This window comes from Pseudomonas fluorescens group sp. PF-69 (assembly GCF_054481235.1).
This window is the reverse complement of the sequence record NZ_JBTMNC010000001.1, coordinates 2,577,037-2,634,707: the sequence shown is the minus strand read 5'-3', so window position 1 is coordinate 2,634,707 and position 57,671 is coordinate 2,577,037. Positions and strand designations below refer to the sequence as shown.

General features: G+C 58.4%; 47 protein-coding genes, 2 tRNA genes, 3 rRNA genes and 2 pseudogenes (2 of these 54 only partly in view). 27 read left to right on the top strand and 27 right to left on the bottom strand.

Annotation, left to right across the window (positions count from 1 at the left end):
* The 3 genes from ggt to ACX3YF_RS12175 all read left to right on the top strand — a co-directional run.
* Positions 1-1,282, top strand: the 3' portion of a protein-coding gene (ggt, locus tag ACX3YF_RS12185) for a gamma-glutamyltransferase (protein WP_130208348.1). The gene continues 551 nt to the left of window position 1, outside the view; only the last 1,282 of its 1,833 coding nucleotides appear in the window; its start codon lies off the left edge, out of view; its stop codon occupies positions 1,280-1,282.
* Positions 1,283-1,561: 279 nt separating this feature from the next.
* Positions 1,562-1,864, top strand: coding sequence for a type II toxin-antitoxin system HigB family toxin (locus tag ACX3YF_RS12180; RefSeq protein WP_130208349.1), 303 nt, complete (start codon positions 1,562-1,564; stop codon positions 1,862-1,864).
* 3 nt (positions 1,865-1,867) lie between these two features.
* Positions 1,868-2,239, top strand: a complete 372-nt coding sequence (locus ACX3YF_RS12175; protein WP_130208351.1) for a helix-turn-helix domain-containing protein — start codon at positions 1,868-1,870, stop codon at positions 2,237-2,239.
* A 69-nt stretch (positions 2,240-2,308) separates the two neighbouring features.
* On the opposite strand, the gene ddlA is transcribed toward ACX3YF_RS12175, so the two are convergent.
* The 5 genes and pseudogenes from ddlA to ACX3YF_RS12150 all read right to left on the bottom strand — a co-directional run bounded on the left by ddlA (position 2,309) and on the right by ACX3YF_RS12150 (position 6,958).
* On the bottom strand, positions 2,309-3,403 hold the full coding sequence (ddlA, locus tag ACX3YF_RS12170; protein ID WP_130208353.1) for a D-alanine--D-alanine ligase: 1,095 nt from the start codon (positions 3,401-3,403) through the stop codon (positions 2,309-2,311).
* Between the two features lie 47 nt (positions 3,404-3,450).
* Positions 3,451-4,050 (bottom strand): flavin reductase family protein, encoded by a 600-nt coding sequence (locus tag ACX3YF_RS12165; protein ID WP_130208355.1) that lies wholly within the window; start codon positions 4,048-4,050, stop codon positions 3,451-3,453.
* Between the two features lie 147 nt (positions 4,051-4,197).
* Positions 4,198-4,635, bottom strand: a pseudogene (locus tag ACX3YF_RS12160) (methyl-accepting chemotaxis protein); the annotation flags it as partial.
* A 150-nt stretch (positions 4,636-4,785) separates the two neighbouring features.
* Positions 4,786-5,424 (bottom strand): annotated as a pseudogene (locus ACX3YF_RS12155) (PAS domain-containing protein); the annotation flags it as partial.
* A 220-nt stretch (positions 5,425-5,644) separates the two neighbouring features.
* Positions 5,645-6,958: an MFS transporter gene (locus tag ACX3YF_RS12150; RefSeq protein ID WP_130208359.1), complete on the bottom strand. Its 1,314-nt coding sequence runs from the start codon at positions 6,956-6,958 to the stop codon at positions 5,645-5,647.
* A gap of 200 nt (positions 6,959-7,158) precedes the next feature.
* Here ACX3YF_RS12150 and ACX3YF_RS12145 point away from each other — a divergent pair, with 200 nt between their 5' ends.
* The 3 genes from ACX3YF_RS12145 (at position 7,159) to ACX3YF_RS12135 (ending at position 10,530) form a co-directional block, all read left to right on the top strand.
* A complete protein-coding gene (locus ACX3YF_RS12145; RefSeq protein ID WP_103405099.1) occupies positions 7,159-8,577 on the top strand; it encodes a short-chain fatty acid transporter in 1,419 nt (472 codons plus the stop codon).
* A gap of 106 nt (positions 8,578-8,683) precedes the next feature.
* Positions 8,684-9,856, top strand: a complete 1,173-nt coding sequence (locus tag ACX3YF_RS12140) for a hypothetical protein (RefSeq protein ID WP_130208361.1) — start codon at positions 8,684-8,686, stop codon at positions 9,854-9,856.
* A 149-nt stretch (positions 9,857-10,005) separates the two neighbouring features.
* Entirely contained in the window at positions 10,006-10,530 is a 525-nt protein-coding gene (locus tag ACX3YF_RS12135; RefSeq protein ID WP_130208363.1) for an SET domain-containing protein-lysine N-methyltransferase, read from the top strand.
* Between the two features lie 6 nt (positions 10,531-10,536).
* On the opposite strand, the gene can is transcribed toward ACX3YF_RS12135, so the two are convergent.
* Positions 10,537-11,181, bottom strand: a complete 645-nt coding sequence (gene can, locus ACX3YF_RS12130) for a carbonate dehydratase (RefSeq protein ID WP_130208365.1) — start codon at positions 11,179-11,181, stop codon at positions 10,537-10,539.
* A gap of 167 nt (positions 11,182-11,348) precedes the next feature.
* Between can and ACX3YF_RS12125 the strand changes: the two genes are divergently transcribed.
* Complete coding sequence (locus tag ACX3YF_RS12125) at positions 11,349-11,753, top strand: serine kinase/phosphatase (protein ID WP_130208367.1); 405 nt, start codon at positions 11,349-11,351, stop codon at positions 11,751-11,753.
* Between the two features lie 68 nt (positions 11,754-11,821).
* Here ACX3YF_RS12125 and rimI read toward each other — a convergent pair whose 3' ends face one another.
* Both rimI and ACX3YF_RS12115 read right to left on the bottom strand, forming a co-directional pair.
* Complete coding sequence (gene rimI, locus ACX3YF_RS12120; protein ID WP_057398073.1) at positions 11,822-12,274, bottom strand: ribosomal protein S18-alanine N-acetyltransferase; 453 nt, start codon at positions 12,272-12,274, stop codon at positions 11,822-11,824.
* Positions 12,267-13,013, bottom strand: coding sequence for an energy transducer TonB (locus ACX3YF_RS12115; RefSeq protein ID WP_130208383.1), 747 nt, complete (start codon positions 13,011-13,013; stop codon positions 12,267-12,269). The genes rimI and ACX3YF_RS12115 overlap by 8 nt, the downstream gene beginning before the upstream one ends.
* A gap of 206 nt (positions 13,014-13,219) precedes the next feature.
* Between ACX3YF_RS12115 and mksB the strand changes: the two genes are divergently transcribed.
* From mksB to mksF, 3 genes are read left to right on the top strand one after another with little or no spacing between them, the layout of a single operon-like run.
* Positions 13,220-14,515, top strand: a complete 1,296-nt coding sequence (gene mksB, locus ACX3YF_RS12110) for an Mks condensin complex protein MksB (RefSeq protein WP_130208369.1) — start codon at positions 13,220-13,222, stop codon at positions 14,513-14,515.
* A complete protein-coding gene (mksE, locus tag ACX3YF_RS12105; protein WP_130208371.1) occupies positions 14,505-15,206 on the top strand; it encodes an Mks condensin complex protein MksE in 702 nt (233 codons plus the stop codon). The genes mksB and mksE overlap by 11 nt, the downstream gene beginning before the upstream one ends.
* Positions 15,203-18,043: an Mks condensin complex protein MksF gene (gene mksF / locus ACX3YF_RS12100; protein WP_047533255.1), complete on the top strand. Its 2,841-nt coding sequence runs from the start codon at positions 15,203-15,205 to the stop codon at positions 18,041-18,043. Before mksE ends, mksF begins: the two co-directional genes overlap by 4 nt.
* Positions 18,044-18,126: 83 nt before the next feature.
* Here the strand turns inward: mksF and ACX3YF_RS12095 are convergent, their stop codons facing one another.
* The 17 genes from ACX3YF_RS12095 to mrcB form a co-directional block, all read right to left on the bottom strand.
* Complete coding sequence (locus ACX3YF_RS12095) at positions 18,127-20,430, bottom strand: PqiB family protein (RefSeq protein WP_130208373.1); 2,304 nt, start codon at positions 20,428-20,430, stop codon at positions 18,127-18,129.
* Positions 20,423-21,046 carry a paraquat-inducible protein A gene (locus tag ACX3YF_RS12090; protein WP_130208375.1) on the bottom strand — a complete coding sequence of 208 codons (624 nt, stop codon included), beginning with the start codon at positions 21,044-21,046 and terminating at the stop codon, positions 20,423-20,425. The genes ACX3YF_RS12095 and ACX3YF_RS12090 overlap by 8 nt, the downstream gene beginning before the upstream one ends.
* Positions 21,033-21,692 (bottom strand): paraquat-inducible protein A, encoded by a 660-nt coding sequence (locus tag ACX3YF_RS12085; RefSeq protein WP_130208377.1) that lies wholly within the window; start codon positions 21,690-21,692, stop codon positions 21,033-21,035. The genes ACX3YF_RS12090 and ACX3YF_RS12085 overlap by 14 nt, the downstream gene beginning before the upstream one ends.
* A gap of 148 nt (positions 21,693-21,840) precedes the next feature.
* Positions 21,841-21,956 (bottom strand): 5S ribosomal RNA (rrf, locus tag ACX3YF_RS12080).
* A gap of 151 nt (positions 21,957-22,107) precedes the next feature.
* Positions 22,108-24,999 (bottom strand): 23S ribosomal RNA (locus tag ACX3YF_RS12075).
* Positions 25,000-25,241: 242 nt separating this feature from the next.
* Positions 25,242-25,317, bottom strand: a tRNA-Ala gene (locus ACX3YF_RS12070).
* 9 nt (positions 25,318-25,326) lie between these two features.
* Positions 25,327-25,403: transfer RNA gene (locus ACX3YF_RS12065), tRNA-Ile, on the bottom strand.
* A 121-nt stretch (positions 25,404-25,524) separates the two neighbouring features.
* Positions 25,525-27,061: ribosomal RNA gene (locus tag ACX3YF_RS12060) — 16S ribosomal RNA — on the bottom strand.
* The 16S, 23S and 5S rRNA genes sit together here with 2 tRNA genes alongside, the layout of an rRNA operon.
* 486 nt (positions 27,062-27,547) lie before the next feature.
* On the bottom strand, positions 27,548-28,168 hold the full coding sequence (gene msrQ / locus ACX3YF_RS12055) for a protein-methionine-sulfoxide reductase heme-binding subunit MsrQ (protein ID WP_130204880.1): 621 nt from the start codon (positions 28,166-28,168) through the stop codon (positions 27,548-27,550).
* Positions 28,168-29,181 (bottom strand): protein-methionine-sulfoxide reductase catalytic subunit MsrP, encoded by a 1,014-nt coding sequence (gene msrP, locus ACX3YF_RS12050; RefSeq protein ID WP_130204878.1) that lies wholly within the window; start codon positions 29,179-29,181, stop codon positions 28,168-28,170. Before msrP ends, msrQ begins: the two co-directional genes overlap by 1 nt.
* A gap of 63 nt (positions 29,182-29,244) precedes the next feature.
* On the bottom strand, positions 29,245-30,102 hold the full coding sequence (pssA, locus tag ACX3YF_RS12045; RefSeq protein ID WP_130204876.1) for a CDP-diacylglycerol--serine O-phosphatidyltransferase: 858 nt from the start codon (positions 30,100-30,102) through the stop codon (positions 29,245-29,247).
* A 145-nt stretch (positions 30,103-30,247) separates the two neighbouring features.
* Positions 30,248-31,264 carry a ketol-acid reductoisomerase gene (ilvC, locus tag ACX3YF_RS12040; RefSeq protein ID WP_003228216.1) on the bottom strand — a complete coding sequence of 339 codons (1,017 nt, stop codon included), beginning with the start codon at positions 31,262-31,264 and terminating at the stop codon, positions 30,248-30,250.
* Positions 31,265-31,312: 48 nt separating this feature from the next.
* On the bottom strand, positions 31,313-31,804 hold the full coding sequence (gene ilvN, locus ACX3YF_RS12035; RefSeq protein ID WP_003205610.1) for an acetolactate synthase small subunit: 492 nt from the start codon (positions 31,802-31,804) through the stop codon (positions 31,313-31,315).
* A gap of 2 nt (positions 31,805-31,806) precedes the next feature.
* Positions 31,807-33,531: an acetolactate synthase 3 large subunit gene (locus ACX3YF_RS12030; protein ID WP_047539072.1), complete on the bottom strand. Its 1,725-nt coding sequence runs from the start codon at positions 33,529-33,531 to the stop codon at positions 31,807-31,809.
* 574 nt (positions 33,532-34,105) lie between these two features.
* On the bottom strand, positions 34,106-34,441 hold the full coding sequence (locus ACX3YF_RS12025; protein ID WP_130204874.1) for a YqcC family protein: 336 nt from the start codon (positions 34,439-34,441) through the stop codon (positions 34,106-34,108).
* Positions 34,441-35,175, bottom strand: coding sequence for a tetratricopeptide repeat protein (locus ACX3YF_RS12020; RefSeq protein WP_130204872.1), 735 nt, complete (start codon positions 35,173-35,175; stop codon positions 34,441-34,443). The genes ACX3YF_RS12025 and ACX3YF_RS12020 overlap by 1 nt, the downstream gene beginning before the upstream one ends.
* A gap of 16 nt (positions 35,176-35,191) precedes the next feature.
* The gene (mrcB, locus tag ACX3YF_RS12015; protein ID WP_130204870.1) at positions 35,192-37,516 is read right to left on the bottom strand and encodes a penicillin-binding protein 1B; all 2,325 of its coding nucleotides are present in this window, start codon (positions 37,514-37,516) and stop codon (positions 35,192-35,194) included.
* Positions 37,517-37,631: 115 nt separating this feature from the next.
* Between mrcB and ACX3YF_RS12010 the strand changes: the two genes are divergently transcribed.
* The 5 genes from ACX3YF_RS12010 to ACX3YF_RS11990 all read left to right on the top strand — a co-directional run bounded on the left by ACX3YF_RS12010 (position 37,632) and on the right by ACX3YF_RS11990 (position 41,633).
* A complete protein-coding gene (locus ACX3YF_RS12010) occupies positions 37,632-39,188 on the top strand; it encodes a bifunctional aminoglycoside phosphotransferase/ATP-binding protein (protein WP_130204868.1) in 1,557 nt (518 codons plus the stop codon).
* Between the two features lie 91 nt (positions 39,189-39,279).
* Positions 39,280-39,624 (top strand): pentapeptide repeat-containing protein, encoded by a 345-nt coding sequence (locus ACX3YF_RS12005; RefSeq protein ID WP_130204866.1) that lies wholly within the window; start codon positions 39,280-39,282, stop codon positions 39,622-39,624.
* A gap of 242 nt (positions 39,625-39,866) precedes the next feature.
* Positions 39,867-40,139, top strand: coding sequence for a TfoX/Sxy family protein (locus ACX3YF_RS12000; RefSeq protein ID WP_007971093.1), 273 nt, complete (start codon positions 39,867-39,869; stop codon positions 40,137-40,139).
* Positions 40,140-40,154: 15 nt separating this feature from the next.
* The gene (locus ACX3YF_RS11995; RefSeq protein WP_130204864.1) at positions 40,155-40,955 is read left to right on the top strand and encodes a Crp/Fnr family transcriptional regulator; all 801 of its coding nucleotides are present in this window, start codon (positions 40,155-40,157) and stop codon (positions 40,953-40,955) included.
* Positions 40,956-41,315: 360 nt separating this feature from the next.
* Positions 41,316-41,633, top strand: coding sequence for a Rieske (2Fe-2S) protein (locus ACX3YF_RS11990; RefSeq protein WP_130204862.1), 318 nt, complete (start codon positions 41,316-41,318; stop codon positions 41,631-41,633).
* Here the strand turns inward: ACX3YF_RS11990 and sfsA are convergent.
* Together sfsA and ACX3YF_RS11980 are read right to left on the bottom strand one after the other, a co-directional pair.
* Complete coding sequence (gene sfsA / locus ACX3YF_RS11985; protein WP_130204860.1) at positions 41,630-42,343, bottom strand: DNA/RNA nuclease SfsA; 714 nt, start codon at positions 42,341-42,343, stop codon at positions 41,630-41,632. The two genes, ACX3YF_RS11990 and sfsA, sit on opposite strands and share 4 nt — an antisense overlap.
* A complete protein-coding gene (locus ACX3YF_RS11980) occupies positions 42,343-43,515 on the bottom strand; it encodes a pyridoxal phosphate-dependent aminotransferase (protein ID WP_047533308.1) in 1,173 nt (390 codons plus the stop codon). Before ACX3YF_RS11980 ends, sfsA begins: the two co-directional genes overlap by 1 nt.
* A 334-nt stretch (positions 43,516-43,849) precedes the next feature.
* Between ACX3YF_RS11980 and dksA the strand changes: the two genes are divergently transcribed.
* The 12 genes from dksA to acs form a co-directional block, all read left to right on the top strand.
* Complete coding sequence (dksA, locus tag ACX3YF_RS11975) at positions 43,850-44,293, top strand: RNA polymerase-binding protein DksA (RefSeq protein WP_008058386.1); 444 nt, start codon at positions 43,850-43,852, stop codon at positions 44,291-44,293.
* A gap of 200 nt (positions 44,294-44,493) precedes the next feature.
* A complete protein-coding gene (gene gluQRS, locus ACX3YF_RS11970) occupies positions 44,494-45,390 on the top strand; it encodes a tRNA glutamyl-Q(34) synthetase GluQRS (protein WP_130204858.1) in 897 nt (298 codons plus the stop codon).
* 77 nt (positions 45,391-45,467) lie between these two features.
* Positions 45,468-45,644: a hypothetical protein gene (locus tag ACX3YF_RS11965; RefSeq protein WP_003176118.1), complete on the top strand. Its 177-nt coding sequence runs from the start codon at positions 45,468-45,470 to the stop codon at positions 45,642-45,644.
* Positions 45,628-48,582: a sensor histidine kinase gene (locus ACX3YF_RS11960; protein WP_189340270.1), complete on the top strand. Its 2,955-nt coding sequence runs from the start codon at positions 45,628-45,630 to the stop codon at positions 48,580-48,582. The genes ACX3YF_RS11965 and ACX3YF_RS11960 overlap by 17 nt, the downstream gene beginning before the upstream one ends.
* A 22-nt stretch (positions 48,583-48,604) precedes the next feature.
* Positions 48,605-50,041: a sigma-54-dependent transcriptional regulator gene (locus ACX3YF_RS11955; protein ID WP_130204856.1), complete on the top strand. Its 1,437-nt coding sequence runs from the start codon at positions 48,605-48,607 to the stop codon at positions 50,039-50,041.
* Positions 50,042-50,849: 808 nt separating this feature from the next.
* A complete protein-coding gene (locus ACX3YF_RS11950) occupies positions 50,850-52,250 on the top strand; it encodes a polynucleotide adenylyltransferase PcnB (RefSeq protein ID WP_047533333.1) in 1,401 nt (466 codons plus the stop codon).
* 3 nt (positions 52,251-52,253) lie between these two features.
* Positions 52,254-52,739: a 2-amino-4-hydroxy-6-hydroxymethyldihydropteridine diphosphokinase gene (gene folK / locus ACX3YF_RS11945; protein ID WP_130204850.1), complete on the top strand. Its 486-nt coding sequence runs from the start codon at positions 52,254-52,256 to the stop codon at positions 52,737-52,739.
* A gap of 298 nt (positions 52,740-53,037) precedes the next feature.
* On the top strand, positions 53,038-53,838 hold the full coding sequence (gene panB, locus ACX3YF_RS11940; RefSeq protein ID WP_130204848.1) for a 3-methyl-2-oxobutanoate hydroxymethyltransferase: 801 nt from the start codon (positions 53,038-53,040) through the stop codon (positions 53,836-53,838).
* A complete protein-coding gene (gene panC, locus ACX3YF_RS11935) occupies positions 53,835-54,689 on the top strand; it encodes a pantoate--beta-alanine ligase (protein WP_130204846.1) in 855 nt (284 codons plus the stop codon). Before panB ends, panC begins: the two co-directional genes overlap by 4 nt.
* 210 nt (positions 54,690-54,899) lie before the next feature.
* Positions 54,900-55,280 (top strand): aspartate 1-decarboxylase, encoded by a 381-nt coding sequence (gene panD, locus ACX3YF_RS11930; RefSeq protein ID WP_003228271.1) that lies wholly within the window; start codon positions 54,900-54,902, stop codon positions 55,278-55,280.
* 247 nt (positions 55,281-55,527) lie between these two features.
* On the top strand, positions 55,528-57,192 hold the full coding sequence (gene pgi, locus ACX3YF_RS11925) for a glucose-6-phosphate isomerase (protein WP_047533342.1): 1,665 nt from the start codon (positions 55,528-55,530) through the stop codon (positions 57,190-57,192).
* A 110-nt stretch (positions 57,193-57,302) separates the two neighbouring features.
* Positions 57,303-57,671: the start of an acetate--CoA ligase gene (gene acs, locus ACX3YF_RS11920; protein ID WP_130204844.1), read on the top strand. 1,569 nt of this gene lie beyond the right edge of the window; 369 of the gene's 1,938 nt are visible here — the first part of the coding sequence; it begins with the start codon at positions 57,303-57,305; its stop codon lies off the right edge, out of view.

The window sequence follows — 57,671 nt, the reverse complement described above, 5'->3', positions numbered from 1 at the left end:
GGCGGAGCAAGGTTTCGCCATTTCGCCACGCCTGCATCAGTTGATCGCGTCGGATTCGTCGCTGCGCAGTTCGCCCGACATGGTGGCCTACTTCCTGGATGCCGATGGCCGCCCGAAAGCCATTGGCACCCGCCTGAAAAACCCGGCATTGGCCGCCGTGCTGCAACGCATCGCCAACGAAGGGCCAGATGCGCTGTACCAGGGTGCCGTCGCGCAGGAGATCGTGAAAAAGGTTCAGGGCCACACCAACCCCGGCAGCCTGTCCCTGAACGACCTCAAGGGCTATACCGCCAAGGAGCGTGCGCCACTGTGCACCGACTACAAGCGCTGGCAGGTCTGCGGCATGCCGCCACCGTCGTCGGGCGGCATCGCCGTGGCGCAGATCCTCGGTACGCTGCAAGCCTTGGAGGCGCGCGACAAACTCTACGCCCTGGCGCCGTTGAAACCGGTAAAAACCAACGCGCCGGCAGGGATTGAACCCGACCCGCAAGCCGTGCACCTGATTTCCGAAGCCGAGCGCCTGGCCTATGCCGATCGCGCGCAGTACGTGGCGGATACGGATTTCGTGCCGGTTCCGGTCAAAGGCCTGGTCGACCCGAGTTACCTTGCCAGCCGCGCCGCCCTGATCGGTGAGCACAGCATGGGCACAGCTGAACCAGGCACGCCTCCAGGCATTCAGGTTGCCTATGCGCCGGACCGGTCGCCGTTGCGCATCTCCACCTCACAGGTGGTCGCCGTCGACGACGAGGGCGGCGCGGTGTCCATGACCACCACCATCGAGTCTGCCTTTGGTTCGCACCTGATGGTTCAGGGATTCCTGCTCAACAATGAGATGACGGACTTCTCGTTCATCCCCGAAGAGCACGGGCAAAAAGTCGCCAACCGTGTCGAACCCGGCAAGCGCCCACGCTCGTCCATGGCCCCTACCTTGATCTTCGACCGCCAGAGCGGTGAGTTCCTCGCCACCATTGGTTCACCCGGCGGCTCGCAGATCATCGAATACGTCGCCAAGTCCACCCTCGGCCTGCTCGACTGGAACCTCGACGCACAGCAAGCCATTAACCTGCCCAACTTCGGCAGTCGCAATGGCCCGACCGAACTGGAACGCGGGCAGTTCAGCCCGGCACTGATCCAGGCGTTGAAAGCCAAAGGGCACGAGGTGAATGAAATCGACATGACCAGCGGCACCCAGGCGATTGTTCGAACAAAGGATGCGCAAGGCAAAACATCGCTGACCGGTGGCGCCGACCCTCGGCGTGAGGGAGAAGCGCTGGGGGATTGAGTCTTACGGCCATGTGAGAAAGGGCTTACCGAGGGGTAGGCCCTTTTTTGTAAATATCAGCTCCTGATCGCTTTTCAAACCCAGCCAGTTCCTACCCGCAAGCGATTGCTACTTCAGTAGAGTTAACTGAGAGCACTTTCATCTGCCCATCATCGACTCGCTCGTTGCGCCAGTTTTGAGAATGACTCGAGCATCGAAGTCAAATCAGCCCTGCTCGCCATACATCGGTTGCACTTTCTGAGACTTGCACGAGTCCCACCACGGGACTAGGATCATGCCATGAGAATCATCGCCATCAGTCAGCTAAAAAGATTCTGGAAGAAATACCCCGAATCGGAACAATCCTTCCTGGCCTGGATTGATGAGGCAAGAAACTCCGACTGGAGAACACCTTCAGACATAAAGATGCACTTCGCGACCGCCAGCATTCTCAAAAGCCGCCGAGTGGTATTCAACATCAAGGGCAACGACTTTCGGCTGATCGTCGCAGTGGTCTATCGCTTTGGGGCCGTGTACATAAAATTTGTCGGCACTCACAAACAATACGACGCAATCGACGCTGACACCGTCGAGATGGAGTAACCCATGAACATTCGCCCCATTCGCACTGACGAGGATTACCGTGAAGCGCTCAACAATGTGTCAGCGCTGTTCGATAACGAACCAGATCCTGGCACCCCTGAAGGTGACTACTTTGAGATCATGATCACGCTTATCGAAGCCTACGAATCGAAGCAGTTTCCAGTCGATCTCCCCAACCCGATCGATGCGATCAAATTTCGCATGGAGCAATCCGGCTTGTCCGCTGCAGACCTCGCACCTGCGATTGGCAGAACAAACCGGGTCTATGAAGTACTGAATGGAAAACGAGCGCTGACACTTCCCATGATCTGGAAACTGCATGATCTATTTGGAATACCAGCGCAGAGCCTGATCAAGCCAGTCAAACAGGCCTGATCGAGCATCGGACGAACCTTAGAATCAGGCCAGCAGGCGACACCCCTTGATCATCGCCGTCACGCCCGCTTATCGACTGATTTTCAGCGTCTGCCGAATCCGGTGTTTCTCCAGCGCCAGGTCGATCAACCGCGTGACCAGTTCACTGTAGGTCATGCCAGCGGCCTGCCACAGTTTCGGGTACATGCTGATGCGGGTGAATCCGGGTAGCGAATTGATTTCGTTGATCAGCACTTCACCGCTGTCGGTCAGAAACACATCGACCCGCGCCAGCCCGGAACAGCCCAGGACGTGGAACGCCTCGACGGCCATGGCACGAATACGTTCGCTGGCCTCGTGACTGATGCTGGCCGGCACCACCACTTCAGCGGCCTTGTCATCGATGTACTTGCTGTCGTAAGAATAAAACCCGCTGTGCACCACGATTTCGCCACAACCGCTGGCGATCGCGTCTTCGTTACCGAGCACCGCGCATTCAATCTCGCGGCCGTTGACGGCAGACTCGACCAGTACTTTTTCATCGAAGCCCAATGCCAGCTCGAGTGCCGCGGTGTATTCGGCTTCGTCGTTGACTTTGCTCACCCCCACGGAAGAGCCCTGGTTTGCCGGTTTGACGAACAACGGCAAGCCGAGCTTGCCCGTCACCTCGGCGAAGCCGTTGCGCGCCATGGCAGATCGGGTCAGGGTCACGAACGGCGTGACCGCCAGCCCGGCATCGCGCAGCAGACGCTTGCTGATGTCCTTGTCCATGCAAACCGCCGAACCAAGCACATCGGAGCCGACAAACGGCAGGTCGGCCATGCGCAGCAGCCCTTGCAGGCAGCCGTCTTCACCGAGGGTGCCGTGGACAATCGGGAAGATCACATCGACATGGCCCAACAGTTCCTGACTGGAGGTTTCAACCAATTGCTGGCTGACCTTGCCCGGCACGACGGCCAATTCGCGATTGGACTGATTGAGGGCGATCAGCGTCGGGTTTTCCTGATTCAGCAGGAAATTCGACGGGTCATTGAGGTGCCAGTGGCCTTGTTTGTCGATACCGATCAACACCGGTTCGAAGCGCGAACGATCCAGTGCATCGACGATGTTCTTCGCCGACTGCAACGACACTTCGTGCTCTGCCGACCGCCCCCCGAAAATAATCCCCACACGCAACTTGCTCATTGCCTGACCTCTTCGTGAATGTGCTTATGGCTAGGGTAGCAGTCACCTCAAGGCTGCAAGGTTTTGCCATCCACCGGGTTGCCGATGGTCAGAAAGTGCCCACCGGCGACGTGGTGCAGAGTGCGCAACGCATCCTGGCCTTCAAAGTGCCAACGCCCGTCACTGAACACGCGCTCGTCGGCCTGGGCGGCAATCACCTGCGCCAGAAACAGATCGTACTGCTGATGGTTGTCGGGCTCCGGCAACAACCGGCATTCGAGCCAGGCAACGCAGCCTTCGAGCATCGGCGCGTCGATCAGTTCGGCGTCGAACGTCGGCAAGTCATAGATCTGGAATTTGTCGCGCCCTTGCTCCCGCGAAAGCTCCAGCCCAGACGTCGAGCCGACGGTCTGGACGATATCGGCCTGGGCTGCGCAGGGAACGTTCAGCACGAAGGTCCCGGAGGCTTCCAGCAGCTGTCGGGTCCAGGTGGACTTGTCCAGCACCACGGCGATTTTCGGCGGTTCGAAATCCAGCGGCATCGCCCAGGCCGCCGCCATGATATTGCGCTGACCGTCATGGGCCGCGCTAACCAGAACGGTGGGCCCGTGATTGAGCAGACGGTAGGCCTTGGACAACGGGACCGGGCAACGGTGAGAAACACTCATGGATGTCTGCTCCTGGGGTAAAGAGCCGATTGTAACGACATCTTGCGAGAGCTGGCTTGAGCAGGCGTAAGGATCACCGCCTGCAACGCGTCTACACCGGATGTGAACCCATGAAGGAGCAACTGAAGGCAGCGATCTTTTAATGGATCAAGTCGCTAACTGATTGGCAAACTGCCCCACCGCATTCACCACTTTCTGCGCGCCGTCCTGGATCTCGACAATCACCGTGCCGGCTTCCGCCGCCAGCGTCAGCCCGTGCTCGGCCTGCAGCTTGCCGTCGGTGATCAGCGACACGGCGTTGCGCGCCATATCCTGGTTCTGCCGCACCACCACAACAATTTCGTCGGTGGCCTGGCTGGTCCGCGAAGCCAGTTGCCGGACCTCATCCGCTACAACGGCAAACCCTCGGCCCTGCTCACCGGCGCGTGCCGCTTCGATGGCCGCGTTGAGCGCCAGCAGGTTGGTTTGTTCGGCGATGCCGCTGATGGTTTTGACGATGGAGCCAATCACCAGCGACTGTTCATTGAGCGCCTCAATGCCATCACCTGCGGTTTGCATGTGCTTGGCCAGATCACGCATCACATCCACCGCCTGATTGACCACGGTACTGCCTCGCTGGGCGCTCTGATCGGTTTGCTGCGAGGTGCTGTAGGCGATGTTCGCTGCTTCGGCGACGGCTTGCTCCTGATTGACCTGATCGGTGACCACCGTGGCGAACTTCACCACTTTGTAAAGTTTGTTATTGGCATCGACCACCGGATTGTAAGAGGCCTCCAGCCATACCGTACGACCATGGCTATCGATGCGCTTGAAGCGATCAACCACATACTCACCCGCGTTCAGACGACGCCAGAAGTCCTGATACTCGGCGCTGTTGGCCTCTTCCGGCAGGCAAAACATGCGGTGATGCTTGCCCTTGATCTGCGCCAGGCTGTAACCCATGCCGCTGAGAAAGCGGTCGTTGGCGGTCAACACATTGCCATTGAGATCGAACTCGATCACCGCCGTCGAACGCATCAGCGCGCCGATCAGGTTTTCGTGCTCACGGGAGGTCTCGATGGTGCGGGTCAGGTCGCTGGAGAAAATCGAAAAATGCTTGATCTGGCCATTGGCCGAGCGCACTGGCTGCAGGATCGAACGCAACCATGCTTCCTGGCCAGTGCCCCGCAACAGGCGCACCGCGCCGGCAAAGTGCTCGCCACGGCTCATCGCCGCCTTGAAACGCAACTGGAATTCGTCGTTTCTCACATGCTCGGGAACGATTTCTTCGATGTGCCGGCCAATCAGTTCGTCCCTCTTGTAGTGCATTTCGCTGAGGAAATTCTGATTGACCGATTGGACCCGCCCATCTGTATCGAGGGTCAACACAAGCATCTCGCTTTCCAGGCTTTCCTTCACTTGCTGAAGGCTGGAGAGTTCTTCGCGAAGAGCCGATAGCTCCTGCTTCAAGCGTTTATTGAACATGGGGATGCACCGATGGACTGGGGTAGAAAGCGATTTACAGCCTAGCCATCGGCCTTGCGGATCTTTTCTGAAGAGTGTTTCAGCTTTGTCCTACAAAAATAGTTCGGGCACCCCCCATCGTGTTGTTGATTCACGCAGCGCCAACGGTCGAACAACTGGCGATTTTCGGCATCCGCGTGCCGAAGTAAGCCGCGCTGCTTACGCCCACTGCCCCCATCACCGCGCAGAAAATCACACAGATCCATGGACTCCACGGCATCAGACCGATCAACAGCAGCGGTGTGATACTTGCCCAGGCCGCGTAGGCAATGTTGTAGGTAAAGGAGATGCCCGATACACGAATCCGCGCCGGGAACAGGCTGACCATCACCGAGGGCACCGCACCGACCACCCCGCAACCGAGCCCCGCCACCGCGTAGGCCAGACCGACCCAGTCGCCGCCGCTGATCAGACAGGTGTAAAGCACGCCGATACCCAATGGCAGCAGCAAGCTATACAACATCACGGTGCGCCAGGCGCCGATGCGATCGACCAGTAACCCCGCGAGCACGCAGCCAATGTTCAGAAAAACAATACCCAACGCGCTCAGGGCGAAGGTGTGACTGGCGGTCATGCCGAAGGTTTTCTGCATCATGGTCGGGGTGATGACCACGAACACCACCACCGCCGACGTCAACACACAGGTGAGGAGCATCGCCGGCAGCATGGCCAGGCGATGCTCACGCAGGACACTGCGCAACGGCAGCTCCACGGTTTGCTCGCGCCGCGCCTGCATGGCCATGAATACCGGCGTTTCGCTGAGCCAGCGGCGCAGCCAGACGCCGATCACACCAAACACGCCGCCCAGCAGAAACGGGTAACGCCAGGCGTAATCGAGGATTTCGACCGGGGTGAAGGCCTGCGCCAGGAAGGTGGCCGTCAAGGCACCGAGCAGATAACCGAAGGTCAGTCCTGCCTGCAAAAAGCCCAGGGCATAGCCCCGATGGCCCGCAGGCGCATGCTCGGCGACGAACACCCAGGCGCTCGGCACTTCACCGCCCACGGCCGCCCCTTGAAACACTCTGAGCAGCAACAGCAATAGCGGGGCGAAATAGCCGATTTGCGCGTAGGTCGGCATGATTCCGATCAGCAGACAAGGCAACGCCATCATCAGGATGCTCAGGCTGAAGACTTTTTTGCGGCCCAAACGATCGGCGAAATGCGCCATCAGGATCCCGCCCAGAGGACGTGCCAGATAGCCGGTGACGAAGATGCCGAAGCTCTGCAGCAAGCGCAGCCATTCCGGCATTTCCGGCGGGAAGAACAACTGGCTCAGGGTCAGCGCGAAAAATACGAAGATGATGAAATCGTAGATTTCCAGCGCGCCGCCGAGGGCCGCGAGCCCCAGGGTTTTGTAGTCCGAGCGGTTGAAGGGCGCCGGGGGTGAATCGGTGTTGGCAGTCATGAAAAGAACTCTGGTGCAGGCAAAAACCAAGGCGCCCATGGTCTACGCAAACGCGCCAGCGGACAACCCGCTAGACTAAAGTCGCATAGTCGCAAAACAGCCCCGCAAAAACCTTTCGGGTGAATTAATGTCGATGTCTGTCCGAATGGGCCACTACCGCCCCGAAGACCACAATAAACATAATAATTCGAGGTACTCCCGTGGCCGCTGATATCGAAGATAGCCGCTCCGCCCGCTTTGCCCTGCGCTGCTCAAGTTTTGCCGAACGCTGGTTCCCCGATTCCTGGGTGTTTGCCGCGCTGGCCGTGATTATCGTCGCCCTCGCCACCATGGCCATGGGCGCCAAACCTACCGACGCGGCCATGGCGTTCGGCGACGGTTTCTGGAGCCTGATCCCGTTCACCATGCAAATGGCTTTCGTGGTGATCGGCGGGTATGTGGTCGCCAGTTCGCCACCGGCAGTCAAGCTGATCGACCGTCTGGCGAAGATCCCGAAAAACGGTCGCTCCGCCGTGGCCTGGGTGGCACTGATCTCCATGGTTGCATCGCTGCTGAACTGGGGCCTGTCGCTGGTGTTCGGCGGCTTGCTGGTGCGCGCCCTCGCCCGCCGTACCGACCTGAAGATGGACTATCGCGCCGCCGGTGCCGCAGCGTACCTGGGCCTTGGCGCGGTGTGGGCCCTGGGTTTGTCATCGTCCGCGGCACAATTGCAGGCCAACCCGGCCAGCCTGCCGCCGTCGATTCTGTCGATCACCGGGGTCATTCCCTTCACCCAGACCATCTTTCTCTGGCAGTCGGGTGTGATGTTGCTGGCGCTGGTCGTCGTCTCGATCATCATCGCCTACGCAACCGCCCCCGGCCCCAACTCGGCACGGGACGCCAAGGACTGCGGTGTCGACCCGAGTTTCAATCTACCGCCCCTGCAACCACGCACCCGCCCCGGCGAATGGCTGGAGCACAGCCCGCTGCTCATCATACTGTTGGTGCTGCTGGCCGCCGGATGGCTGTTCCATGAGTTCTCGACCAAACCGGCGATCAGCGCGATCTCCGGCCTCAACACCTACAACTTCCTGTTCATCATGCTCGGTGCGCTGCTGCACTGGCGCCCGCGCAGCTTCCTCGACGCCGTGGCCCGTGCGGTACCGACTACCACCGGCGTGCTGATCCAGTTCCCCCTGTACGGCTCGATCGCCGCATTGATGACCACGGTCAAAGGTGCCGATGCCCAGACCCTGGCCCATCACATCTCGACCTTCTTCGTCAGCATCGCTTCCCACGATACCTATGCGCTGCTGATGGGCGTGTACTCGGCGATCCTCGGCTTCTTCATTCCGTCCGGTGGCGGCAAGTGGATCATCGAGGCGCCGTATGTGATGCAAGTCGCCACGGATCTGAACTACCACCTGGGTTGGGCCGTGCAGATCTACAACGCCGCCGAAGCCTTGCCCAACCTGATCAACCCGTTCTACATGCTGCCGCTGCTGGGCGTGCTCGGGCTGAAGGCGCGGGACCTGATCGGATTTTCGTTCGTGCAACTGCTGGTGCACACGCCGCTGGTGTTGCTGTTGCTCTGGGCGCTGGGAACGACGCTGGCGTATACGCCGCCGGTCATGCCGTAGACCGCTGGAACTTTTGTGGGAGGCGGTGCAGCTCCCACATTTGAGAGGTGTCATGAGCCGCATGCTGTACCCGCCAACGGACCCATAGGCTAAAAAGGATCTGAGCATGATCAAACTCGCAGGACTGACTCTCGCGGCACTCACCCTGAGCGCCGCCGCCCACGCCGATGTGACCCTGAACTTGGGCAGCACCGAACGCCTCACGCGTCTTTTTGCTTATCCCAACAACTGCAACGTGATTTGCTTTCGCAACTGGACACTGGAGCAAACAGTCGAGCATTACCTGACCCAAAGCGTGCAGCGCGATGGCTACGGCGCCGCGAAGGTTCTGGTTAGAACCGATAATGGTCAGCTCTTCACTGTCATCAGCGGCGTACCCGCCGACTATCAAAAACCCTTGACGGCGCTGCTCGACGCCGGCGATCTGGCTTACACCGGCGCCAGCAAACTGAATGCCGACGGCAAGTGGGCCTATAACTGGTATTTTTTCCTGCCGCTGGGCATGCCCCTGGAAAACCGCAGAAGCGTCGAACTGCTGCACTTCCCGCCCGACTATTCATTGACCCAGGCCCAGGATTACCTCAAGTCAGCCACGACGGATCGCTGGGCCTCATTGCTGACCATCAATGGCGTCCCGGCCGAGCAGACGCCGAGCTACCAGACGATCATCGACATCGCTCCGATTGCCGCGCCGTCCAACGCCGGCAAGGACCTGGAAGGTGTCTACGAATATTTCAAGGACTACCAGACCACCATGGTCAAGAACCTCAGCCGAAATGCCAGCGGCGAGGCCGTACCGATGGTTGCGTTTGGTTCACCGGTGCGTGACTGGATCAAACAGCAGTACGGGCCGACGGTGAACGTACTGGGCCTGGTGAACATCAGCCCGGACGAGGGGCTGAAAGTCCCCGTACTGGGTGCCAACCACCCGAGCTACATTTGGTACGCCGCCGACCCGGCAAACTACACCGGCACCGATGCCAAGGCCAAAGCCGATGCAGCGGGACTGAAAGTCATGGGACAGGACCTGAGCGCCGCGTGCTGGCAGGCCGCCATGGGCCGCGAGACTGACAGCAATGCTGATATTGAGCTCAGGAGTTGCACGCAAACCTGGCAAGTGGCCCAGAAAGATAAAACCTGCGAGCTGTTCTACACCTCGATCCGCAATCTGACGCCCCAACAAGCCGCGGGCAAATGCGCGTCGGCAACGATCCAGGCCCAGCTCAAACAACTCAAGGCACCGGCACCAGCGACCGCACTTCCCGCTCCGCCGTTATAAACGGGTGATCCGATAAACGGCTGGCTGGCTGTCAGTTATGACAGTAGACCGGCCAGAATAACTGCGAGAGGCTTGTGTTGAACGTGCTGCAGCGTTGACAAGGTCGTCAGCTGATGGAGGTCGCAGCACCCTGGCATACAAGGATCGTCATGAAAGCCGATGCCCAGCACAAGTCTGTCGCAGCACTTCCAAAAGGTGTTTATCCCTCTACGAAGTTGCCGCTTCGCCTCGGATTCCCGTCCCTCGACGATTTTGAGATTCTTTCCAACGACAAAGGCACGCCGGTGGCCGCTGTCGCCCTGCGCGAATTTCCCCGAATCAGCCGAATCTGCCGGGTTTCCGGGCATTTGCTGACCTATCGCTGCCGACATACCCGACAACTGGCGCCTGGCGTGCACGTCTACGATCCGCGTTTCTGCGGGTTATTGCGGCACTCCTGCGACCCCAACGTCTTTCTCGACCTGAGCGAACTGTGGTTATGGGCACTGAAGGACATTCAGAAAGGTGATTGGCTGACAATGGATTACACCGTCAGCGAAGACAAACTGCTGCGCCAATTCGAGTGCCGCTGCGGCTCACACAACTGCCGGGGCTGGATTAACGGTTACGATGAAGCGCCGAATGCCGACGGCCAGCTGTTTTTACAACGCTGGCGCCGGCACCGTCTGTGCTGAAGTGGCTTACAACGGCTGTACCGGACGCAGGCGGTACTGTGGCGGCAATTGCTCGAAGCCACTGATCGTAGTGTTCAGGCTTTTCCAGCGACCGTCCTTGATGCCGTAGATGCAACCGTGGATCGACAGGCTCTGTCCGCGGTGCCAGGCGTTTTGCACGATGCTGGTATGGGCGACATTGGCCACTTGCTGAATCACGTTGAGTTCGCAGAGTCGATCGACCTGCTCCTCTTCAGTGGCCAGTTTGGCGAGTTCTTCGCGCTTCTCGTAGTAAAGATCGCGAATCGAACGCAGCCAGCCGTCGATCAGGCCGAACTGGCGATCCTGCATCGAGGCTCGAACACCACCGCAACCATAGTGGCCGGTGACCAGAATGTGTTTGACCTTGAGTACGTCTACCGCGTATTGAATCACCGACAGGCAGTTGAGGTCGGTGTGCAACACCACATTGGCCACGTTGCGGTGGACGAACAAATCGCCCGGCAGCATGCCGACGATCTCGTTGGCCGGCACCCGGGCATCGGAACAGCCGATCCACAGGTACTCGGGAGTCTGTTGGCGAGCCAGCTTGGCGAAGAAGTCAGGATCTTCTTTGGTGATCGCGTCAGCCCAGCGCTCGTTGTTGTCGATCAGATCTTGTAGTTCGTTCATGCAATGAAGCCTCGAGAATGATGCGCAGCTTTGACAGACAACCGCCCGTCGAGGTCACGCGCTTTATGCACATGCCACCGAAAGCTCGTAAATGGCGCTCCATGCCGGTGGAATTCTCGGTAACCCAGTGGGTCCACCTAGTAAGGCCCACAGTATGAGGAATTGCCATGACTGATTCACGACGTCCATATGATGCGGTGCAACCAGAACCCATCGATGATAACGAAGACCGCATGGGTTCGGTGCATGAGCTGGATTTCGACGAGGAAGAACCCGATGCCAGGATCGGCGACGAGTTGCCGGACAGCGAGCGAGCGCAACTGATGCCCCGTCGGCGCGTGCGCGAAGCCGGCATGACCGGTGCATCGACCGCTGACCACGAGCCCACCGATGATGACTTGAGCCCGGAAACCCTGATCCGCGAAGACGGTGCCCGGGATGCCCATGAAGCGGGTAAAGGGGATCAGGCTGATTGGGACTTGAGCATTGTCGATAAAGACGACATCGGCGGGGGCAATGGGCTGGATGAAGAGGAAATGGCCCGGCGCGATCCGCTGGACCGCAAGCGTTGATCGATCCTGGACAGGAGCCTTTGGTGGCTCCTGCACAGCAATCGGCGCTTAATTTGTAACAAAGATGCTCAATCTACCAGCGTACAGGCCATGACCACCGCATCTTCGCGTCCGCCCACCGCCGGGTAGTAATCCCGCCGACGTCCGATCTCGTTGAAGCCATAGCGCTCATACAACTTGAATGCCGCAGTGTTGCTGTCGCGCACTTCCAGGAAACACTCCCGGGCGTCGGCCTTGCAGGCAATCGACATCAAATGCTCCAGCAGCGTCAAACCGAGGCCACGACCCTGGTTTTCCGGTTTGACGGTGATGTTCAGCAGGTGCGCCTCATCGAGAATGATCTGCACCACACCGTGACCGACCTGCTGCTGACCTTCAAACATCAGCCAGATCTGGTATTTGCCCAGGCCATCGAGAAAAATCCCGCGGGTCCAGGGATGGCTATAGGCCGCGTATTCGATTTTCAGTACAGCTTCCAGGTCCGCCTCGGTCATCGGGCGGAACGATACAGCGTCACTCATTCGATTCTTTCCAGCGCGCCATCAGCCGACGCATGGCTTGCCAGACATCAGCCTTACGCTGTGGCTCTTCCATTAATAATTCCAGGCCAGGCAAGGCCCAGACCGAGCCCAGGCCTTCGACCTGGAGTTCGCGATTGAAGGATTCGGCATTGGCCTCCCCGGCAAAACGCACGGCGGGCAGGCCGATCAGCCATAGACAGACGCACGGTGCGTCTTCCAGCCGGGCCGAGATAAAGCCCTGCACGAAGTCACGCGCCGCTTCCGGGCCCTGATCCATGGTGCCTCTGGCCAGCAGCGGCCAGCGCACCGGCTCGCCGATGATCTGCGGGCTGTCCGGCAGGCCGGCGGCGCGCAACATGTCCTTGAGCAACAGATAAGCGGGATCACGGGCCTGGAACGCCTCGCCTGTGGGTAACTCCACCAGCAGCAGGCAACGCCCTGCCCGCAGCAACTGCAGGGCAAAACGAGGTGGCGGTACGGGGGCAACCTTGACAACGACCGGCGCTTCTACGACTTCTTCCACCGGTTTGGCCCCGGTGCGCGTGCTTGCCAATGATGGCCGTGGTACTTCGATTTTCACCCGCTCGGCCGGTTTGACCTGCGGTTCCACAGGCGCCTGGGCCGCAGGTGCCGGCACTGCCGGGGCGACGGGCAACGGCTCGGGCAGCTCCAGCAGTTCGGGCCGCGACGGCGCAGCAAAGGGCAATTCGGTGCGCGGCAGCCAATTGACCACCTGCATGGCGTTCAAATAGGCGCGGCGGCGAGACTCGATAAGCAAAGGTCGGCCACTTGTGGATAACTAAAGTGCGGTGATTCTACCGCCCTTCGCTCAAGATCGCCCGCAGTTGATCGCACGAAAAGCGACAGTCCGTCCCAAGAGTGAATCGCATCGGTCCCGATGCAGTACAATCTCGGCTTTTAATCGCCAACCAGCCGGCCATTCCGATGATCGAACCCAAGCGCGTCTTGCGCGCCCTCGCTGAACACTGGGCACTTCTGGAGCCACTGTGCGAGCACTTCGACCAAGGCACACTGAGCCTCAACGAACTGCGTTCACAGCTGGCCGCCCAGCAACTCGACAGTACGCCGCAGGACATCACCAGCCTGCTGGATGTGTGGATTCGCCTCGACATTCTGGTTCCCGTGGCGAAAAGCCCGAACCGGTTCGAGCTCAACGCGCAGATCCACGACTTCCTCGCTTACCTGCGCCGTGAACACCGTCTGGGCCTGTGTCTGGAGATCGAAGCCTATTTGCGTCATCTCGAACGCCTGGCCGGCTACATCCAGGACGCCTTCGACATCCGCGACGGCAATGATCTGGCGCGCCAACTGCGTCTGCTGGACATGCGCGTACGCGATGTATTGAAAAAACTCGCCAACGACGAACAGGCCCTGGTGGCCGTTGCCGAGCGGGCCAAGACCAGCGACCGGCAGATCCCGCTGCGCCAGCGTTACGCTGAAGTCCTGGCGACCTGGGACGAATACGTCGAGCCGATGATTCAGTTGGTCAACGCCGACGGCGCCTTTGAACAGGGTGTGCGCAAGGTCGAAAACGTTCTGCTGCGCATGCTCACCGAGCAGCAACGCCTCGGCCATCTGGTTGATGACGACATGCTGCTGCGCACCCACGCGCGGATCCTCGAAATGCAGACCAGTGCGCAACTGACCCTGCGTCACGCCCGCGAACTGCTGCTGCCGCTGCGTGAAGAAGCCCGCCGTCACAACGCCGTGACCCGTGGGGCGGCGCTGGCCCTGTCGATGATTCGCCGCAAGGGTATCGATGCCGTGCCACAAGCCGCGATGCCGATGTTCACCCGGCCGCAAAGCACCTTTCTCGGCAGTGCCAGTCAGGTCGAGGCCTATGTTTACGCCCTGGCCCGTTTCGAGCCGAAACCGGCGCGCTTCCCCAAGGCACACAAGACCCACAAGGGCGGCGATGCCCCGCGTGCGCCACGCACGGTCCGGGAGATGCTCGACCGTTGCGAAGACGCCCTGCCGATGCCAGACCTGATGACCTGGCTTCTGGAGCAGGAACCGGACGGCGCCACCGACGAACTGCTGTATTGGTTCTCGCGCCTGTCGCGGGAAAAGCGCTTCAAACGCGAACGTCTGGAACGCCGCGATTACTTCACACACGAGCACCAGGTCAGCCTGCGCTCCTTCGCCCTGCTCTCGGCCGGCGACGATGCCTCCGAGAATTCTGCGAGCACCCTCCATGCCAGTACTCCCCATGCATCTTGATCTATCCGAACTGTCTCAGCTGGCGCCGATCTTTCGCGAGCTGTTCAAGGGCTACCACGTCAGCCGTCGCGATCCAGAGCTGTACGCGCAGCTGTCGAATTTTCAGGACCAGTACCGCACGCTGTTCAAGGCGCTGGGCTTTGAACTGGTCTGCGACACCCGTGGTTTCTACTACTTCGTGCCGGACCTCGCGGCGGCGGCGGTGAACAAGACGGCCCAGCGCCTGGCGCTGTTCACCTTCATCCTCGTCGAGCACCTGGCCGACCAGGGCCGCGACCCGATCGCCGTGCTCGACGGCGGCAGCCTCGGCCGCGATGAACTGCCATCGTTGCTCGAGAAGTACCGCGACCTGTTCATCCAGGCCGAAGTGCAGACCCAGGACGAGCTGGAAGAAAAAATCATGCGCCGCATGACCCAGCTCGGCTTCGCCAGTGAAGAAAACGGCGTCTACCGCTTCCTGCCGCCGATGCACCGCTTCCTCGATGTGTGCCTGTCGGTTCAACAGGACCGTGATCTTGCCGCCAGCCTGCACAGCGTGCTGCCACTGCCGGCGCCGGTGCTGATCGACGAAGACAGCGACGAAAAGCTGCTGCAGACCGACGATCCCCTGGACCTCAGTGAGTTCGACGGTGAAAGCGAAGAAGACGCACTGGCCCGCGCCATTGCCGAAGAACAGGAGCTCGACGCATGAGCAAGGAACGCTACGGCATCCGCCGCTTTGCCCTACTGAATACCGCCGGTTACAGCCTAGGGCTGTTCCCGCTGGAAGAACCGCTGTCGGTCTACGGCGCGAACAACCTGGGCAAATCCGCCTCGATCAACGCCTTGCAGTTCCCGATTCTGGCGCGCATGTCGGACATGAGTTTCGGCAAGTACAGCCTGGAACAATCCCGGCGCTTCTACTTCGCCTCCGACACCAGCTACATCCTCGTCGAAGTGAACCTGCCCCACGGTCCGCACGTGATAGGCGTGGTTGGTCGTGGTCCGGGCGGCGGTTTCGGTCACCAGTTCTTCGCTTATGCCGGCAAACTGGACCTGGCTCATTACCAGAAAAACGATACCTGCCTGCGCCAGAAAGAACTGTTCACCAACCTTGAACGCGAAGGCCTGAAAGCCTACGAACTCAAGCCGGATGAATTGCGTCGCTTGCTGGTCGGTGGCCACACCTCGATCCCGCTGGACCTGACGCTGATCCCCCTGCGCTCAACCAGTGAGCAGAGCCTGAAGACCTTCCGCGCCCTGTTCATCAACCTGCTGCACATGCGCGAAATCACAGCGGCCAAGCTCAAGCAATTGTTTCTGGATGCCTTCGAGCACAGCCTGCGCTCCGGTAGCGTGGATTACATCGCTGCGTGCGAAGAAGCCTTCCGTGATGTACGACGCATGGAGCAGGACTACAACTCGCTGGTCGCCGCCGGCCCATTGGTCGAAGCCTTGGCCAACGGCGTGAAACAGCGCGACATCCTGCGTGGCAAACTGCACCGGATTTCGCCATTGCTCGACTCCCTGCTCGGCACTTGGTCGGACTACGCTGGCGCACGCAAGGAAGAGCTGACGATCCAGGCCGAACACTACCGTCGCGAGCAGGACGAACTGCAAAACGACCAGCGCGGCGGCACTCAGGAACTGATGCGTCTGGAGCGGGAAATCACCGGCATCCAGCGCTGGCTCGGCGAGCTGTCGGTGCTCAAGCATCGCTTTGCCCTGGTCGATGACGTCAAGGTACTGGAGCAGCAATTGCTCGCGGCCAAGGACGCCCACGATGAACTGGCCGGTGCGCTGGCCCAGTCGCGGCAGTTCAGCGCGGAGGACCTGGAGGAGCGCCTGCGGGACCTGGAAAAACGCCTGAAGTCGGTCAAGCAGCAACTCGATCACGCCGACAACAACAGCTACGCCCGCTTGCGCGAGGAGTTCTCGCAGCAGGACGTCGAACGCTTGATGCGTCTGTTCAATAGCGCGCTGTTCAGCCTGCCCCTGGGCGAGCATGGCATTGCGCTGGACGACAACGGCGACTGGGTCAAATCCGTAGAACTGATCCTCGACGGCTTCAAAGGCGAGCGTTTCGAAGTGCCGGGGCTGTCTATCGACATCTCCCACATCGAGCCGCCGGCCTTGCAGGCCCTGGCGGACCGAGCGGCACTGCGCGACCAGAAAGAGCGCCTGGACAAAGAACTCAAGCAACTGAAAACCCAGCAAGCCGTGGCCGCCGACCGCGCCGCGAGCAAGACCCAGACCGAGGCGCTGTACCAGCAAGTGCTGGATGCGCAAAAGGCCCTGGAAGACTTCCGTCGCGCGCAAACCCTGAGCGCCGAAGAAGGCGACAAGCTTGAGCAGCTGGCTCAGATGGAAGCCGCGCAAGACGAATTGAAGCGCTCCAGCGATGCCTTTACCGAACGCGTCCAGCAACTGTCGGCCAAGCTGCAACTGGTCGGCCGGCAGATCGCCGACATGGAAGCCAAGCAACGCACGCTCGATGATGCACTGCGCCGCCGTCAGCTACTGCCGGCGGACCTGCCTTTCGGCACGCCGTTCATGGACCCGGTCGACGACTCCATGGACAACCTGTTGCCGCTGCTCAATGACTATCAGGACAGTTGGCAAGGGCTGTTGCGCGCCGATGGCCAGATCGAAGCGCTGTACGCGCAGGTGCGCCTCAAGGGCGTGGCCAAGTTCGACAGCGAAGACGATATGGAGCGCCGCCTGCAACTGCTGATCAACGCGTACGCGCACCGCACCGACGAAGCCCTGACCCTGGGCAAGGCACGTCGCGCCGCCGTTACCGACATCGCCCGCACCCTGCGCAACATCCGCAGCGACTACGACAGCCTCGAGCACCAGTTGGCGTTGTTCAACCGCGAGATCAACAAACGTCAGGTGTCCAACCTGCAGAGCTTCCGCATCGTGCTTGCGCCGAACAAGGAAGCGCTCAAGCACATCGACCAGATCATCCACAGCGCCGGCCAGTACGAAGAAGGCGAAACCCTGTCGGTGTTCGATCTGAGCCAGAGTGCGGAACAGGACAACAAGAACGAAGAGGCCAAGGAATACCTGGCGCGCCTGGTGGCGGCGAACCACAACCAGCTGGGTCTCAAGGACTTGTTCGAACTGGCGTTCGAGATCACCAAGGTCAACGGTCAACCGGTGATCCACACCGACATCGACGGCGCCGCGTCCAACGGCACCACGATGACCATCAAGGCGCTGACCAACATGTACTTGTTGCTGCACTTGATGGACCGCGACCTGGCCGGTCGTGTGCGCTTGCCGTACTACCTCGACGAGGCGGCGGACATCGACGAGAAGAACCAGGCAGCGTTGCTGGAAACCAGCCTGCAACTGGGCTTCGTACCGATCCTGGCCAGCGTGAAGCCACAGGTCTGTGCCAGTGTCGCTATCGACCTGGAAGGCGGCAGCGGTCCGGCCGGCATCTACATCGACGAGGCGGACTGGAAGTACATCCGTCGTCATGATCAGGTGAAGGCAACCATCAATGCTGAAGCGGACGAGCCGGAGCTGGACGCGGTCTGACGCTTGAATTGATGGCGATAAAAAGGCCGCGATCCTCAGGATCGCGGCCTTTTTCATTGGTGCAGGGTTAAGGCCGATCCGGACTACTTACCGAGAGAGATCTTCGGTGCCCAGGTCAGCCATTCCTCTTCGAACTTGTCGAACAGGGGGAACGTCTGCTCCGCCCGCGCCGGAGTGCCCATGCGTTCGCCATCCGGAGTGGCGAATGCAACCCCACCCTGAATCATGGTCTCCAGCGATTCGGTACGAAGAGTCGCCCCCTTGAACAGCCCGACATCAAGACCAAAACCACTGGTGTTCCAGAAGCGAGTGCCGCTGCGAACCAATGGTGCGTATTTCGGCTCGATCAGAATGTGGATCAACACGCGATCGGCGGTCTGACCCAGTTCATAACCGGTCACTTTGCCGACCGTGATTTCACGGTACGTCACCGGCACACCGGCTTTCAGTGAACCACGCCGCGCCGCGCTCAACACCAGGCTCAACCCGGCTTCAACCCTGGCGCTCTCGGGGGGACTGGCCAGGGCTGTGAAGTTTTTCTGCGGACCAAGGTTCTTTGGCGCTGGCTGGACCTCGATGTATTGCCCGGTGACCAAGGTCTCCAGGTTAGAGGTCTTGATCAAGCCCAGTTCTGGCTTGACCACCCAGAATTGACTACCGACACGGGCGATGCGCCCAGGCACTTCAGTGATCCGCGCGGTAAGCAGCACCGATTGCAGGTCATCCGTGAGGTCGACGCCTTCAATCTTGCCGACATCCAGCCCTTTGAAACGAATCGGTGTACCGGCGCGCAAGCCATCGGCGCGGTCGACCTTGATCGTGATCAGTTCGCCCTTTTGTGCAGCTTCATCTTGACTGGCAAACAGCCGGAAACGCGGAATCCGCTTTTGCAATGGCGCCTTGGCCTGCGGCGTTTCAAAGGCAATCCCGCCCGCCATCAAGCTTTGCAACGATTCACTTTTGACTTGAATGCCTCCGGTCAGCCCACCCGTCAGGGTAATGCCGCTGGCATTCCAGAAGCGGGTCGAGGCGTTGACCAGGTTTTCGTACTCTTTCTCGATGTGAACACCGATCACCAGTTGGTTTTTCTTGCGTGAAAACTGATAGCTCTGTACCGAGCCCACCTTGACCTGTTTGTAAAGAACCGGACTGCCGACATCCAGCGAGCCAAGGTTATCGGTGAACAACACCAGATGCAGGCCCGGCGAACGCAGATCCAGCGGCGGCGCCTTGGGCCTCGCGACGAACTCGCGTTGCGGCGCTGCGCCTTTATCCCCGGGACGCACGGCGATGTAGTTACCTTTGACCAGCGCCTCAAGCCCCGTGATGCCGGCGAGCGAGATCGACGGTTTGACCACCCAGAACTGAGTGCCATCGACGAGGTAGTCTTCAGCCAACGGATCCAGCGTCAGTTCGGCGCTCGCAGCCGCCAAATCAGCGTCAACCTTGAGCGCCTTGAGTGTGCCAACCTGAATGCCCTTGTACATGACCGGCGTACGACCGGCCTGCAGGCCTTCGAAGTCACTGAGTTTGACCTTGACCTTGATTCCGGCGGCAGCGGCATCGAAGTCCTCATAGAGACGGAATGGCAGACTCGGATCCGTGGGCGGGCTGTCCCTGCGATTTTCCGGAGTGGCGAACGCAATGCCACCCGCGACAATGCTGGCGAGAGACTCGCTGCGCACCTTCACGCCCGACAGATTGGCGTCGATGCTGATGCCGCTGGCGTTCCAGAAACGCGTGTGTTTACGCACCAATTTGGCGTAGGTCGGCTCAATGAAGACCTTGAGTTCAACAGTGCTCTGATCTTCGGACAGCACGTAACTTTTGATCTGGCCGACCTTGATTTGTTTGTAGAACACCGGGCTACCGCGGTTCAACGAGCCCAGGCGATCAGCCTTGATCGTCAGGTGCAGCCCGGGCTGGGCGTCGGATAGCGGCGGCTCCTGGGCCAGGGCCTTGAATTTGCGCGTGGGCTCACCTTCCCCGGGACTGATCGCGACGTAATTGCCCGAAACCAGGGTCTCCAGGCCAGTGATCCCGGCCAGGGTTACGCTCGGCTTGACCAACCAGAATCGCGTGCTGGTCCGCAGGTATTGCTCCACGTCCTTATTCATTTCGACGGTGGCGATTACGCCTTTGGAGGCTCCTTCATCATCGAGTTTGAGCGTTTTCACCTTGCCGACGGGCATGCCTTTGTAGACGACTTCAGTCTTGTTGGCCTGAATGCCTTCGCCGCTTTCAAAGCGCACCTGGACCTCGATGCCAGTCTCGGAATAAGCACGCCAGCCAAGCCATCCACCGATGATCAGGGCAATCAGGGGGAGTACCCAAATGGCAGACCAGTTCGAGGCCGGTCGGGTTTTCGCTGTTGGCAAATCAGTCATGGTCGTCGTCCGACTCCGTGTTATCCCAAATCAGTCGGGGATCGAAAGTTACTGCAGCCAGCATGGTCAGAATGACCACACTGGCAAAGGCAATGGCACCAAGATCGGCTTCGACGCTGGCCAGTCGCCCGAAGTTCACGACTGCCACCAGAATGGCGATCACAAAAATATCGAGCATCGACCAACGGCCGATGAACTCGATGAAGCGGTACATCCATATACGCTGGCGGGCTGAAAGTGGCTGACGACGCTGTACGGAATACAGCAGCAGTGCAATGCCCACCAGTTTGAACGTGGGTACCAGGATACTGGCGATAAAAACCACGGCAGCAATAGGGATCATGCCGTGCTGAACCAATTGGATCACGCCGGACATGATAGTGCTGGGGTCACCCTTGCCCAGCGAACTCACGGTCATGATCGGCAGCACATTGGCAGGTATGTAGAGAATGGCGGCGGTAATCAGCAACGCCCAGGTGCGCATCAGGCTATTCGGACGGCGGGCATGCACCATGGCACCACAGCGAGTACACACCTGCTCAGCGGCATCAGCTTCCTGCTTGTTCAACTCATGGCATTCGGCGCAAATCAGAATGCCTGCATCAATCGCCCTCATTGGCATCCTCTCCTGATAAAGCCTGCCAGATCTGGTGAGGCGACATCACAACCTCCAGCCAGACTTGAACCAACAGCAAAGCAACGAAGCAGGCCAGCCCGATGCCTATGGTCATTGCTGCCATATCTGCGAGTTTTACGATGGCGACGAGTACACCCATGAGGTAAACCTCAAGCATCCCCCAATCTCTCAAATGGTGATAAATACGGTAAAGCAGCAAACCGTAACTGCGGCCGACATCAAAATGAATGCTCAGCAATACCGTCAGCTGGCAGAGCAGCTTGAGCAGCGGTATGCCCATGCTGCACAGGAACACAATCACGGCAACGCCTTGCATACCCGAATTGAACAAGCCCAAAACACCGCTCCAGACAGTATCTTGCGATGACTGCCCGAGTAGATTGAGCTGCATGATGGGTAAAAAGTTCGCGGGGACGTATAACAAAAGCGCCGCGATGACCAAAGCCAGGCTGCGGTGCACCACGTTGTGTCGATGGGCGTATAGCTCATACCCGCAGCGCGGGCACAGGGCTTTCTCGCCATGGGCAAGCTTGGGCTTGCGCATCAGCAAGTCGCATTCATGACACGCCACCAAATCGCCCAGTGGTAAATCTGACAGCCCGGAGGCGTCAACCGGATCTGGCATAAGGGCTCTGGCTCCGAAAAAGTTGGACCTATTCTAGTGCCCTGAATCAAAAATAACTGTTCAAATTTCTGCGGTGATTAATCGTGCTTTTCTTTCGCCAAAAACAAAACCCCTACCTGCATACGCAGATAGGGGTTTCGGAATTTAATCTTGACGATGACCTACTCTCACATGGGGAAACCCCACACTACCATCGGCGATGCATCGTTTCACTGCTGAGTTCGGGATGGGATCAGGTGGTTCCAATGCTCTATGGTCGTCAAGAAATTCGGGTACCGAACCGTCTTTCGACGCTTCAGCAAATTGGGTATGCGATAGTTTGTGTGTTGTGCGAACTTTCGGTTCATTGCGTCTTCACACACCGCAATCTGGCTTTGCTCTTTATTTAGGAGCATGCAAATTGCTTGGGTGTTATATGGTCAAGCCTCACGGGCAATTAGTATTGGTTAGCTCAACGCCTCACAGCGCTTACACACCCAACCTATCAACGTCGTAGTCTTCGACGGCCCTTCAGGGAACTCAAGGTTCCAGTGAGATCTCATCTTGAGGCTAGTTTCCCGCTTAGATGCTTTCAGCGGTTATCTATTCCGAACATAGCTACCCGGCAATGCCACTGGCGTGACAACCGGAACACCAGAGGTTCGTCCACTCCGGTCCTCTCGTACTAGGAGCAGCCCCTCTCAAATCTCAAACGTCCACGGCAGATAGGGACCGAACTGTCTCACGACGTTCTAAACCCAGCTCGCGTACCACTTTAAATGGCGAACAGCCATACCCTTGGGACCGGCTTCAGCCCCAGGATGTGATGAGCCGACATCGAGGTGCCAAACACCGCCGTCGATATGAACTCTTGGGCGGTATCAGCCTGTTATCCCCGGAGTACCTTTTATCCGTTGAGCGATGGCCCTTCCATACAGAACCACCGGATCACTAAGACCTACTTTCGTACCTGCTCGACGTGTCTGTCTCGCAGTCAAGCGCGCTTTTGCCTTTATACTCTACGACCGATTTCCGACCGGTCTGAGCGCACCTTCGTACTCCTCCGTTACTCTTTAGGAGGAGACCGCCCCAGTCAAACTACCCACCATACACTGTCCTCGATCCGGATAACGGACCTGAGTTAGAACCTCAAAGTTGCCAGGGTGGTATTTCAAGGATGGCTCCACGCGAACTGGCGTCCACGCTTCAAAGCCTCCCACCTATCCTACACAAGCAAATTCAAAGTCCAGTGCAAAGCTATAGTAAAGGTTCACGGGGTCTTTCCGTCTAGCCGCGGATACACTGCATCTTCACAGCGATTTCAATTTCACTGAGTCTCGGGTGGAGACAGCGCCGCCATCGTTACGCCATTCGTGCAGGTCGGAACTTACCCGACAAGGAATTTCGCTACCTTAGGACCGTTATAGTTACGGCCGCCGTTTACCGGGGCTTCGATCAAGAGCTTCGCGTTAGCTAACCCCATCAATTAACCTTCCGGCACCGGGCAGGCGTCACACCCTATACGTCCACTTTCGTGTTTGCAGAGTGCTGTGTTTTTAATAAACAGTCGCAGCGGCCTGGTATCTTCGACCGGCGTGGGCTTACGTAGCAAGTACTTCACCCTCACCGGCGCACCTTCTCCCGAAGTTACGGTGCCATTTTGCCTAGTTCCTTCACCCGAGTTCTCTCAAGCGCCTTGGTATTCTCTACCCAACCACCTGTGTCGGTTTGGGGTACGGTTCCTGGTTACCTGAAGCTTAGAAGCTTTTCTTGGAAGCATGGCATCAACCACTTCGTGTTCTAAAAGAACACTCGTCATCAGCTCTCGGCCTTGGAATCCCGGATTTACCTAAGATTCCAGCCTACCACCTTAAACTTGGACAACCAACGCCAAGCTGGCCTAGCCTTCTCCGTCCCTCCATCGCAATAACCAGAAGTACAGGAATATTAACCTGTTTTCCATCGACTACGCTTTTCAGCCTCGCCTTAGGGACCGACTAACCCTGCGTCGATTAACGTTGCGCAGGAAACCTTGGTCTTTCGGCGTGGGTGTTTTTCACACCCATTGTCGTTACTCATGTCAGCATTCGCACTTCTGATACCTCCAGCAAGCTTCTCAACTCACCTTCACAGGCTTACAGAACGCTCCTCTACCGCATCACCTAAGTGATACCCGTAGCTTCGGTGTATGGTTTGAGCCCCGTTACATCTTCCGCGCAGGCCGACTCGACTAGTGAGCTATTACGCTTTCTTTAAAGGGTGGCTGCTTCTAAGCCAACCTCCTAGCTGTCTAAGCCTTCCCACATCGTTTCCCACTTAACCATAACTTTGGGACCTTAGCTGACGGTCTGGGTTGTTTCCCTTTTCACGACGGACGTTAGCACCCGCCGTGTGTCTCCCATGCTCGGCACTTGTAGGTATTCGGAGTTTGCATCGGTTTGGTAAGTCGGGATGACCCCCTAGCCGAAACAGTGCTCTACCCCCTACAGTGATACATGAGGCGCTACCTAAATAGCTTTCGAGGAGAACCAGCTATCTCCGAGCTTGATTAGCCTTTCACTCCGATCCACAGGTCATCCGCTAACTTTTCAACGGTAGTCGGTTCGGTCCTCCAGTCAGTGTTACCTAACCTTCAACCTGCCCATGGATAGATCGCCCGGTTTCGGGTCTATTCCCAGCGACTAGACGCCCTATTAAGACTCGCTTTCGCTACGCCTCCCCTATTCGGTTAAGCTCGCCACTGAAAATAAGTCGCTGACCCATTATACAAAAGGTACGCAGTCACAGAACAAAGTCTGCTCCCACTGCTTGTACGCATACGGTTTCAGGATCTATTTCACTCCCCTCTCCGGGGTTCTTTTCGCCTTTCCCTCACGGTACTAGTTCACTATCGGTCAGTCAGTAGTATTTAGCCTTGGAGGATGGTCCCCCCATATTCAGACAAAGTTTCTCGTGCTCCGTCCTACTCGATTTCATGACCAAGAGATTTTCGCGTACAGGGCTATCACCCACTATGGCCGCACTTTCCAGAGCGTTCCGCTAATCTCAAAGCCACTTAAGGGCTAGTCCCCGTTCGCTCGCCACTACTAAGGGAATCTCGGTTGATTTCTTTTCCTCAGGGTACTTAGATGTTTCAGTTCCCCTGGTTCGCCTCTTAAGCCTATGTATTCAGCTTAAGATAACCATCTTATGATGGCTGGGTTCCCCCATTCAGACATCTCCGGATCAAAGTCTGTTTGCCGACTCCCCGAAGCTTTTCGCAGGCTACCACGTCTTTCATCGCCTCTGACTGCCAAGGCATCCACCGTATGCGCTTCTTCACTTGACCATATAACCCCAAGCAATCTGGTTATACTGTGAAGACGACATTCGCCGAAAATTCGCGCTGCTCAATAAAGAGCAACTCACAAATTTTACCTTAGCCTGATCCGTTACCAGTGAAAGTAACGTTCAGTCTATCTTTCTATCACATACCCAAATTTTTAAAGAACGATCTAGTCAAAAGACTAGAAATCAATATTCACATCGGAATATTCATTTCTAAACTCTCAAACGTTTCGAAGCAGTTAATGGTGGAGCCAAACGGGATCGAACCGTTGACCTCCTGCGTGCAAGGCAGGCGCTCTCCCAGCTGAGCTATGGCCCCATACAAAATTGGTGGGTCTGGGCAGATTCGAACTGCCGACCTCACCCTTATCAGGGGTGCGCTCTAACCAACTGAGCTACAGACCCAATTTCGAGCGCGTAACTGTTAGCGTGAGCTATCAGCTTGGAGCTTAAAGCTGCTTCTATCGTCTTCTTCAATGAATCAAGCAATTCGTGTGGGAACTTATGGAGCAGCTGAGTCGTCGATTAAGGAGGTGATCCAGCCGCAGGTTCCCCTACGGCTACCTTGTTACGACTTCACCCCAGTCATGAATCACACCGTGGTAACCGTCCTCCCGAAGGTTAGACTAGCTACTTCTGGTGCAACCCACTCCCATGGTGTGACGGGCGGTGTGTACAAGGCCCGGGAACGTATTCACCGCGACATTCTGATTCGCGATTACTAGCGATTCCGACTTCACGCAGTCGAGTTGCAGACTGCGATCCGGACTACGATCGGTTTTATGGGATTAGCTCCACCTCGCGGCTTGGCAACCCTCTGTACCGACCATTGTAGCACGTGTGTAGCCCAGGCCGTAAGGGCCATGATGACTTGACGTCATCCCCACCTTCCTCCGGTTTGTCACCGGCAGTCTCCTTAGAGTGCCCACCATAACGTGCTGGTAACTAAGGACAAGGGTTGCGCTCGTTACGGGACTTAACCCAACATCTCACGACACGAGCTGACGACAGCCATGCAGCACCTGTCTCAATGTTCCCGAAGGCACCGATCCATCTCTGGAAAGTTCATTGGATGTCAAGGCCTGGTAAGGTTCTTCGCGTTGCTTCGAATTAAACCACATGCTCCACCGCTTGTGCGGGCCCCCGTCAATTCATTTGAGTTTTAACCTTGCGGCCGTACTCCCCAGGCGGTCAACTTAATGCGTTAGCTGCGCCACTAAGAGCTCAAGGCTCCCAACGGCTAGTTGACATCGTTTACGGCGTGGACTACCAGGGTATCTAATCCTGTTTGCTCCCCACGCTTTCGCACCTCAGTGTCAGTATCAGTCCAGGTGGTCGCCTTCGCCACTGGTGTTCCTTCCTATATCTACGCATTTCACCGCTACACAGGAAATTCCACCACCCTCTACCATACTCTAGCTTGTCAGTTTTGAATGCAGTTCCCAGGTTGAGCCCGGGGCTTTCACATCCAACTTAACAAACCACCTACGCGCGCTTTACGCCCAGTAATTCCGATTAACGCTTGCACCCTCTGTATTACCGCGGCTGCTGGCACAGAGTTAGCCGGTGCTTATTCTGTCGGTAACGTCAAAACAGCAACGTATTAAGTTACTGCCCTTCCTCCCAACTTAAAGTGCTTTACAATCCGAAGACCTTCTTCACACACGCGGCATGGCTGGATCAGGCTTTCGCCCATTGTCCAATATTCCCCACTGCTGCCTCCCGTAGGAGTCTGGACCGTGTCTCAGTTCCAGTGTGACTGATCATCCTCTCAGACCAGTTACGGATCGTCGCCTTGGTGAGCCATTACCTCACCAACTAGCTAATCCGACCTAGGCTCATCTGATAGCGCAAGGCCCGAAGGTCCCCTGCTTTCTCCCGTAGGACGTATGCGGTATTAGCGTTCCTTTCGAAACGTTGTCCCCCACTACCAGGCAGATTCCTAGGCATTACTCACCCGTCCGCCGCTGAATCAGAGAGCAAGCTCTCTTCATCCGCTCGACTTGCATGTGTTAGGCCTGCCGCCAGCGTTCAATCTGAGCCATGATCAAACTCTTCAGTTCAAACATCTTTGGGTTTTGAGAAAACCCTAAACTTGGCTCAGCAATCGTTGGTTACATCTTTGATTTCTCGCGGAGTAACTTGTGATGCTGATAATCTGTTGACTAGCAGTCTGACTCCACAAGCACCCACACGAATTGCTTGATTCAGTTGTTAAAGAGCGGTTGGTTAAGATCTTTCGTCTCAACCGAGGCGCGCATTCTACAGCAGCCTCATTTGCTGTCAAGTGATTATTTTCAGAAGTTTTCAAGGATTCCTTAACAACTTCAACCACTTGCGCTTTCGATCTCTCGTCAGCGGGAGGCGAATTCTACAGCGTTACTCGCTGCTGTCAACACCTCTTTTTCAACTTCCTTCGCGCTTCGATGACCTGAAGCAACCCGCTGCCGAAAACTGCGTAACTCATTGTATTCCAAGGAGTTTTCCGTTTCGACTGCGCCGGAAGTGGGGCGAATTATAGGCTTCCAGAATCTGCCGTCAAGCACTGATTACGCTTTCTTGGCAGAAGAGGCCTTTTTTATCATCAAACGCGGGATTCGCCGGGTTACAGACGGTAGCCGCAACACTAATAGCAACGCCCCCACAGCGGCATATATAGCCCACTCTCTCAGATCGGCGCGCACAATCCAGAGCATATGCAGCAATCCAAGCACCAAAACCACATAAACCAGGCGATGCAATTTCCTCCAGTGCACACCCAGACGTCGCTGACTGTATCGATTGGAAGTCATTGCCAATACCAACAAGCAAAAAACACCCAGCGCTCCGACAATAATGTATGGGCGCTTGCGTAACTCGACACCCAGCTGCGACCAATCAAATCCGAGGATAAACGCCAGATAAGCGCTCAGGTGCAGAACCACATAAGCAAAACACCACAAACCCAATTGCCGCCTGACCGCAATCCACCCCGCCCAACCGGTGAACTTTTGCAGAGGCGTCATGCTTAATGTGATGAGCAGAAGAACAAGGGTCCCCAAGCCCAAACGGTCGACCAATACTTTCCCCGGGTCCGGGCCAAGCACATCAGTCCAGGCTTGATACAACCAGAACAGGGGCCACACCAACGCGGCAACAAAGACTCCGACACGCCAAAGCGGATACCGCATCAGTAGTTCTTCCGCAAATCGAGCCCGCTATATAGAGAAGCAACTTCATCAGCGTAGCCATTGAACATTTGCGTATCACGTACGTTGGGCTTGAAAAGACCACTCGGCAAGCGACGTTCACGAGCCTGTGTCCAGCGCGGATGGTCAACCGCAGGATTCACATTCGCATAGAAGCCATATTCCTCCGGGGCAATATTCTGCCAGGTCGTTTTGGGCTGCTCATCGACCAGGCTGATCCGCACAATGGACTTAATGCTTTTAAAGCCATACTTCCAGGGCACTACCAGACGCAACGGCGCACCGTTCTGATTCGGCAACTCACGCCCGTACATCCCTACCGCCAGAATCGCCAACGGGTTCATCGCCTCATCCATGCGCAACCCCTCTACATAGGGCCAGTCGATCAAAGCGAATCCGGATCGCTGCCCCGGCATGCTTTGGGGATCCTGCAGCGTCTCAAAACGAATGAATTTGGCTTTTGACGTTGGCTCAACTTGCTTGAGTAACGCCGAGACGGGAAAACCGATCCATGGAATGACCATCGACCAGGCCTCCACACAGCGAAGGCGGTAGATTCGCTCTTCTAACTGATAAGGCTTCAGGAAGTCTTCGAGCGCATAGCGTCCCGGCTTACCCACTTCGCCATCCACCACCACAGTCCATGGCTCAGTCTTTAACGCGCCGGCATTGGCTGCAGGATCACCCTTGTCGGTGCCAAACTCATAGAAGTTGTTGTAATGGGTAGCATCCTTGAAAGGCGTGATCGCCTCATCCTTCACGGTGACCGCCCCCCAACGGGTGGAAGGAAGTTTTTCGCTGAACCAGAAAGGCGCCTTGCCAGGCTCGACATCCGCATAACGCGCCACCTCATCGGCACCAGCCCAACGAGGAAGGCCGCTCAAGGCCAAACCGCCCAGGGCAGCACCCAATACATTACGTCGAGATAGATAGATGGATTCAGGCGTGACATCCGACTCATGACAGTCAGACGCCTTGGGGATTTTGATCAGCATGGCTACTCCGCAGCATTGGAGAACAGATGCACCAACAGACTGCGGAGTATGAGGGAAATTACATCAATCGACGCTTTTTCGCCGACGAAGATGTAACAAGTACTGCACCGGACCGGAAGCCGCGTAGGCGAGGAAAACCAGCAGCAGGATGCGCGGAGGATCACTGAACACTACGGCGAAGACCAGCACCACAGCCAGGATTGCCACGAAAGGCACACGCCCCTTGAGGTCCAGCTCCTTGAAACTGTTGTACTTGATGTTGCTGACCATCAGCATGCCAGCAGCCGCGACCATCAAAGCCACCAGGAAGGACATCTTGGATCCCTGGATACCGTAGTCACTGAACGCCCAGACAATCCCCGCCACCACACCAGCGGCAGCCGGACTGGCCAGGCCAATGAAATAGCGCTTATCGGCGGTGCCGACCTGAGTGTTGAAACGCGCCAGACGCAACGCCGCGCCAGCTACATAGATGAAAGCCACCATCCAGCCGACCTTGCCCATGTCGCCCAGCGCCCAACCAAATGCCAGCAAGGCAGGTGCAACACCGAAGGCGACCATGTCCGACAGCGAATCGTACTCGGCACCGAAGGCACTCTGGGTATTGGTCATGCGCGCGACACGGCCGTCGAGACCGTCGAGCACCATGGCGACGAAAATCGCGATGGCCGCGAATGCAAAATACTTGCTCGCGCCAATCGAATCACCCGCACTCAGGGCGCTCTGCGCGCTCATGGAGTTGATGATGGAATAAAAACCTGCGAACAGATTCGCAGTGGTGAACAGATTCGGCAGAAGATAGATACCACGATGCCGGACTTTACGGCCTTCAGCGTCATGCCCTTCTTCAACATGCTCATCGATGGGCAGCAGGCTTTCGGCGTCAGAAGCCTGGCTCGGCTCTTCGGGACGTTCGCTCATGGACAATACCTTGCAACGGGGTGGAAAGTTTCGACAGATGTCTGCGGCAACGGTTCGCATCGCAAACGATGCAGCTTTATACCAGAACCGGCCCGCCAAACGAAAAAACGCGGCCTGGGCCGCGTTTTTCGTACAAGGACGTGACTTAGTTTTTGGCTTTGTCGACGATCTTGTTGGCACCGATCCACGGCATCATGGAGCGCAGTTGCTCGCCGATGATTTCGATACCGTGAGCGGCGTTGTTGCGACGCTTGGCGGTCATCGAAGGATAGCCGGTAGCACCTTCGCTGATGAACATCTTGGCGTATTCGCCGTCCTGAATACGTTTCAGGGCGTTGCGCATGGCCTGACGGGATTCGGCGTTGATAACTTCCGGGCCGGTCACGTACTCGCCGTATTCGGCGTTGTTGGAGATCGAGTAGTTCATGTTGGCGATACCGCCTTCGTACATGAGGTCAACGATCAGCTTCAGTTCGTGCAGGCATTCGAAGTAGGCCATCTCTGGCGCATAGCCAGCTTCAACCAGAGTTTCGAAACCAGCTTTGACCAGTTCCACGGTACCGCCGCACAGAACGGCTTGTTCGCCGAACAGGTCGGTTTCTGTCTCGTCCTTGAAGGTGGTTTCGATGATGCCGGTACGACCGCCGCCAACGCCTGCCGCGTAGGACAGAGCAACGTTTTTGGCGTTGCCCGACGCGTCCTGGTAGATAGCGATCAGGTCAGGGATACCGCCGCCCTTCACGAACTCGGAACGTACGGTGTGGCCCGGAGCCTTCGGCGCGATCATGATCACGTCGAGGTCAGCGCGCGGCACAACCTGGTTGTAGTGGATCGCGAAGCCATGGGAGAAGGCCAGGGTGGCACCTTTCTTGATGTTCGGCTCGATTTCGTTCTTGTACAGGGAGGACTGGAACTCGTCCGGGGTCAGGATCATGACCAGGTCGGCCGCTGCAACAGCGGAAGCAACGTCGGTCACTTTCAGGCCGTGAGCTTCGGCTTTGGCAACGGTGGCCGAACCTTTACGCAGACCAACGGTAACGTCAACGCCGGAGTCTTTCAGGTTGCACGCTTGGGCGTGGCCTTGGGAACCGTAACCGATGATGGCAACTTTCTTGCCCTGGATGATCGACAGGTCGCAGTCTTTATCGTAGAAAACTTTCATGAATTTCCCCTATATATCCAGGCCGTTCAGGCCATTCGCTAATTTGGTTTAGATGCTGAGTACTTTGTCGCCGCGCGCAATCCCGGTGACGCCACTGCGTACAGTTTCCAGGATCGAGGCGGTGCCGATGGACTGAATGAAGCTGTCGAGCTTGTCGCTGGTACCGGTCAATTGAACGGTATACACGCTGGCGCTGACATCGACGATCTGTCCACGGTAAATATCGGTGGTGCGCTTGATCTCGGCGCGTTGGGCGCCGGTGGCCTTGACCTTGACCAGCATCAGTTCGCGCTCGATGTGAGCACTCTCCGACAGGTCGACCAGCTTTACCACTTCGATCAGCTTGTTCAGGTTTTTGGTGATCTGCTCGATGATCTCATCATGGCCGACAGTGGTCAGCGTCAGACGCGACAGGGTCGGGTCTTCGGTTGGCGCCACAGTCAGGCTTTCGATGTTGTAGTTGCGCTGCGAGAACAGGCCGACTACGCGAGACAAAGCGCCGGGTTCGTTTTCCAGAAGCAAGGAAATAATGTGCCGCATGATTAAGTACGCTCCGTCTTGCTCAGCCACATATCGCGCATGGAGCCGTCTTTGATCTGCATCGGGTAGACGTGCTCGTTGGCGTCGACCTTGATGTCAAGGAACACCAGGCGATCCTTCATCGCGAACGCTTCCTCCATCATCGGCTTCAAATCCTTCAAGTCGGTGATGCGCATGCCAACGTGACCATAGGCTTCAGCCAACTTGACGAAGTCCGGCAACGATTCCATGTAGGAATGCGAGTGACGCGCACCGTAGCTCATGTCCTGCCATTGGCGGACCATGCCAAGCACGCCGTTGTTGAGCAGGATGATCTTCAGTGGCAAGCCATGTTGCAGACAGGTCGACAACTCCTGAATGTTCATCTGAATGCTGCCCTCACCGGTCACACAGGCGACTTCAGCATCCGGGAAGTTCAGTTTCACGCCCATCGCAGCTGGCAAACCGAAGCCCATCGTGCCCAGGCCGCCGGAGTTGATCCAGCGATTCGGCTTGTTGAAACGGTAGTACTGGGCCGCGTACATCTGATGTTGACCCACGTCGGAGGACACATAGGCATCGCCATGGGTCACTTCGCTCAGCGTCTCGATCACAGTCTGAGGCTTGATGATGCTGCCATCACCCTTGTTGTAAGGGAACATGTCGCGATCACCACGCCACTCCTCAATCTGCTTCCACCAGGTGGCGACCGCTTCCTTGTTCGGGGCCTCGCCGATTTCCTTGAAGGTAGCGACCATTTCGGTCAGTACGCTTTCCACCGGACCTACGATAGGAACGTCGGCCTTGATGGTCTTGGAGATCGAAGCCGGGTCGATGTCGACATGAATGATCTTGGCGTTCGGGCAAAACTTCGAAGCACCGTTGATAACGCGATCGTCGAAGCGCGCGCCGACTGCAAGGATCACATCGGCATGGTGCATCGTCAGGTTGGCGGTGTAGCTGCCATGCATACCGAGCATGCCGACGAACTGGCGGTCGTTACCCGGATAGGCGCCAAGGCCCATCAAGGTGTTGGTGACCGGTGCGTTCAGCAGTTGCGCCAACTCGGTCAACGGCGCGGAACCGTTGCCCATGATGACGCCGCCACCGGCATAGATGATTGGCCGCTTGGCCGCCAGCAGCATTTCCACGGCTTTGCGGATCTGGCCCGAATGGCCACGCACTGCCGGGCTGTAGGAACGCAGCTTGGCTTTTTTCGGGAAGACGTATTCGAACTTCTCGGCCGGGTTGGTCATGTCTTTCGGGATATCGACCACTACCGGGCCCGGACGACCGGATTGCGCCAGGTAGAAAGCCTTCTTCATGACTTCCGGGATTTCCGATGGATGCTTGATCATGAAGCTGTGCTTCACGATCGGCCGGGAGATACCGATCATGTCGGTTTCCTGGAATGCATCCGTGCCGACCATGGTGCTCGGCACCTGGGCGGTCAGAATCACCATCGGGATCGAGTCCATGTACGCAGTGGCGATACCGGTAATGACGTTGGTCGCACCCGGTCCGGATGTCACCAGTACGACACCGGCCTTGCCGGTGGCGCGCGCATAACCGTCAGCCATGTGAGTGGCAGCCTGCTCATGACGGACAAGAATGTGCTGAACGGATGGCTCTTTGAACAGTGCATCGTAGATATGCAGTGCGGCACCACCCGGGTACCCATAGATATACTTGACGCCCTCGTCACGCAAAAAGCGGACGATCATTTCACCGCCAGATAAAAGCTCCACGTTGTTCACCTCTAAAACGCCAGAATACCGCCCACATATAAGGGGACGGGTCTTAATAGGTTTACTTCCCAGCAGAGCATGAGCGACGGTGGTCGCCGACTACGTCAGCACTGACTGAGCAAGTATTGGGATCGTCCCAAGTGTTGCGGGCCTTTCCCACCCAGCGCGAGGTAACGCGTTGCGGGTGTAACAGGTCGGCGCGGATGTGCGCCTCATGATCTGCTGAGTGGGTCTGCTTCTGGCAGTCCCTCTACAGCGGACTTTGGATTCTTCTGTTTCGTCCCCTGCAAGTCAAGTCGTCTATGTGCTTTATTGAACTAAGCACATGAGAAAGCAAGAAAAAACCGTGAAACTGCATGAGTGTTAGCTTCAATTGCGCAACCCGAGACAAGGAATTGGACAATCCGCGACGGAGAGAGGAAGTACAGGGAGCGATACGGCGACTGGATGACGTTCAACGGCAGGAGCCGCGTCAGCGAAACGCAGATACGAATAGCGAACAACCGCCAGTAGACATGCAGCAACCGGACTTGCGCTCATCGCGAACAAGCCCGGTTGCTACAAGGGATCGAACTCAGCGAGAAGCTGTGATCAGCACATCGAACTCTTTGAGCAACATTTGCAACTGCCGATCTTTTCCCTGGACATTACGGCCAGCGAAGACCATTTCGGCCATTTCCTGAATCCCCGATGCATTGGGCAAAGGCAGATCCTGCTCCAGAATCATTTTCATGCGAGGCAAGAAAATCCATTGCAACCACTGCTCGAAATCCAGCGTATCGACCGAGAATGGCTCGACACTGGAAAGCGCCTCGGCGCTTGGCATGACGTCGTCCCACCAGCCCTGAATCCGCAGTTCACGCTCGATCAACAGCAACTGATCGGCAATTTTGTTAAAGCGCTCGTCCATCACGACGCTACCTTGGCCTTCTGACGGGCCAGCGCTGCGCCGGCGGAGTCACCCTGCTTCTCGCGCGCCTGGGCAATCAGCTCCCACAGGTTTGCCTGCAATGCCGGACGACCGTTGGCGAAGGTCAGGCCACGACGAGCGAATTGCTCGGCCTGCGGCGCATCACCTTGAGCCATACGCACTTGCGCCAGGCGATAAAGCACTTGTGGCTCACGGGGTGCGACACGCTGGGCGCGCTCGAGGCTCGACGAAGCACCATTGAGATCACCGCTGGACTGTTGTTGCTGTGCAGTCGTCAACAGAGCCAGAACCGGACCGTCCAGTTGCTCGTCTGCGGACAGACCACCGGAGCTAGCCGAAGGAATCCCGCTCGGCGCCGATGGCATGCTGTAGCTGCCTTGATTGATCGGCGCGGACTGAACCGGCGCAGTATCGATCGGGCCCGGTGTAATTGGGCCTGGCGTAATCGGCGTGGTGCTGATCGGCGTTGAAGTCGTTGCACCGCCACTTGGCACCATCACGACAACACCGGTATCACCTTGCGGAATTTCCTGCGGGCGGGTTTGCGCCGGGCGTTTCACCGTCGTCTGACGGAAACCGCCATTGTTCGAGATTCGCTCGCTGTTGGAGACGGCGGTACCGGAGTCTTCTACCGGAATCGAGCCACGTTGTACGGTGGAGCAACCGCTGAGCAAAGCCACGGCGGCAACCGCTGGAATCAACCACTTGTTCACTTGATACCCTCTTTGCTTAATTCATCCAGCCCTTGACCCAATCCATCACCGTTTCGCCGGTAGCTGGGCTGTCGCCACCGCAAGCGGCGCCGGGAGGTGGTTCGCTGCCGCGAATATACGGCATCTGTACAGCGCCTGGGCAGTTGGCATCAGAGCCTTGTCCCGTGCGCGAATCGACCCAGGCCTGAACGATATTGTCCGGCTGCGGCATGTCCAGCGGCAGCGGATCGGCCTTGCGCATGAAGCTGGTCCAGACCTGCAAGGCACCGGTAGCGCCGGTAAACGGCGTTTTGCCATTATCATCGCGCCCCAGCCACACCACCGCGAGCAAGTCCTGGCTGAAACCGGCAAACCAACTGTCCCGCGAATCGTTACTGGTGCCGGTCTTGCCTGCAAGGGTCAGGGTTTTCGGCAACACGTTGTAAACCGAACTGCCGGTGCCTTCACGCATGACTCGCTGCATGGCGCTCTGAATCAGGTAAATGGAACCCGGGTCGAAGCGCTGCTGAATCTGGAACGGATAACGCTTGAGCGGTTCACCCTCGGCAGTCAGAACACTGCGGATCCCGCGCATCGGCGTATTGAAACCGCCGTTGGCCAGGGTCTGATACATGGTCGCGACTTCGATCGGCGTCATGCCACCTGCACCCAGCAACATCGATGGGAATGCCGGGAATTCGCGACTTATACCCAGGCGCCCCAGCGTCTTCAGTACATTCGGTACCCCCACCGCCAACCCGAGACGTGCAGTCGACAAGTTGTAGGAATGCGCCAGGCCCTGATAAAGGAAAACCGTGCCATGAGACCGTCGATCATAGTTCTGTGGTTTCCAGACCTGACCGTCCGCGCCTTTGACCGAGAAGGATTCGTCCGACAGCCAACTGGTCAACGTGTACTGGCTCGGCTTCTCCAGCGCTGTCAGATAAACCGCCGGCTTGATCAACGAGCCGATCGGCCGCACAGCATCCAGAGCACGGTTGAACCCGGCGAAACTGGCCTGACGACTGCCAATCATGGCCTGGACTTCGCCGGTTTCCGGATTGGTGACGACCATGGCCGCCTCGACATCATCGGCCCCCTTGCGCCCTGACAGGCGTTTGAAGGTGTCATTGACCGAGGCTTCGGCTTTCATCTGCAGGATCGGATCGAAACTGGTGAAGATGCGCAGACCTTCTTCCGTCAAGTCTTCGTCGCGATAGTCTTCACGCAGCTGACGCTTGACCAGGTCGAGGAAGCCGGGGAACGAGCTGTCCGCAAGGCTGCCACGCTTGGTCACGCCCAACGGCATCTTCTTCGCGGCTTCGACCTGCTCGGCGGTGGCGACGCCCTGCTCCTGCAAGACATCGAGCACCAGATTGCGTCGCTCAAGCGCGCGCTCCGGGTATCGCCGCGGATTGTAGGACGAAGGCCCCTTGACCATGCCCACCAGCAATGCAACCTGATGCAGTTTGAGCTCGGACAATGGCTGGCTGAAGAAGAACTGGCTGGCCAGACCGAAACCATGCACCGCACGCTGGCCGTCCTGACCGATGAACACCTCGTTCAGATAAGCCTCGAGGATTTCACGCTTGTCGTAATGCAGCTCCAGCAGCAAAGCCATCATGGCTTCGGTGAGTTTTCGGCTCAGGCTGCGTTCGTTGGTCAGGTAGAAGTTTTTGACCAATTGTTGCGTCAGGGTACTGCCGCCCTGGCGCATCCGGCCTGACGAGCCGTTGACCCAGATTGCACGGGCAATCGACTTCGGCGACACACCAAAGTGGTGATAGAAGTCACGGTCCTCAACGGCCACCAGGGTGTCGAGCAAGTACGGCGGCACCTGATCGATCTTGATCAGAATCCGGTCTTCGAGGTTTTTCGGGTACAAGCCACCAATCAGCAACGGCTCAAGGCGCACTACCGACAGCTTCGTACCGTTGGTCGCCGACAATTCAGCGACGTAGTCGCCGGAAAAACGCACACGTACCGGTTGCGCCTGCTCCATGCCTTCATAGAACTGGAAGCCACGGGTATTCAGATCAACGGTATTGCCGTTGACCGAGGCAGCACCGGGGCCATTGGCCACGCTTTCACGGCGATAACCCAAGGCGTCGAGTTCGGTGAGAAAGTCATCCCGGCTCAGCTTTTGTCCGACGAACAGCTCAAGTGGACGCGCGTATACCTTGGCCGGAATGGTCCAGCGCTTGCCGGAAAACTTTTCCTGCACGATGGCATCGAGGTAAACCGCGAACCCAGCCAGCGCCACCAGGCCGACCAGACTGAGTTTAAGGGCCCAGCCCAGCCAGGGGCGCAGGCCTCTGGAAGGTGGTTTTTTAGGGGTGCGGGGAGATCGGGTACGAGTCATGGCGGCGGATTATACGCACTTTATTCATACTCAACAGGAGCCCTCCGAGATTGCGTTAGGCTGGCCAGCCGCCATAATGACGGCCTGTATTTTTCCAGACTCTGAAGGATCGCCAGTGAGCCAGTCCCTGATCGCCGCCCTGCAAAACCCGGCCCTCTATCCGCATCCTGTAGAGGGGTTCCAGCTTATCGAGACCCACATTTCCTGGGTTCTGCTTACCGGCCCTTATGCCTATAAGGTGAAGAAGCCGGTGAACTTCGGTTTCCTCGATTTCACCAGCCTTGAGGCCCGCAAGCATTTCTGCGGTGAAGAACTGCGCCTCAACCAACGCCTGACCCAGGATCTTTACCTCGAAGTGTTGCCGATTACCGGCAGCGCCGAGGCCCCGCAACTGGGCGGCGATGGTCCGATCGTCGAATACGCCCTGAAGATGCGCCAGTTCCCGCAGAGCCAGTTGCTCAGCACCCTGCAAGCCAATGGCGAACTGACGCCTGCACACATCGATGCAATGGCTGAGCAAATCGCCCGCTTCCACCTCAGCGCGCCGAAAGTCCCTGCCGAGCATGACGCAGGCACGCCGGACAGTGTCATGGCGCCAGTGCGACAAAACTTCGAACAAATTCGCCCATTCCTCAGCGACAAGGCCGACCTGCTGCAGCTGGAAGCCTTGCAAGCCTGGGCCGAAGCCAGCTTCGAACGCCTCAAGCCGCTGTTTGCCCAGCGCAAGGCTGACGGATTCGTCCGTGAATGCCACGGCGACATCCACTTGGGCAACGCCACGGTGATCGACGGCAAAGTCGTGATCTTTGACTGCATCGAATTCAACGAGCCGTTCCGCTTCACGGACGTGTATGCCGACACCGGCTTCCTGGCGATGGACCTCGAGGACCGTGGCCTGAAAAGCCTGGCACGGCGCTTCATCAGCCAATACCTGGAGCTGACAGGCGATTACCAGGGCCTGGAACTGCTGAACTTCTATAAAGCGTACCGTGCACTGGTTCGCGCCAAGGTCGCCCTGTTCAGCATGCCGGCCGACGCCACGGCGGTGCAGCGCGCCACTACCCTGCGCCAGTACCGCAACTACGCCAACCTGGCGGAAAGCTACAGCACCATTCCTTCGCGCTTCATGGCCATCACCCACGGCGTTTCCGCCGTCGGCAAAAGTCACGTGGCCATGCGCCTGGTGGAAGCGCTGGGGGCGATTCGCTTGCGTTCGGACGTCGAACGCAAACGTCTGTTTGGCGAGCAGACCGTTCAGAATGACGTGCAGGCCGGCATTTATAGTGCTGACGCCAGCGCAGCAACCTACAACCGCCTGCATGAAATCGCCAATGTGATCCTGCACGCAGGCTTCCCCGTAGTGATCGACGCCACGTACCTCAAGCGTGACCAACGCGACAGCGCAGCAAAAGTCGCCGAAGCCACCGGCGCGCCTTTCCTGATTCTCGACTGCAACGCCCCACAGGCCGTGATCGAAAGCTGGCTGGCCCTGCGTCAGGCAGATAAAAAGGACCCATCTGACGCTACGCTGGCCGTGATCGAAGCCCAACAAGCCAGTCGCGAAGCACTGACTCCTGCGGAAATCCTCTGCAGCAAACGTATCCAGACCAATGAAAGCGGGACCCTGGACACCGTTGTCGCACAGATTCGCCAACGCCTGCCGGGCCTGTAGGGAAGTATTTCAGCCGTGAAGCCATCACAGGCTTCACGGCTGTCAAATAGTGGCACTATACTGGCGTCATAAAACCAACAGGTGACATGCCATGAGCCAGCCGAAGCTTCTCGACACCCCGCTTTATGCCCTTCTGCACAAAGACGACATCATCGGCTTCAACAAAGAACGCCCCAAAGATGGACCTATCGATATGGTGGGTGGCGACTTCCGTGGCCTGGATCTGCGTGAGCTGAACGCCGACGGTGTCGACTTTACCGATGCTTATTTCCGCTCCGCCGACTTGCGCGGCATCGACTTTCGCTACGCTTCGCTTGAAGGCGCGAGCCTGGCCCACGCGCAGATCTCCGGCGCTTACTTTCCACCAGAGCTGAGTGCTGACGAGATTTTGATGTCAATGAATTTCGGCACACGCTTGCGTTATCGCACTCGCTGATCATCTGCGTAAATTGACAAGTCCGGCGCCCCCGCTTCGCGCTGGACTTGGGACCAATTGACCGAAGTTTTAAGCTTTTACCCCTGTTTTTCTTCCATTCTCACCGAATTCCCACCCTTCCAGACAATAGCCGCTTAGAAGCGTTTGCGTCGAAAACGACCAAACAATAACGCTTTTCCTGCTGATGGCTACACTCCTCAGAAGCTTGCCCACGCACCATTCGGCCATCGCAAGGAGGCTTGATGAATGATGAATTGCAACACCTGAAGAATCTTGGCAAGACGTCGGCGCAGTGGCTGCATGCCGTGGGCATCCACAGCGCCTCGGACTTGCGTCGCCTGGGGGCGGTGGACGCTTATCGGGCCGTGCGTACGCGGGGGTTCCGGGCGTCGAAGGTGTTGTTATACGCAATCGAAGGCGCCCTGATGGACGTACATTGGAACGACATTCCCGCCGAACGCAAGGAAGCCCTGAACAAACAGCTGGAAGCTATCTCGTCACGCCACAAAAACTGAACGAGTCCGCTCGCCATGTACCTACTCGGGGAACAACCGGCCTACGCCGACGCACTGATCAATCGACTGCAAAACATTCCTGCTCGACTACTGGAAGGCTTGGCTCCTTGCGGCCCTTCCCTGGAATTTTCCGCTGTCGAAGACCTTGGCGCCGCATTGCCCGGTGATCAGCTGTTCATGCTGACAAACGGGCTGCTGCATGGATGCATCAACCATCGTGCCCTGTTCTATCTGCATGAGGGGGATCTCATCGGCCTGCGTCAGGATATGGAATTGCCGCGCTGTCGCTTGCGCAGTGATAACCCGCTGGCGCTGACACCTTACTTGCGATCCGCGGTGTTCCAGCACATCTATGCCGATCCCCGGCGCTCGGAATTGTTCTTGCAATACATGGCAGGGCAGACCGCTTTGCTGTCCGACGCAGTCGCGCGCCTGAAACAGCCGGAGTTTCGCAGCACCCACGGTTTCCAGCGTGTCGCCAGTGGCGAAGCATTGATCCGGCAAGGCGACGAGGCAGACCATGTCCTTGTGATCATTGAGGGGCATGCCGAAGCGTTTGTCGACGGACTGAAAGTCGGCGATGTGCCCAAGGACGAAATTTTCGGTGCCATGGCGGTATTCACCGGTGAGAGGCGCAACGCCAGCGTTGTCACCAGTGAGCCGAGCACCATCATGCGCATTCCCAAGGATCAGTTCATGAGCCTGGCCCAGAGCAATCCAAAAATCGCCAGCAGCCTGATCAATAGCATGGCCCGACGAATCGACCTGCTTAACAAGCAGGTCGCACAGTTGAGCGCACTGAAAACGCCACCTTAAGGCTGAACGTTTACCGGGATTTACAGCAGACAATCGACAGGATTCAAACAAATGAGAAATGACCAGTTGACTTGATAATGATAATCGATATTATTAACGCAACTGGTCGCGAGACTGGTCGATATTCTGGACAGCCCTTGGTTCGGACTCTCAGATTATCTCCTCATCAGGCTTATCACGGTTATTTGACCCGGCTCATGCCGGGTCTTTTTTTGCCTGGGAGAAAGCAGGAGCTACCCAGTATCCTAGGCAGCAGGCCACTGCATCAGACATAGACATACGCCACTTGATCAGTTGTTTGCATTTTTGAACGTCGGCTCGGGCCTATCTGCACATGAGCGACAAAACCTGAGGATGGACATGAAATTTCTTTGTGCCAGTGCCGAGCTGGCCGATGCCTGCAGCCGCGGGTTCGAAATCGATGGCCAGAAGCTCTTCGCCGTACGCCGGGCCAGCCAGGTATACGTCTATATCAATCGCTGCCCGCACCGCGGCGTCGGACTGGAATGGACCCCGGACCAGTTTCTCGACCCCAGCAACAGCTTGATCCAGTGCGCCACTCATGGCGCCCTGTTTCTGATCGAGAACGGCGAATGCGTGGCCGGGCCTTGCGCGGGACAATCGCTGAAGCGCATCGATTGCCGCGAGGACGCACAAGGCCTCTGGATCAGCCTTTAATCACCGAGCAACACCTCCAGGCGCCGATCGACCCTCATTTCCTCGTGAGTCAATCGCACACCGTACGCCAGCACCTCGACCCCGCACGCCACGGCCTCACGCAGCGCCGCGGCGTAGGCCGAATCGATTTCTTCAGCCGGACGTACAGCATCGATACCGGTCAGGTTCACGCAGTACAACTGCACAGCCCGAACTCCGTCTCGGGCCAAATGCGCCAATTCACGCAAATGCTTGGCCCCTCGCTGCGTCACTGCATCGGGAAACGCCGCTACCGATGAGCCCTCGAAACCCAGTGTCACACTTTTGACTTCCACAAAGGCCGGTCCACCCGGGTAATCAAGGCGAAAGTCGATCCGGCTGTTTTCCTGGCCGTAGGCGACCTCGCGCTTGAGACCGGTGAAGCCGCCCAGCTCAGCGATGACTCCACCGCGAAGCGCCTCCTCCACCAGTCCGTTGGCCCGCGCGGTATTCACGCAAAACAGCCGTCCGTGTGGGGTTTCGCCCACTTCCCATGTTCCCGGCAACTTGCGCTTGGGATCATTGGAGCGGCTGAACCAGACCTGCCCGCCTTCGACCTGACAATTGAGCATCGAACCCGTATTCGGACAATGAATGGTCATCAACTCGCCGCTAACGGTTTCGATATCGGCGAGAAAACGCTTGTAACGACGAATCAGTCGACCTTCTTCGAGTGGCGGATCGAAACGCATCAGCCTTGCCAACTCCGCAAGCCGCGAGCAATCCGTTGGACCGCCTCGTGCAAGCGCTCAAGATTTTGGGTGTAGGCGAATCGCACATGATGCCCGGCTTGATAGCGACCGAAATCCAGCCCCGGAGTAAACGCAACGTGTTCGGTTTCGAGGAAGTGGCGACAGAACGCGAAGGCATCACCGCCGAACTTGCTGATATCGGCATACAAATAGAACGCCCCTTCCGGCTCAACGGCAATCCCGAAGCCGAGCTCCCGCAGGGCGGGGAGCAGGAAATCCCGACGACGACCGAACTCCGCTCGGCGCTCTTCCAGAATTTCAATGGTTGCGGGCTCGAAGCATGCCAGCGCAGCGTGCTGCGCCATGCTCGGAGCACTGATGTAGAGGTTCTGGGCGAGTTTTTCCAGCTCACCGACGGCGGCATCCGGCGCGACCAGCCAGCCGAGACGCCAACCGGTCATGCCGAAATATTTCGAAAAACTATTAAGGACGAAGGCACTGTCATCGACTTCCAGCACACTGGCCGCATCGGTGCCATAGGTCAGGCCGTGATAGATCTCATCCACCACCAGATGACCGTGACGCTCCTTGATTGAGGTCGACAGCGCGGCCAACTCGTCGCGGGTCAAAATCGTCCCGGTCGGGTTGGCCGGTGACGCTACCAGCGCGCCGACACTGTCATGATCCCAATGCCGCTCGACCAGGCCCGGGGTCAGTTGATAACGCACCTCAGGGCCGACAGGAACAAGCTGCGCGGCGCCTTCCACCAAGCGCAGGAAATGCCGGTTGCACGGGTAACCCGGGTCCGCCAGCAGCCAATGCTTGCCCGGGTCGACCAGCAACGCACTGGCCAGCAACAACGCACCAGAGCCGCCGGGCGTGATGAGGATCCGCCGCGGGTCGATGTTCAGGCCATAACGCTGCTGATAAAAGCCTGAAATGGCCTCACGCAGTTCGGGAATGCCGCGCGCGGCGGTGTAACGGGTCTTCCCCGCTGTCAGCGCTGCCTGGCCGGCGCGAATGATCGGCTCGGCGGTGGTGAAGTCCGGCTCACCGATTTCAAGGTGAATCACATCATGACCGGCCGCTTGCAATTCATTGGCACGCGCCAGCAACGCCATGACATGGAAAGGTTCGATCGCACGACTGCGGGCACTGTAGGACTGAGCCATTGGCCTTCCTTCAACGGGGAAAAAGAACCGATTCTACCCAAGCACAGGAACGAGCGAGAACCTAAAGCGGTCACACGCCATACAACCTGGCCGAAAACAACTCAAACGAGCCCCCACGGTTTGACTAAAATCATTAATTGAGCAGCGCTCCAGAACCACCAGACCGCGCTTTGCCGGCCTTTGCAAGCCCCACGGGCCGCAGGCTCGACATCCGGGAGTAGCGCGGTCTGATTTGATCTGGTAAGTTCGCCCGCTTGCAGCCGCAGGGCCGGCAGGTGTCGGTGATGGAGCAATCCTGCGCAGATGGATTACAAGAGTAGAGGCGGTCTATTTCATGTCCACCCAAGCAAAGCAACAAGCGAATCAGGCGATCAGCGGCTTCGAGCCCTATGTTCAGAAAGCTGGCGAAGAGTACATGGGCGAGCCCATGCGCAAGCACTTCACCAAGGTTCTGAACCAGTGGAAAAAAGAGCTGATGGAAGGTGTCGACAAGACTGTGGACCACATGAAGGACGAAGCGGCCAACTTCCCTGACCCGGCAGACCGTGCCAGCCAGGAAGAAGAGTTCGCTCTCGAGCTTCGAGCCCGCGATCGTGAGCGCAAGTTGATCAAGAAGATCGACAAGACGCTGCAACTGATCGAAGACGAAGAGTACGGCTGGTGTGAATCCTGCGGCATCGAGATCGGCGTCAAGCGCCTTGAGGCACGCCCTACCGCTGACTTGTGCATCGACTGCAAGACACTGGCGGAAATCAAGGAAAAGCAAGTCGGCAAGTAATTGCGACTTGAACGAAAAACGGAGCGTGCGAACGCTCCGTTTTTGTTTCTGTGTTTCTGTACAGGAGCGAACTTGCTCGCACTGGACGACAACGATAACGCGCGCCATTTGACGGCTCGCGGTGTGCAGACGTTTTTTCGCGAGCAAGCTCGCTCCTGCAGCTTGATATGCGCCTCTCCCGACCAAATAACATCGCCCATATGACCGCCATCACCTCCCCCACCTACATCGGGCGCTTTGCCCCCACGCCCAGTGGCCACTTGCATTTCGGTTCGCTGGTCGCGGCGCTGGCCTCGTATCTCGATGCGCGCTCGGTCGGCGGCCGCTGGCTGATGCGCATGGAAGATCTCGACCCTCCCCGTGAAGAACCCGGCGCTCAGGCGGCGATTCTCAAGGCTCTGGAGAGTTACGGGTTCGAGTGGGATGGCGAGATGGTCCGCCAGAGCGACCGCCACGATGCCTACGCCGAAGTACTCAATCGCCTGTTCAGTCAGGGCCTGGCCTACGCTTGCACCTGCTCGCGCAAACAATTGGAGCCCTACCACGGCATTTATCCGGGACTGTGCCGCAATGCCGGCCACGGCACCGAAGATGCGGCGATTCGGATTCGCGTCCCTGAGCTGGACTACCACTTCATTGACCGGGTGCAGGGAGAGTTCCACCAGCACCTGGGCCGGGACGTCGGTGATTTTGTGATCCGTCGCCGCGACGGGCTATACGCTTATCAACTGGCCGTGGTGCTGGACGATGCCTGGCAAGGCATCACTGACATCGTGCGGGGCGCCGACCTGCTCGACTCCACCCCGCGCCAGCTGTATCTGCAGGAGCTGCTCGGCCTGCGGCAGCCGCGTTACCTGCACATCCCGCTGATCACCCAGCCCGATGGCAACAAACTGGGCAAATCCTATCGCTCGCCCCCGCTCACCGCAGACCAGGCCACGCCGTTGCTGCTGCGAGCCTTGCGCGCACTCGGGCAGAACCCCGGCAACGAACTGACTTACGCCACGCCACGGGAAGTGCTGAACTGGGGCATCGCCCACTGGGATGCCATGTTAATCCCGCGCACACTGAGCCTGCCCGAGGCACAGCTACAGTGATCTTGCTTGCAGTGGCGCACCCATCCGTTACCATCGCCGCACGTTTTCGGGCACGCGCATAAAAAAGAGAGGCCGGGATGTACATCTATCGCTTGGTCCTGCTCCTGGTAGTGGGGATTTACCTGTTTTCCCCGGCCATCATGGATTGGTGGATCGACGCCACTGGCGCCTGGTACCGGCCCTATTTGCTCTGGCTGATCCTGATCGTCGTGACCTTCATCCTGCAGAGCCAAAAAGATGCCGATGAGCTTTAGCCTGACCCAGATGATCCTGATCAGTGCCGCATACCTGGCGGTGCTGTTCGGCGTGGCCTGGATCAGCGAACGGGGCATGATCCCGCGGGCGATCATTCGCCACCCGCTCACCTACACCCTGTCGCTGGGCGTCTATGCCAGCGCCTGGGCGTTTTACGGCACCGTGGGCCTGGCCTATCAGTACGGATATGGATTCCTGTCCAGCTACCTCGGTGTGTCCGGGGCGTTCCTGCTGGCGCCGGTGTTGCTGTATCCGATCCTGAAAATCACTCGCACCTATCAGTTGTCCTCCCTCGCGGATCTGTTCGCGTTTCGCTTCCGCAGCACCTGGGCCGGCGCGTTGACCACGATTTTCATGCTGATCGGCGTGCTGCCATTGCTGGCGCTGCAGATTCAGGCGGTAGCCGACTCCATCGGGATCCTCACTCGCGAACCGGTGCAGCATCGCGTGGCCCTGAGTTTCTGCGCCCTGATCACCCTGTTCACGATTTTCTTCGGCTCCCGGCACATTGCCACTCGCGAGAAGCACGAAGGCCTGGTGTTCGCGATAGCCTTCGAATCGGTGATCAAGCTGATCGCCATCGGCGGCGTTGGCCTCTATGCGCTCTATGGCGTATTCGACGGTCCGCAACAGCTCGAACTGTGGCTGCTGCAAAACCAGACCGCCCTCGCCGCCTTGCATACACCGCTGCAGGAAGGCCCGTGGCGCACGCTGCTGCTGGTGTTCTTCGCTTCGGCGATCGTGATGCCGCACATGTACCACATGACCTTCACCGAAAACCTCAACCCGCGCTCGCTGGTCAGCGCGAGCTGGGGCCTGCCGCTGTTCCTGTTGCTGATGAGCCTGGCAGTACCGCTGATTCTCTGGGCCGGCCTGAAACTCGGCGCGACCACCAACCCGGAATACTTCACGCTGGGTATCGGCATCGCCGCCAACAGCAAGGCCCTGGCGCTGCTGGCTTATATCGGTGGATTGTCCGCCGCCAGCGGCCTGATCATCGTGACCACCCTGGCGCTGTCGGGGATGGCCCTGAACCATCTGGTACTGCCGCTGTACCAGCCACCGGCCGAAGGCAACATCTACCGTTGGCTGAAGTGGACGCGCCGGGCGCTGATCGTCGCGATCATCATGGCCGGCTATGGCTTCTACCTGCTGCTGGGCGCCGAACAAGACCTGGCCAACCTCGGCATCGTCGCCTTCGTGGCCACCTTGCAGTTCCTGCCGGGCGTACTGTCGGTCCTGTACTGGCCGACCGCCAACCGTCGCGGTTTCATCGCCGGGTTGCTGGCGGGGATTCTGGTCTGGCTGGTGACCATGCTGCTGCCGCTGGTCGGCAACCTCCAGGGCTTCTACATTCCGCTGCTGAACATGATCTATGTGCTGGACGATACCAGCTGGCACATGGCCGCAATCGCCTCGCTGGCGGCCAACGTACTGATGTTCACCCTGATCTCGCTGTTCACCAACGCCAGCACCGAAGAAGCCAGCGCCGCCGAAGCCTGCGCCGTAGACAACGTGCGTCGCCCGCAGCGCCGTGAACTGCACGCCGCCTCCCCCCAGGAATTCGCCACGCAACTGGCCAAGCCCTTGGGCGCCAAGGCCGCGCAGAAGGAGGTCGAGCAAGCCCTGCGTGACCTCTACCTGCCATTCGACGAGCGTCGGCCTTACGCCTTGCGCCGCTTGCGCGACCGGATCGAAGCCAACCTCTCGGGCCTGATGGGACCGAGCGTGGCCCAGGACATGGTCGAGACGTTCCTGCCTTATAAGGCCGGCGGTGAAAACTACGTCACCGAAGACATCCACTTCATCGAAAGCCGCCTCGAGGACTACCACTCTCGCCTGACCGGCCTGGCCGCCGAGCTCGATGCGCTGCGCCGCTATCACCGCCAGACCCTGCAGGAATTGCCGATGGGCGTCTGCTCCCTGGCCAAGGACCAGGAAATCCTCATGTGGAACAAAGCCATGGAGGAGTTGACCGGGATCGCCGCGCAACGCGTGGTCGGTTCGCGCTTGAGCACCATTGCGGCCCCGTGGAAAGAACTGCTGCAGGGCTTCATCAACGTGCCGGACGAACACTTGCACAAGCAGCATCTGGCCCTCGACGGTCAAACCCGCTGGCTGAACCTGCACAAGGCGGCGATCGACGAACCGCTCGCGCCGGGTAACAGTGGCCTGGTGTTACTGGTGGAAGACCTGACCGAAACCCAGATGCTCGAAGACAAACTGGTGCACTCGGAGCGCCTGGCCAGCATCGGTCGCCTCGCGGCTGGCGTAGCCCATGAAATCGGCAACCCGATCACCGGGATCGCCTGCCTGGCGCAGAACCTGCGCGAAGAGCGCGAAGAAGACGGCGAACTCAAGGAAATCAGTGGTCAGATCCTCGAACAGACCAAACGCGTATCGCGCATCGTCCAGTCGCTGATGAGCTTCGCCCATGCCGGCAGCCATCAGCACAGCGACGAGCCCGTCTGTCTGGCCGAAGTCGCCCAGGACGCCATCGGCCTGCTGGCATTGAACCGACGCAATTTCGAAGTGCAGTTCTACAACCTGTGCGATCCGGACCACTGGGTCGAAGGCGACCCGCAGCGTCTGGCACAGGTGCTGATAAATCTGCTCTCAAACGCCCGCGACGCCTCGCCTCCCGGCAGCGCGGTGCGCGTCAAAAGCGAAGCCGGCGAGCACACGGTCGACCTGATCGTGGAAGACGAAGGCAGCGGAATACCTTCGAGCATCAAGGACCGATTGTTCGAACCTTTCTTCACTACCAAGGACCCGGGTGAAGGTACCGGTCTGGGCCTTGCACTGGTCTATTCCATCGTTGAAGAGCATTATGGACAAATCACCATCGACAGCCCGGCTGATGTTCAGAGCCAACGCGGCACCCGTATCCGGGTGACATTACCGCGTCATGTCGAAGCGACGTCCGCTGTGAACTGAGACCGTCGAGAGTATCGAATCAATGCCGCACATTTTGATCGTCGAAGACGAAACGATTATCCGCTCCGCCTTGCGCCGCCTGCTGGAACGCAACCAGTACCAGGTCAGCGAAGCCGGTTCAGTGCAGGAAGCACAAGAACGCTTCACCATTCCCACGTTCGACCTGATCGTCAGTGACCTGCGCTTGCCTGGCGCACCGGGCACCGAGCTGATCAAACTCGGCCAAGGCACTCCGGTGCTGATCATGACCAGCTACGCCAGCCTGCGCTCGGCGGTCGACTCGATGAAGATGGGCGCGGTGGACTACATCGCCAAGCCTTTCGATCACGACGAAATGCTCCAGGCCGTCGCACGCATCCTGCGTGACCGGCAATCGACGCCTGCCAGCGGTGAACCGGTTGCCGGCAAAGTCGCCAACGGCGCGGCAAAAACGGGTACCGACAACAGCAACGGCGAAATCGGCATCATCGGCTCCTGCCCGCCGATGCAGGACCTGTATGGCAAGATCCGCAAAGTGGCGCCGACTGATTCCAATGTCCTGATCCAGGGCGAGTCCGGCACCGGTAAAGAGCTGGTGGCGCGCGCCCTGCACAACCTGTCGAAACGCGCCAAGGCGCCAATGATCTCGGTTAACTGCGCGGCCATTCCGGAAAGCCTGATCGAGTCCGAATTGTTCGGTCACGAAAAAGGTGCGTTTACCGGTGCGAGCGCCGGACGTGCCGGCTTGGTGGAAGCGGCGGACGGCGGCACCCTGTTCCTCGATGAAATCGGCGAACTGCCGCTTGAAGCACAGGCCCGCCTGCTGCGCGTACTGCAGGAAGGCGAAATTCGCCGGGTGGGCTCGGTACAGTCGCAGAAAGTCGATGTGCGCCTGATCGCCGCGACTCACCGCGACCTCAAGAGCCTGGCGAAAATCGGCCAGTTCCGTGAAGACTTGTATTACCGCCTCCACGTGATCGCACTGAAACTGCCGGCCCTGCGTGAGCGCGGTGCCGACGTCAACGAAATCGCCAACGCATTCCTGGCGCGGCAGAGCGCGCGGATCAACCGCACCGACCTGAAGTTTGCCCCGGATGCCGAGCAAGCCATTCGCCATTACTCATGGCCCGGTAACGTTCGAGAACTGGAAAACGCCGTCGAGCGCGCTGTCATCCTGAGCGAGAGCCCGGAAATATCCGCCGAGCTGCTGGGCATCGACATTGAGCTGAGTGATCTGGAAGACGACGAATTCATCGGCCTGGCACCGCAACAAGGCAACAGTGCCGCCAACAACAGCCACGAGCCGACCGAAGACCTGTCCCTGGAAGACTACTTCCAGCACTTCGTCCTTGAACATCAGGACCACATGACCGAAACCGAACTGGCACGCAAACTCGGGGTAAGCCGCAAATGCCTGTGGGAACGCCGTCAGCGCCTGGGCATCCCACGGCGCAAGACCGGGGTTGCCAGCGAAAGCTGAACGCCACCTGTCTCATGTGCGGGTAACACATGATTTTGTGAAGAAACTGTTACCTCAGGTTTTTCACGTAACAGAAGCCGGGGCTTACGGTAACGAAGCCCCGGCTTTTTTTGGCCTTCAGCAACCCCATCAATACGGGCAAGCCCTTGTTTTACTGGGGTTTGTAAAAGTTGGCACGCACCCTGCTATATGTTTGGTACAAGAACAATAACAAGCAATGCACAAGACAATAAAAATAAGACGAATCGACTCACGCACAATAAAAACAAGACGGCGAGAGGCGCAGCTAACTGATTCTTTTGGAGAGGCGTTGTATTTGGGGCTTGCCCCACGACCAGGCCGAGAACAACAAAAAACTGTCTTAAGACAGAGCCTGTACTGGTTGGATCGCAAGATCAACGCAACACAGCGACCAAAGCAATCCGTTTGCTCTTGGCTCCCGATTGGGAGGGTCATGAAGGAAAACTTCATGGCGAGGGCACTTAACAAAAACAAAAAGCCCGAAACCAATAATAAAAACAGAGCATGCAACTACTTCTTGGGGAGCTTCGGCTCCCCTTGTAGTTTCTGGCAAGTGGGCTTGCCCCCGCTGGGTGCGAAGCAGCCCCAAGCGCCTGAGCGCTTCCGACATCTTGCCAGTGCTGTGCACTGGAACGGGGCATACCCCCTCTCCACAGTGCCTACCAGACATCTCCTTCAAGCGCTTTTGCAGCTTCCTACACCATCCCCCGACTAAATGCTAGAATCCCGGCCCATCATGCGGTCATTCTTCGTTTTTGGCCGAACATTCCTTCAAACAGTGCATCCCATGCTGAAGAAGCTGTTCCAGTCATTCCGTACTCCCCTGCGTCGTACGCAACACATCCGCAGCACACCTGAAGTGCTCAACAGCGGCCAACACTCGCTGCAAAAGGCGCAATTCAGCCGTTATGCGGTGAATATCGTCGAACGCCTGCAGGGCGCCGGCTACCAGGCCTACCTGGTCGGCGGCTGTGTGCGCGACATGCTGCTCGGCATCACGCCGAAAGACTTCGATGTCGCCACCAGTGCCACCCCCGAACAGGTACGGGCCGAATTCCGCAATGCGCGGATCATCGGGCGCCGGTTCAAATTGGTACACATCCACTTCGGCCGCGAAATCATCGAAGTCGCGACCTTCCGCGCCAATCACCCGCAAAACGACGAAGAGGAAGACAGCAATCAGTCTTCCCGCAACGAAAGCGGGCGCATCCTGCGCGACAACGTCTACGGCACCCTGGAAGAAGACGCGCAACGCCGCGACTTCACCATCAATGCTCTTTACTACGATCCGGTCAGCGAACGCATCCTCGACTACGCCAATGGTGTACACGACATTCGCAATCATCTGATCCGTCTGATCGGCGATCCGAAGCAACGCTACCAGGAAGACCCGGTGCGCATGCTGCGGGCCGTGCGTTTTGCGGCGAAGTTGAATTTCGGCATCGAAAAACACAGCGCCGTGCCCATCCGCGACCTGGCACCGATGCTGCGCGAAATTCCCTCAGCCCGTCTGTTCGAAGAAGTGCTCAAGCTGTTCCTCTCCGGCCATGCCGCGGACACCTTCGAGATGCTGGTCGACCTGCAATTGTTCGACCCGCTGTTCCCGGCCAGCGCCGAAGCGCTGGAATACAACCCGACCTACACCCACACATTGATCAGCGAAGCGCTGATCAATACCGACCTGCGCATCAAGCAGAACAAGCCGGTGACGCCGGCGTTCCTGTTTGCCGCGCTGCTCTGGCCTGCGCTGCCAGCGCGCGTGCTGCGCCTGCAGGAACGTGGCATGCCGCCGATTCCGGCGATGCAGGAAGCGGCCCACGAGTTGATCGCCGAACAATGCCAGCGCATTGCCATTCCAAAACGCTTCACCATGCCGATCCGAGAGATCTGGGACATGCAGGAGCGTCTGCCCCGTCGCAGCGGCAAACGCGCCGACCTGCTGCTGGACAACCCACGGTTCCGTGCCGGTTACGACTTCCTGCTGCTGCGCGAAAGCGCGGGCGAGCAGACCGATGGCCTGGGCGAATGGTGGACCGATTATCAGGATGCCAATGAAAGCGAGCGTCGCGACATGATCCGCGACCTCAGCGGCAAGGATGACGGCACCGGCGCTCCGCGCAAGCGTCGCCGCAGTGGTGGCTCCAAGCGCAAGCGCGCCGCGGGCGCCTCGAGTAACACGGGCGAATAATCCATGGAACGCATCTACATCGGCATGGGCAGCAATCTGGCGGCCCCCGCCGAACAGTTGCGCAGTGCCGTCGCCGCACTGGCCCGGCTGCCGCGATCGGTACTGGTCGGTGTTTCCGGGTTTTATCAAAGCGACTCGCTGCTTCCTGGACAACCGCGCTACACCAACGCGGTCGCCGCCCTCGACAGCGCCCTGGCACCGCTGGAGCTGCTGGATGCGCTGCAAGCCATCGAGAACGAGCAGGGCCGCGAACGCCTTGAGCGCTGGGGGCCGCGCACCCTGGATCTCGATATCGTGCTGTTCGGTAATCGGTTGATCGATGAGCCACGCTTGAAGGTGCCGCACTACCATATGCAGGAACGAGCTTTTGTCCTGTATCCGCTGGCGGAGTTGGCGCCAGCCGATCTGCGTTTGGCCGATGGTCGCTGCCTCAGCGAACTGCTCGCTGCATGCCCGTTCGTCGGCCTGGAACGCCTGTCCGCGAATTGACCCCAATCCCCCTGTGGAAGCGAGCCCGTTCCTACATTGGCGCGGTGTCAGTCCTACAGAACTTGCTGAATCGCATCAGTAACCCCGGTAACACCCCAGACGTAACAAGGCGGTAACACACCCAATTGACTTCCCGAGTTCTCCTCACGACTATAGGCGTCCCGTTGCCGTCAACACGGCGTTGAAGGGCGCAATCCAGGCCTTACAAGCACGACAAAAGAACGTGCGCCTGTATTTAACGAAGAATCACGCGCGTTACTCGCAGTAGTTTCCACAGCGCCTGAATGAGGAACTTTTCATGCCAGCCATCACCCTGACCACGCTGCAAGGTCTCAAGCAAAAAGGTGAAAAAATCACCATGCTGACCTGCTATGACGCGACCTTCGCCCACGCCTGCAATCAGGCTGGCGTTGAAGTTTTGCTGGTGGGCGACTCCCTCGGCATGGTTTTGCAAGGCCACGACAGCACCCTGCCGGTCACGACCGCCGAAATGGCTTATCACGTGGCTGCGGTCAAACGCGGTAACACCGATGCGTTGATCCTCGCCGACCTGCCATTCATGGCCTATGCCACCACCGAACAGGCCATGACCAACAGCGCCCTGTTGATGCAGGCCGGCGCGCACATGATCAAGGTCGAAGGCGCATTGTGGCTGGCGGATTCGATCCGTCTGCTCGCCGAACGCGGCATCCCGGTGTGCGCGCACATGGGCCTGACGCCACAATCGGTGAACATCCTCGGCGGCTACAAGGTCCAGGGCCGTAACGAAAACCAGGCGCGGCAAATGCGTGCCGATGCGATTTCGCTGGAACAGGCTGGCGCGGCAATGCTGCTGCTCGAGTGCGTTCCCAGCGAACTGGCCGAGGAAATCACACAGGCGGTAAAGATTCCGGTGATCGGCATCGGCGCCGGCAATCGCACCGACGGTCAGGTACTGGTCCTGCACGACATGCTGGGCCTGTCCATGACCGGCCGCGTCCCCAAATTCGTGAAGAACTTCATGGCCGGCCAGGAGAGCATCCACGCAGCCTTGAGTGCCTACGTCACTGAAGTCAAAGCAGCAACTTTCCCTGGCATCGAACACGGATTCTCTGCATGAACACCGTCAAAACCGTACGCGAACTGCGAGCCGCCGTGGCTCGCGCCCGCAGCGAAGGCAAGCGCATCGCTTTCGTGCCGACCATGGGCAACCTGCACAGCGGTCATATCGCACTGGTGACCAAAGCCTCGCAACGGGCGGATTTCGTGGTCGCGAGCATTTTCGTCAACCCGCTGCAGTTCGGTGCCGGCGAAGACCTCGACAAGTACCCGCGCACCCTCGCCGCCGATCAGGAGAAACTGCTCCAGGCCGGCTGCCACTTGCTGTTCGCACCCACCGTTGAGGAGATGTACCCCGACGGCATGGCGGGCCAGACCCGCGTCAGCGTCCCACAACTGTCCGAAGGCCTGTGCGGCGCCAGCCGTCCGGGGCATTTCGAGGGCGTGGCGACAGTGGTCAGCAAGCTGTTCAACATGGTCCAGCCGGACCTGGCGATCTTCGGCCAGAAAGACTTCCAGCAACTGGCGGTGATCCGTGCGCTGGTCCATGACCTGAACATGCCGATCCAGATCATCGGCGAGCCGACCGTTCGCGCGGCCGACGGCCTGGCGCTGTCGTCGCGCAACGGTTTCCTCAGCGAAGAACAACGGGCCGTTGCGCCGGTGGTGTATCGCACGCTGAGCGAGATCGCCGCGTCGATCAAGCAGGGTGAACGCGATTATCCGGCCCTGATCCGCGCACAACTGCAAAAGCTCGAAGCGGCAGGCCTGCGTCCGGATTACCTGGAAATTCGCCATGCGTTGACCTTGCGGCCGGCAATGCCCGAGGACCGCGACCTGGTGATTCTGGTCGCGGCATTTCTGGGCACGACACGGTTGATCGACAACCTGCACCTGAATCTCGACGCATAATTCCGAGCACCTCCATTCCTGTGGGAGCGAGCTTGCTCGCGATAACGGACTGACATTCAACATCTGTGTTGGCTGACAGTCAGGCATCGCGAGAACGCCCCCTCCCACAGTGTTTCCGACTGCTCCGCAAATTGAATTCCAAGCTGTATTGCCGCCCCCAACACCATCGGGCAAACTGCCCGCCGTTCGATTCCGACCCGGGAAACACTCATGCACGCCATCATGCTCAAAGCCAAGCTGCACCGCGCCGAAGTCACCCATGCCGTACTCGATTACGAAGGCTCCTGCGCCATCGACGGCGAATGGCTGGATTTGTCCGGCATTCGTGAGTACGAACAGATCCAGATTTACAACGTCGACAACGGCGAGCGCTTCACCACCTACGCCATCCGTGGCGAAGAAGGTTCGCGCATGATCTCGGTCAACGGTGCCGCCGCGCACAAGGCCAAGGTCGGCGATCGCGTGATCATCTGCGCTTACGCCCATTACAGCGAAGCCGAATTGCTCAATTTCAAGCCGCGCATGCTCTACATGGCACCGGGCAATGAGCTGAGCCACACCAGTAACGCCATTCCGGTTCAGGTCGCCTGATCGAACCCGCCATTTTCCACCCCCGGCCCCCTTTCTATTGTCCTCGCCTGCCGTACCGGTATAAAAAAGTACCGGTCGCAGGTCAGACAAAGCCAAGACAGATCAACCCGCGAGGTTTACTGTTACCGGTCTGCGCTATTTAATCGTGTGCACGCAGGCTGACCGGACTTCGCCCACAATGTGGACGAGACATTCCGGGACTTTCAGTGTCATAAAAGCCGTTCAAGTAAAAAGGAAACCCGCAGCGATGGCGTACTACCGCACCCCTCATGACGTTACCGCTCTGCCTGCCTGGCAAGCGTTGAATGACCACCGCCAGGCCATGCAGGATTTCAGCATGCGCGAGGCCTTCAATGCCGACCCGCAGCGCTTCACTCAATTCACCCTCAGCAGCTGCGGCCTGTTTCTCGATTACTCGAAAAACCTGATCAACGCCGAGACCCGCAAGCTACTGGTAGGCCTGGCCAACGAAGTCGACCTCAAGGGCGCGATCAAGTCGCTGTTCGACGGCGAAATCGTCAATGCCTCCGAAGGCCGCCCTGCCCTGCACACCGCCCTGCGTCGCCCGGTTGGCGACAAGCTGTCGGTCAACGGCGTCAACGTGATGCCGGAAGTGCACAAGGTGCTGAACCAGATCACTGACCTCGTTGGCCGCATCCACGACGGTCTGTGGCGCGGGTACACCGAAAAACCGATCACCGATGTGGTGAACATCGGCATCGGCGGCTCGTTCCTCGGCCCTGAACTGGTGTCAGAGGCGCTGCTGGCCTATGCCCAGAAAGGCGTGCGTTGCCACTACCTGGCAAACATCGACGGCAGCGAGTTCCACGAACTGGCCATGAAATTGCGCGCCGAGACCACGCTGTTCATCGTCTCGTCGAAATCCTTCAACACCCTCGAAACCCTGAAAAACGCCCAGGCCGCCCGTGCCTGGTACCTGGCTCAGGGTGGTTCGGAAGCCGAGCTGCATCGTCACTTCATCGCGGTTTCGAGCAACAACGCCGCCGCTGTGGCCTTCGGTATCCGCGAAGAGAACATCTTCCCGATGTGGGACTGGGTGGGCGGACGTTACTCGCTGTGGTCGGCCATTGGTCTGCCAATCGCCCTGGCCATCGGCATGTCGAACTTCAAGGAACTGCTGTCCGGTGCCTACACCATGGACCAGCACTTCCTGACCGCGCCGTTCGAACAGAACATGCCCGTGCTGCTGGCGTTGCTCGGCGTCTGGTACGGCAATTTCTGGGGCGCCCAGAGCCACGCGATCCTGCCGTACGACCACTACCTGCGTAACATCACCAAGCACTTGCAACAGCTGGACATGGAATCCAACGGCAAGAGCGTGCGTCAGGACGGCACCGCCGTTTCGACCGATACCGGGCCGGTGATCTGGGGCGGCGTGGGTTGCAACGGTCAGCACGCTTACCACCAGTTGCTGCACCAGGGCACCCAATTGATTCCGGCCGACTTCATTGTGCCGATCGTCAGCTTCAACCCGGTGGCCGACCACCACCAGTGGCTGTACGCCAACTGCCTGTCGCAAAGCCAGGCGCTGATGCTCGGCAAAACCCTCGCCGAGGCGCAAGCCGAGCTGCGTGACAAGGGCATGAGCGAAGCCGAAGTGCAACGACTCGCGCCACATAAAGTGATCCCGGGCAACCGTCCGAGCAACACCCTGGTGGTCGAGCGCATCAGCCCGCGCCGCCTCGGCGCACTGGTAGCGATGTACGAGCACAAGGTCTTTGTACAAAGCGTGATCTGGGGCATCAACGCCTTCGACCAGTGGGGCGTGGAGCTGGGCAAGGAATTGGGCAAGGGCGTCTACAACCGTCTGGTTGGCAGCGAAGAAGCACCGGCTGACGACGCATCCACACAAGGCTTGATCAATTACTTCCGTGGTCGTCACCGCGGCTGATTTGACGCTAATCCTGCGTGTGGTACTAACCTTGTAGGAGCTGGCTTGCCAGCTTCTACGAGGGTCGCGCAGCTCCCCTCTTGTCGCAAAAACAAGAATGAGGAACCGTCATGTTCGATATCAGCACGTTTCCCAAAGCCGATGCCGTCCGCCGGGCTGCACAGTTGAGTCAGGACGACTACCATCGCCTGTACCGCGAATCCATAGAACACCCCAGTACTTTCTGGGCCGAACAGGCCAACCGTTTTCTCGACTGGAGCGCACCCTGGCAGACCGTCCAGCGCTATGACCTGAAAACCGGCGAGGCCAGCTGGTTTGCCGGCGGCCAGTTGAACGTCAGTTACAACTGCATCGACCGCCATCTGGAAAAGCGCGGCGATCAAACCGCGATTATCTGGGAAGGCGACGACCCCGCCGAATCCACACAGATCACCTACAGAAAACTGCATCACAACGTCTGTCGCCTGGCCAACGTGCTC

Bases quoted from the DNA above. Each gene is read 5' to 3' on its own strand.
- ACX3YF_RS12090 (WP_130208375.1), bottom strand. From the start codon at position 21,046: ATGAGGGCGATTGATGCAGGCATTCTGATTTGCGCCGAATGCCATGAG.
- folK (WP_130204850.1), top strand. From the start codon at position 52,254: ATGGAACGCATCTACATCGGCATGGGCAGCAATCTGGCGGCCCCCGCC.
- ACX3YF_RS11960 (WP_189340270.1), top strand. From the start codon at position 45,628: ATGCCGATGAGCTTTAGCCTGACCCAGATGATCCTGATCAGTGCCGCA.
- ilvN (WP_003205610.1), bottom strand. From the start codon at position 31,804: ATGCGGCACATTATTTCCTTGCTTCTGGAAAACGAACCCGGCGCTTTG.
- panC (WP_130204846.1), top strand. From the start codon at position 53,835: ATGAACACCGTCAAAACCGTACGCGAACTGCGAGCCGCCGTGGCTCGC.
- ACX3YF_RS12025 (WP_130204874.1), bottom strand. From the start codon at position 34,441: ATGGACGAGCGCTTTAACAAAATTGCCGATCAGTTGCTGTTGATCGAG.
- ilvC (WP_003228216.1), bottom strand. From the start codon at position 31,264: ATGAAAGTTTTCTACGATAAAGACTGCGACCTGTCGATCATCCAGGGC.
- can (WP_130208365.1), bottom strand. From the start codon at position 11,181: ATGAACGAACTACAAGATCTGATCGACAACAACGAGCGCTGGGCTGAC.
- ACX3YF_RS12095 (WP_130208373.1), bottom strand. From the start codon at position 20,430: ATGACTGATTTGCCAACAGCGAAAACCCGACCGGCCTCGAACTGGTCT.
- gluQRS (WP_130204858.1), top strand. From the start codon at position 44,494: ATGACCGCCATCACCTCCCCCACCTACATCGGGCGCTTTGCCCCCACG.
- ACX3YF_RS12175 (WP_130208351.1), top strand. From the start codon at position 1,868: ATGAACATTCGCCCCATTCGCACTGACGAGGATTACCGTGAAGCGCTC.
- mksE (WP_130208371.1), top strand. From the start codon at position 14,505: ATGCATCTTGATCTATCCGAACTGTCTCAGCTGGCGCCGATCTTTCGC.
- sfsA (WP_130204860.1), bottom strand. From the start codon at position 42,343: ATGCGTTTCGATCCGCCACTCGAAGAAGGTCGACTGATTCGTCGTTAC.
- msrP (WP_130204878.1), bottom strand. From the start codon at position 29,181: ATGCTGATCAAAATCCCCAAGGCGTCTGACTGTCATGAGTCGGATGTC.
- ACX3YF_RS12085 (WP_130208377.1), bottom strand. From the start codon at position 21,692: ATGCCAGATCCGGTTGACGCCTCCGGGCTGTCAGATTTACCACTGGGC.
- ACX3YF_RS12150 (WP_130208359.1), bottom strand. From the start codon at position 6,958: ATGACTGCCAACACCGATTCACCCCCGGCGCCCTTCAACCGCTCGGAC.
- ACX3YF_RS12125 (WP_130208367.1), top strand. From the start codon at position 11,349: ATGACTGATTCACGACGTCCATATGATGCGGTGCAACCAGAACCCATC.
- ACX3YF_RS11995 (WP_130204864.1), top strand. From the start codon at position 40,155: ATGTACCTACTCGGGGAACAACCGGCCTACGCCGACGCACTGATCAAT.
- mksB (WP_130208369.1), top strand. From the start codon at position 13,220: ATGATCGAACCCAAGCGCGTCTTGCGCGCCCTCGCTGAACACTGGGCA.
- ACX3YF_RS12135 (WP_130208363.1), top strand. From the start codon at position 10,006: ATGAAAGCCGATGCCCAGCACAAGTCTGTCGCAGCACTTCCAAAAGGT.
- ACX3YF_RS12140 (WP_130208361.1), top strand. From the start codon at position 8,684: ATGATCAAACTCGCAGGACTGACTCTCGCGGCACTCACCCTGAGCGCC.
- ACX3YF_RS11955 (WP_130204856.1), top strand. From the start codon at position 48,605: ATGCCGCACATTTTGATCGTCGAAGACGAAACGATTATCCGCTCCGCC.
- ddlA (WP_130208353.1), bottom strand. From the start codon at position 3,403: ATGAGCAAGTTGCGTGTGGGGATTATTTTCGGGGGGCGGTCGGCAGAG.
- ACX3YF_RS11980 (WP_047533308.1), bottom strand. From the start codon at position 43,515: ATGGCTCAGTCCTACAGTGCCCGCAGTCGTGCGATCGAACCTTTCCAT.
- ACX3YF_RS12180 (WP_130208349.1), top strand. From the start codon at position 1,562: ATGAGAATCATCGCCATCAGTCAGCTAAAAAGATTCTGGAAGAAATAC.
- mrcB (WP_130204870.1), bottom strand. From the start codon at position 37,516: ATGACTCGTACCCGATCTCCCCGCACCCCTAAAAAACCACCTTCCAGA.
- mksF (WP_047533255.1), top strand. From the start codon at position 15,203: ATGAGCAAGGAACGCTACGGCATCCGCCGCTTTGCCCTACTGAATACC.
- ACX3YF_RS11965 (WP_003176118.1), top strand. From the start codon at position 45,468: ATGTACATCTATCGCTTGGTCCTGCTCCTGGTAGTGGGGATTTACCTG.
- panB (WP_130204848.1), top strand. From the start codon at position 53,038: ATGCCAGCCATCACCCTGACCACGCTGCAAGGTCTCAAGCAAAAAGGT.
- ACX3YF_RS11950 (WP_047533333.1), top strand. From the start codon at position 50,850: ATGCTGAAGAAGCTGTTCCAGTCATTCCGTACTCCCCTGCGTCGTACG.
- ACX3YF_RS12115 (WP_130208383.1), bottom strand. From the start codon at position 13,013: ATGCAGGTGGTCAATTGGCTGCCGCGCACCGAATTGCCCTTTGCTGCG.
- ACX3YF_RS12005 (WP_130204866.1), top strand. From the start codon at position 39,280: ATGAGCCAGCCGAAGCTTCTCGACACCCCGCTTTATGCCCTTCTGCAC.
- ACX3YF_RS11990 (WP_130204862.1), top strand. From the start codon at position 41,316: ATGAAATTTCTTTGTGCCAGTGCCGAGCTGGCCGATGCCTGCAGCCGC.
- rimI (WP_057398073.1), bottom strand. From the start codon at position 12,274: ATGAGTGACGCTGTATCGTTCCGCCCGATGACCGAGGCGGACCTGGAA.
- ACX3YF_RS12165 (WP_130208355.1), bottom strand. From the start codon at position 4,050: ATGAGTGTTTCTCACCGTTGCCCGGTCCCGTTGTCCAAGGCCTACCGT.
- panD (WP_003228271.1), top strand. From the start codon at position 54,900: ATGCACGCCATCATGCTCAAAGCCAAGCTGCACCGCGCCGAAGTCACC.
- pgi (WP_047533342.1), top strand. From the start codon at position 55,528: ATGGCGTACTACCGCACCCCTCATGACGTTACCGCTCTGCCTGCCTGG.
- dksA (WP_008058386.1), top strand. From the start codon at position 43,850: ATGTCCACCCAAGCAAAGCAACAAGCGAATCAGGCGATCAGCGGCTTC.
- pssA (WP_130204876.1), bottom strand. From the start codon at position 30,102: ATGAGCGAACGTCCCGAAGAGCCGAGCCAGGCTTCTGACGCCGAAAGC.
- ACX3YF_RS12000 (WP_007971093.1), top strand. From the start codon at position 39,867: ATGAATGATGAATTGCAACACCTGAAGAATCTTGGCAAGACGTCGGCG.
- msrQ (WP_130204880.1), bottom strand. From the start codon at position 28,168: ATGCGGTATCCGCTTTGGCGTGTCGGAGTCTTTGTTGCCGCGTTGGTG.